Genomic DNA, 45,942 nt, shown 5'->3' on the forward strand with positions numbered 1-45,942 from the left:
CGGGGTCACGCCGTGGTTGCGGTTGACCACGGTCGCCAGCTCACTGGGGCGCACGGTGTGGCGGTAGCCGGTGAGGAACCGCCCGCGGACGAACTGCACGAGGTCGTACTCGTACGGCGAGCCGTAGAAAGTGCCGTCGGCACCCGGCTCGGCCCAGAAGCTGCGCACCTCCGACACCAGCGTGCCCTGATCGGCCGTCACCTCCTCACCCAGGTCCGCGGTGAACAGCTTGCCGAAGTCGGCGCCGACGATCCGCGCCGCCAGGCCGTATCCGCGCGGCAGGCCGCGAGAGAAACCGGCCGCGGCCAGCCGGGTCCGCGCCGAGGACTTCGGTACGGTCACCGACACCGGTGTGCCCTGGCGCGCGTCGAGCGTGAGGACTCCGTCGTCGGTGTTCCCGACGGTGAGGTTCGGCTGCACCAGCAGCGTCGAGGTCCCGTCGGGTGTGATCACCGTGGCCTGAACGTGGTAGCGGCCGGGCCGGAGCTTGGCCTTCACGGTGCCCGACGCGTCGTAGGGAACCTGGAAGACGTCCAGATCGAGACCGACCACCGACAGGTCGTAGTCACTCGCCGGCGTGCCCGCGCGGTCGGTGAGCTTGAAGGTGACGGTGCGGGTCTCGTGCCCCTTCGTGATCGTCAGTGGGGTCCGCACCGACACGCCGTCGGTGTTCGAGGCCAGCAGCATTCCGGTGAAGGTGCCTGTCGCCGACGGCACCCGGGTGTCGGCGGTCAGCGTGACCGCCGCGGTCCCACCGGCCGGCACGACCGCCCGCGCCGGACTGGCCGTGAACAGCCCGGCCGGCGCGACGACCCCGTCCGGGCCGGTCGCCGTGGTCGTGAGGTCGAGGGTGACGGGCGCTGTGCCGTCGTTCCGGTAGGTGATCGTCTTCGTCACGGGAACGTCGTCTTCGGCCGGCCACGGTTGCGAGCCGAGCGCGAGGCCGGTGACGTCGGGCAGGATGGCCTGCTGGACCGCGCGGCCGACGTCGACCCTGCCGGCGCCCTGCTGGAAGGCGTTCAGGCCCGGGTTCGGCTTGGCCGTGGCGACCAGCGCGGCTTTGAGGTCGGGGCCGGTCCACTTCGGGTGCTGCTGCGCCAGCAGCGCCGCGGCTCCCGCGACGTGCGGCGTGGCCATCGACGTCCCGTTCAGCTGGGTGTACCCGGGCGAGTACTCCGGATAGTCGGATCCCTTCGCCAGCGCCGCGACGATGCCCACGCCCGGCCCGGTGATGTCCGGCTTGATCGCGCCGTCGACGCGCGGCCCGCGGTTGGAGAATGACGCCAGGGCATCCTGCTTGTCGACCGCGCCGACGGCGAGCGCGGCGTCCGCGGTGGCCGGCGAGGACACACCGCCGTTCCTGCCCTCGTTGCCCGCGGCCACGACGAACAGCGTGCCGGTGGTCGCGGTCAGGCGGTTCACCGCCTCCTCCAGGACGTCTACGCCCGGGAAGTCGGTGCCGCCGAGGCTCATGTTGACCACTTTTGCCCGCTCGGCGGCCCACTCCATCCCGGCCAGGATCGCCGACTCGGTGCAGTTGCGGGTGCTGCACACCTTGCCGATCAGCAGGTTCGCCCCGGGCGCCACGCCGCGGTACTTTCCGCCCGATGCCGAACCGCTGCCGGCGATGGTGGAGGCGACGTGCGTGCCGTGACCGACGGTGTCCACGGTGTCGGCGGCGTCGGTGAAGTTCTTCTCCTCGACGATCTTCCCGGCCAGGTCCGGGTGGGAGTTGTCGATCCCGGTGTCCAGGACGGCGACGGTAATCCCGCTGCCGTCGTATCCGGCCGCCCAGGCGGTCGGCGCGCCGATCTGCTTCACGCTCTGGTCCAGCGAGACCTCGCGCTTGCCGTCGAGCCAGATCCGCCCGATGCCGGACGCCGCGGTGCGCTGGGTCGCCGGGCCGGCGGTCACCTCGGTCCAGAACTCGTGTGCTCTCGCTTTGCCGACCTTCACCGCGGCGGCGCCGATGCTGGGCAGCGTGCGGGTGACCTTCCCGGCCGACCTGACCTTGGCAGCGGCCTTGGCCTCGTACGACACGATGGTGGGCACGTCGTCGACGTGCGCGTCGTCGTATCCGGCCTGGACGAGCCCGGTCACGTCGAACAGCCGCCGGTCGAGCCGGGCGGCCGACACCAGCTTCTGGGCGTCGTTCGGCACGACGAACTGGTGCCCGTCGCGTTCGTACTGGCTGAAACCGACCTTTTCGCGGCCGGGAGCGGGGTCGATCGAGACCCGGTTCCCCTCGACATAGACGCGGTCGCCCGTCAGCAGGGTGACCCACGAGCCGCGGGGCGCCGTGGACTGGGTACCGGAGGTCCACCGGGAGGGTGCCGGATCGGCGCTCGGCGTGGGCTCCGCGCTCGCGGTGGAGGTCAGACTCGCGGTTAACAGGGCGGTGGTGAGCAAGAGACCGGGCAGGCGCCGGCGCAGAGACGTCCTGGACATCAAATTCCTTCCTGATGGTGCAGGAAAGATTTTGAGATCAGGACATCGGGCGTAGGTACTCCTAATCGGGCATAACATCGCGTTATGCAGTTGGAGATCCGCCACCTCCGGGTTGTCGCGGCGATCGCCGAGTGCGGCAGCATCAGCCGGGCCTCGGCCGTGCTCGGCCACAGCCAGCCGGCCGTCACCGCGCAGTTGCAGCGGATCGAGCGCGCGCTCGGCGGGAGACTCTTCGCCCGCGACGGAACCGGCGCCAAGCCCACGGCGTTGGGTGCCATGGTCCTGTCCCATGCCCAGGGCATCATCGCGTTGCACGACGATCTGGTGCGCGACGTGCAACGCCGTGACGCCGACGGCGACCTGGCGACGCTCAGGCTCGGTGCCACGGCCGGGCCGATGGCGGCCGGCCTGATGACGGTCAGCCGCCGGTTGCTGCCGGAGGCCGAGGTGTCCCTGCACGTGAGCGACGCGGACGAGGAACTGGTCGAACTGCTCGCCGCATCCCGGCTGGAGATCGGGCTGAGCGTCGACTATCCGGGCTACGAGCTGCCGGTGCCCGAAGGGCTGAGCGAAGCGGTACTGGGGGTCGAGCCCGTCTTCGTCGTCCTGTCGAAGGACCACCCGCTCGCGGCCGAACCCGAGGTGCCGCTGGCCGCGCTGGCCGGCGAGCGCTGGCTGCCGGGTGTCGGCAAGGACGTCAGGATGCGGGCGATGTTCCGGGACACCTGCCGCCGCGCGGGGTTCGTGCCGCGGCGCATCCAGCGGACCGACGCCAGCCTGGTGTTCTCCCTGATCAGCCAGGGGCACGGAGTGTCCCTGTGCAGGGCGATCACGGCCGAGCGCGAGAACGTGGTGGTCAGGCCACTGGCCGGCGACCCGATGTGGGTACGGGAGCGGCTCCTGTGGTCGGCGGGCTCGCCGGTCGCCGAGCACGTACCGGGTATCCGTGACGTGCTCGCCGCGACGTACCGGGAGCAGGCGGAGGCGATGCCGGTCTACCAGGCGTGGCAGCGCAGCCGCCGCCGGTCCTGGTCGGAGGGCGACGTGGAGCCCTTCGCCTAGCAAGTACCGCGATCTTTCCGACTCCTGACCCGCGGGCTGGTGACTTCGCCAAGCCGGTGCGGGTGACCAGTGGCCAGGCCGGTTGAACGCGGTACAGGGCGCGGGCGGGTGTACGGGGCGGCGCTGATCTGGCTTCCGCATACATCGAGAGCGGGGGCGGCCGTCAGGGAGGCCGCAGCGCCGTACGAGAAGCGGCACGGCCGTACACACCAGCTCGACACATGGGGCAGCTACCACGACATCAGCGTCGAAGCATGGCCGTGCCTGCAGGTCAGGTCCCTGGCGCTGCCGTTTGCCGATGACCCGGACTACCGTTACGGATGGAGGGCGGAGTATGCGGTATTCGCTTCCGGGAAACTTGTTCACCCCGACGGCGAGCGCCAATGGCCTTGGCAACTCCCGTCGCCCTCCAGGTCCGTCCAACGGTAAGTGACGGCCCCTGCATCAACGCCGGGGGCGTCGCTCCAAGTCACGGTCGCCTCGAGACTGTCCGTGGCTCGGGGGCCGGTTCTCGCTGAAGCCGCCACGGACCCCCTAAGGCCACCAGCGATAGATGTCGTGCACGGCTCTTCGATACTCGCATTCGGCCAGGGGGCCGCCGAGGTCCCGGGCGGCGCTCGTCAGGGCGGCCGAGCCCGGGGGATCCTGGTGGCCGTACTTCTCGAGCGCCGTACGGACGATCCCGATCACCACGGTGCGGCCCGCGCCGCGCCGCCATGCGCGCTGAGCCCGGCGCAGCAGGATCTGCCCCTCCTCGTCCCATCTGCGGTCCAGAACCGGCACCGGGACATACGCGAACGGGACCGGACGGGCCGCCTCGTCGGGGAGGGAGGCCAGCGCCTCGTCCTGGTCAGCCCGGAAGCCGCGTTGGCGGAAAGTCAATTCCTCGGCGAGCAGCGCGGTACGGCGTCCGATCGGGACGCGGCGCGCGACGTGGACCATGCCCTGCCGATTCTTGCGAGCCATGGCCTCGGCCTCGCGCAGGACCGTGTGGCGTTCGGCGGAGGGCAGCCGGTCGGCGAGGGCGGCGAGCGCGGCAGCCTGGTAATGGGGGCGTTCGGTGAGCTTGCGGGCGATGTCCAGGCCGCGGTCGACCGCGAGGCCGGACAGGTGCTCGGCGACACCGAGCAGGGTGCGGCCCAGGTATCCCGGGCGGTTCAGTCCATGGAGCTCGTTCAGTGCTCTGACCATGAGGTCCTCAGGCAGGAGTGGTGCCATTCGCGCAAGCTGACCGTGGAAGTAGTTCTCGTAGTCGACGTCCCCGAGCCGGATGTCCAGCGCCTCGGCCATGGCCGCGTGGCGCCGTCGTCCGGTCAGGAGTTCGGCGATGGCGAGGAGGCCGTGGAATCTCTGGTCCTCATCGTCGACCGCGCGAATCAGGTCGAGGGCTTCGGCGAGCACCTCCTCGGCCTCGTCGGGGGACAGCCAGGTGGAGATCTCCATGAGAAGCCGCGCGCGGTCGTCCCAGTCTCTTCGGCCGTCGTCGACGTCGTAGGCGGGCAGCGACCGTGTGATCGTCAGCGCCTCGGCCAGCACGGCGTGCCGTTGGTGGGCGGGCAGCGGTTCGAGCATTTCGGTGAGCACCCACGCGCCGTAGGGCGGTTCGGTGATCTCGCGCGACGCCGTGTGTGCCTCGGCGAGCGCGGCGGCCTGCTCTTCGAGGGGAAGCAGTTCGGCGAGCTGGATCAGGACGCGGGCCCGGACCAGCGGATCGGCGATGTCGCGCGCCGCCGACAGGGCGGCGGCCGACAGTGGGGCGCGTTCCCGCACGGGCACGCGCTCGGCCGCGTGCATCAGGAGCTCGGCGCGGTCCCACGAGTCGGCCGGGAGGTCGGCCAGCGCCGCCGGGCGTTTCGCCGCGGGCAGCAGGGCCAGCAGTTCGCCCCAGCGCCACAGCCTCACCTCGGCCTGAGGATCGATCGCGGCGACGGCGGCGCGCAGCGCGGTCAGCGTCTCCGGCCGGTCCTGGTCCGGGAGCCGCGGGATGAGCTCGGACAGCACGCGGGCCCGGTCGCGTCCGTCCGCCAGCTCCATCGCGGCGGGCAGGGCCGCACGCGCCAGTGCGGGCGGAAGGTGAGGAGCCAGCGCCGCCAGGGCCTGGTCACGGCGATGGTCCAGGGGCAGCGCCACGGCCAGCGCGACCGCCCGTCCCAGCAGCTCGGGCGGCAGGTGCGGGGCGAGCTCCTCCAGCTGATGAGTCACGTACCACGGGTCGTCGTTTTCCAGGACGGTCAGTACGTGGGCGAACTCATCCGCCTTCAGTTGCGGCCACACCTCGCGGAGCACGTTCGGGAATCCCGGGTGGAGCAGTTCGTGCAGCACCTGCTGCCGGTCCTTGGCCGGCAGGCGAGGCAGCAGCGCGGACAGGTACCCGGCGCTCCGCTCGTGACCGTCTTCGCGCCGCGCGGCGGTCAGCGCCCGCGTGACGTCCCAGATCCCGGCTTCGACCAGCATCGGGGGCAGCTCGTCGTAGGTGCGGGTCCCCGTGAACCGCGCGCAGACCGCCATCAATGCGTAACGCATCTCCAACCCGAGCGAGGGGGCCGTCCGACCGGCGGCGATGGCGACGTCGGTGGCTTTGCGGGCCAGACGCCGCGCGAGCTCCAGGTCGGCGAGGTAGCCGTCGGCCTGGCCGATGCGGTCGCGGGCGTCGAACCACGTGTTCACCGCGCCGGCCCGTCCCGGAGCGGGACGCTCACAGGCCAGCAGGCGGTGCACGTCCTCGTCACGGCCCGCCGCGGCCAAATGCCGAACCAGATGCCGCAAACCGTACTCGTCCTCCTCGTCCGAGGCGGCGCCCAGCAGCGGCAGCCCGGAGGCCAGCCCACCCCACCGGTCCAGCATCTCGTCGGCGATACGACCGTGCTCGGAGGCGTCAGCCTTGTCCCCGTCGGCGGCCGCCGTCGCGCCCGGGAGAATCTCTGGTGCCACGTCCGACGATGTTAATGATCACGCGTCGGCCGGACCAGCGGTTCACCCTCAGCCATGGTGAAAGGGAGCGCGGCGCCGGCAGACGAAGGGGTCGATTCCTTTCTGTGGTGGCCGGGGTCTACATGGTGAGAGGCGCGGCCCGCGCAACGGGCCGGTCGGTCTCTCTCATGTACGCCGAGACAGAAGGCCTGATCGCCAATGAGCATTCCCGCGACCATGCGCGCGCTGCAGCAGACTTCCCTCAACGGCCCGCAGGACATGCGTCTGATCACCGACGCGCCGGTGCCGAGCCCCGGCCAGGGCGAGGTCCTGATCCGCGTCACCGCCGCCGGGGTCAACTTCGCCGACATCTCGAAGGCCCACGGCACGTTCCTGGACGGCCCGCGGCCACCGTACCTGGCGGGTTTCGAGGCCGCCGGTGAGGTCGTCGCGGTGGGTGAGGCGGTGACCGGCCCGCAACCGGGGGCCCGTGTCGTCGGCGTCGGAGACGGCGCTTTCGCCGAGTACATGGTCCTGCCCGCGGCTGCGGCGGTGCCGGTGCCTTCGGGCTGGACGGAGCAGCAGGCGCTGGGCCTGGTCGTGAACTGGCCCACCGCGCTGGCCGCGCTCAAGCCTCTGGGCGGCATTGCTGCCGGGCACGTTGTGCTGATCCACGCCGCGGCGGGCGGGACCGGCCAGGCTGCGGTGAGAATGGCCAAGCACTACGGTGCGACCGTCATCGCCACCGCCTCGCCGGGCAAGCACGAGACAGTGCTGGCGCTGGGAGCCGACCACGTCCTGGACTCTCTCGGCGGCGACCTCGCCGCCGAGGTGACGGAGCTGACCGGCGGTTCCGGCGCCGATGTGGTCCTGGAGTCGGCCGGCGGCGTCACCTTCGCCGCCAGCCTGGCCGCGGCCAAGCGGGTCACCGGCCGGGTCGTCGTCTACGGCGTGGCAGGCGGCGAAGCCCCGATCACCAACTGGGAGCTGGTGTACAAGCACCAGGTCCACGTCATCGGCCTCAATATCGGCGTGCTGATCCAGGCCGCGCCGCAGATCTTCGGCGAGCTCATGGGTGAGCTGTCCGCGCTGATCGCGGCCGGCGTGCTCGCCCCCGGCCTGCCCACCGTGTACGAACTGGCCGACGGCCCGAAGGCGCTGACGGAACTGGAAGCCAGGGCCACCGTCGGCAAACTGGCCCTGTTGCCCTGAGAAGGCCCCCTTGTACTGAGCCAGTTCCCCTGACAGGAGTTGAAACAGATGACTGCAACCGTGGACCCGGCCGCCAAGCAGGTGGCGCGATTCGTCGTGATGTACGACGCCCCCTCCGACGTCGACGCGTTCGAACGTCACTACAACGATGTCCACATCCCGTTGGCGAAACAGTATCCGGGCCTGCGCCGTTACACGCGCAGTCATGAGCCGGCAGCCGTGATCGGCGAGCCGTGCTACATGGTCGTGATGCTGGACTGGGACGACATGGCTGCGCTGGAAGCCGCGCTCGGGTCCGAGATCGGCCGGCGCACCGCCGAGGATGCCGTGGCGAACCTGGCCCGCTACGCCACCTTCCGCGGCATGATCCTGCAGCTCGACGAGGTCTGATCGCAGATGCCGCCTTTCCGGGAGAGTACCCGCGTCGTCGATGGTGGCCGAGGCGGGGCCTGGCGTTGCCGGAGGCATCGCCACGTGGACCACGCTCACACGTGTGGCAGCACTAGGCTCGCGGCGTGACATCGCATCTGCGGGTGGCACCGAATCGAGACCGGTTCACCACCGAGACCGAGCGGTTCCGCCGGGAGCTGTTGGCGCACTGCTACCGCATGGTCGGCTCGGCACACGACGCCGAGGACTTGGTGCAGGAGAGCTATCTGCGGGCGTGGCGGTCCTACTCCGGATTCGAGGGCCGGGCGTCGATCCGGTCCTGGCTCTACAAGATCGCCACCAACGTCTGCCTGACAGCGTTGAAGCCGCGCCCGATCCGGGTGCTGCCCTCAGGCCTGACAGGCTCGTACGACGGACCCGATCGCCCGCCGAGTCCCATGGCGCCGGGCGCGGTCTCGTGGCTGGAACCGCTGCCGGACGCATGGATCGCCCCGCCCGCCGACGATCCGGCTGCGGTGGTGGTCGAACGCGAGTCGCTGCGGCTGGCGCTCATCGCGAGCCTGCAGCACCTGCCCGCCCGCCAACGTACGATCCTCATCCTGCGCGAGGTGCTGGCATTCTCGGCGGCCGAGACCGCGGAGATCCTCGGCACCACCACGGCGGCGGTCAAGAGCGGGCTGCAGCGCGCCCGTGCCCGGCTGGACGAATTGAAGCCGGAGCCCGCGGAACTGCTCGAACCGACCGACCCACGGGCACGCGCGCTGCTCGACGGCTACATCGCGGCCTTCGAGCGCTCCGATGCCGTCCTGCTGGAACAGGTGCTGCGCACGGACGCCACGTTGGAGGCGACGCCATTCCGCGAATGGCAGGCGGGCCGGGCGAGGTGCATCCACATGCTCGACGCGTACGTGCTGGGCACACCGGGCGACTGGCGGATGATCGCGACCACCGCCAACGGCCAACCCGCCGCCGTCGTGTACCACCGGGATGCGGACGGCGTTCTCCGAGCCGACGGCGTCGTGGTGCTGGCCCCCACCGCCACCGGCGTCTCCCGCGTGATCAAGTTCCACGATCCCGCGCTGGCCGCGACGTTCGGCTTCCCGGACGTGCTCGCGCACTGACACGCCAACGGGCACAGCCGGGCCGGCTGCCGGCGTCGATGGTCGGTCGGAGCGGGGCCGGCCGCTCCGGACCAGGCGGTGTCGATTCAGAACCGGGGGCTTTTCAGGCTCCGTGCGGTGAGTTCGATGAGCGTTGCCCTTCTTGGAGGGGAGCCTCCCAGGTGGCGGTGATGTCGCGGGCGACATCACGTAGGAGGTCGATGAGCATGTCTGCGAGTGGTGTGAGGCTGGCGTCGGTTTTGGTCACGGCGTAGAGCCGGCGGTAGGGCCTGGGGTGGGCCAGTTCGCGATGGGTGGTGCCAGGCGCATGGGTCAGGGCCAGGCGCGAGACCAGGGCCACTGCGATGCCTGTGCCGACGAGGGCCTGGGCGACGTCGTAGGACTCGGTCTCGAACCGCACGGTGGGAGTGAAGCCGGCCTCGCGGGCAGCGTCGTGGAACTGTTCGCGGGCGGCATGGCCGGCCAGGATGGAAACCCACGATTCGTCGCGCAGCTGTTCCAGGTGAAGTTCGGTGTCCGCGGGCTGCCCGGTGGCCAGCGGGTGGTCATCGGGAAGAACCACGACCATCGGGTCCAACAGGAGCGAGTGGGCCCGTAGGTGTGGGGGCGGCGCGAGCGGTGTGCCCCAGGACGCGACGATGGCGAGGTCCAGGCGCCCCGCGCTGATCTCGTCCGCTCCGCGTCCGGACACCACGTCCACGACCGAGACGTCGGCGTCCGGATGGCGGTGCCGCAGGGCCGTCAGGGCGGGTGGCAGCAGGTGCAGGGCAGCCGCCTGGAACGTCCCGATCCGCAGACGGAGCGAGAGGTGGCCGAGCAAAGCGGCCAGTTCCGCCTCGGCCCTGTCCGATGCCTCCTCCACAGTCCGACCGTGGGAGGCGAGCAGCGCACCGGCCGCGGTGAGCGTTGCTCCGCGAGGACCACGGATGACCAGGGGCACCTGCCAGTCGCGCTCGGCCTTGGCCACCTGCTGGGTGACCGCCGCGGGCGTGAGCCGGAGTGCGTGAGCCGCCGCCGTCAGGGAGCCGTGCCGCTCGATCAACGCGAGAAGCCGCAGCTGTCCCGGATCCACCAGCATTCACTAATCCTAACGCTGCACCCGTCTCTTTTAACTTCTCTTAGGGGCATGAGGCAGGAAGCCTGGTGGTACACCCATCGGTCGCAATCCCCGGAAGGGGTTCTTTTCCCATGCCCACGCATGTGCCCGTTTTCATCGCCACCACCTTGCTGCTGGCGATGCTGCCAGGCGCGAGTCAAGCCCTGATGATCCGGCAGGTTCTGGAAGGCGGCCAACGTACGCTCCGAGGCACGCTCGCGGGCAATGCCAGCGGCTTCCTGCTGTGGTCCACGGCCGCCGCGGCCGGGCTGTCCGCCGTCCTGCTGGCCAGCCCCACCGCGTACGCGGTGCTCCGGATCGCAGGCGGCATCGTGCTGATGATCCTCGGGGTGAAGACGCTACGGACCGCGCTCACCGCCGTCTCCACCCGCCCGCCCCGCGAGGGCGGGCGCAGCACCGGCTTCGCGGGCGGATATCTCACCGGCCTGATCACCAACCTCGGCAACCCCAAGGCGGGCGTGTTCGCCGTCTCGGTGCTGCCCCAGTTCGTGACCGCGGAAGGCCCGGTGTTCCTGTCGACCGTCGCCCTGGGAGCCCTGTGGGCGCTCGTCAGCGCCTCCTGGTACATGGTGCTCACCTGGGCCTTCAGCCGAGGGCGCGCCCTGGTGTCGCAGCCGACCGTCCTGCGGGGACTCAGCGTGACCACCGGCGTCGTCCTGCTGGGGCTGGGCGCCGCGGTGGTAGCGGGTGTCTGAGGGCCGGGCCGGTCCTTCTTCCAGCACCCGACCGCCCGGGGCCACGCGGGTGTAAGGCAAGGGGCCGTGCGCTGGGGTCAGTTTCTGGTCAGTGCCTATCCAGTACGCACGCATACGCTTCGGACGTGAGTGACGAGGCGATGCACCCGTCAGAGCGCACGGGTGGATGCCGAAGTCCAGTCACGTCCGCATCGCACAGGTAAGCAAGGAGGATGCGTCATGACGCCCACCGCAGTCAACGTCGTGCTCGTGCACGGCGCTTTCGTCGATGGATCGGGCTGGCAGGCGGTGTACGACCTGCTCAAGCGGGACGGCTACCGGGTCAGCGTTGTCCAGAACCCCACGCTGACGCTGGAGGGCGACGCCGAGGCCGTCCGGCAGATCTTGGACCGTCAGGACGGCCCGACCGTGCTCGTCGGGCATTCCTACGGCGGCTCGGTCATCAGTGAGGCCGGCACCCACTCGCGAGTTGCGGCACTTGTCTATGTCGCCGCGTTCGCGCCCGACAAGGGGGAATCCGTGCAGACGCTCATCGCCGACCCGCCGCCGGGCGCGCCGGCGCCGCCGATCGTGCCCCTGGGCGACGGTTTCCTCGTTCTCGACCGGGACAAGTTCCACGGCGCCTTCGCGGGTGACCTGCCCGCGGAGCAGGCCGCGTTCATGGCCGACTCGCAGGTGCCGTGGGGCGTCGGCGCAGTCGGCGGCGCCGTCACCGAACCTGCCTGGCGCTCCAAGCCCAGCTGGTACCTGGTGGCCACCGGTGACCAGACGATCCCGCCGCCGGCTCAGCGGGCGATGGCCGAGCGTGCGGGTGCCATGGTGATCGAAGTCGACGGCAGCCACGCCATCTACATCTCCCGGCCGGACGCCGTCGCCGAACTGATCAAGAAGGCGGCCGCCGGCGGCTGAGCGAACGGCCCGCAGCCTCGGTGGACACCCCGCCCGTGTCCACCGGCTGTCGGGGTTCCCGTGCTCACCTGCATCGCGGCCGTGCCCCCTTGTTGCGATCGGTCGCCACCGTTCCCACGAGCGGCCGGCGGACTCGGCGCGGCAGGTCGTCCGCCTGCCCGCCCTGGCGCATCTCGCCAAGCAGCAGCGAACCTGATCGCGCGGGATCTTGGTATCAACGTGCAGGGCTCGAATATTCGATTCATGCACTGATCTGCGGTCCTTGGCAGGCTTGCAGATCTTTTGGCGTTGCGAACCGCAGATCGGACGCTGTGGCTGAATATTCGAGCCCCACACCATCCCCCAGGTGATCGCCGCGATCCGCCGGGTGGCCCGCCAGGTACCTGGGGCCGCCGCGCTCGTCGCGGCGCACTGGCATGCCCACGACTACGCCGACCCCGGCAAGCCGAAGACCGCCTGGGACGATGGGGAGGCCAAGGCCACCCTGGTGAGCGGTCTGGTCGCCGACGCTCACCCTGCTGGACCGCCTGACCGGCCCGGACCTGGACGAGCCGGCCGAGCACACGGTCGGCCTGCCGGCCCTGATCGCCGGCCAGGACGTCGAAGTGGCCGACGGCTCCGATGGCACCGGTGGACGGTGGCGGATCGCCAGCCGTGTCCCACCCGGTCGGATGGTCTCCACTGTCGATTCCGAGGCCCGCCACGCCGCCGTCGCCCCCGACCTGCTCGACCACGAGCGCGGACCGCTGCGGATCCTGGCCGATGCCGCCTGCCCTACCGCGGCGCCCAAGCCGACGACCGCCGGCTAAACGACCGCGCCGCCGTCCTTGACCTCCGCCGCCTCATCAAGTGGGGACTCGCCTGAACCACCACCACCAGCGGACGGGCCAGCTCATATCGACCCACCCACCAAGATCCTCAGGACCCCGCTCGCCGCCTGAAGTCTCCCATCGGTCCCCGTTGACCCGGCCGCCACCCGTCCTTCGGTACACCGCTGGCCCTCGGCGGCCAGATTGTTACCGGGGAATTTCTTTGGGCTGATCCCTTGACCTGGACCCCGGGACGGGGGAGTTTGGTCGGCATCGGACTTACGAGTCATTTACGAACCTAGTTCGCAAAGGGGCGTCGTGGCGCTTGTGATCGGAGTGGTGACCCACTCGACGCACAGGGAGTTGTTCTGGGAAGCCGCGAACACGCTCGGTGGGGTCGACCTGGAGTGGGTCAGCTACGACCACGAGGACGAGATCCGCGCCAAGGTCGCCGAGTTCCTGAGCACGACCCGGCTCGACGGCTTCCTGGCCGGCCCGGTCCCGTACACGGCCAGCCGCGAACTCCTCCCACCCGGCCTCCCGGTCGGTGTGATCCGCTCGTCGGCGCTCGACCTGACCCTCGCGCTCTATCGCGCCCAGGATCGTGGCTGGGGTCGTACCCCCGTCAGCATCGACACCTTTCCCGCCGAGGCGGTCGAGGCGGTCGCCACCGCGCTCGAACTCGACGCCGACGCCATCGACTGCCTGCCGTATGCCCCCACGCAATCCGTGGAGGACATCGTCGAGTTCCACCGTTCCGCGTACCACCGGTTCGGCGACCGCAGCTATGTGATCAGCGTCCGCGCCGACGTCCGCGAGCAACTGTCCGGCGAGATCCCGATCATGAGCGGCATGCCGGTGCCGGCGACGATCCGGACCGAGCTGCACGAGCTCGCGCTCCGGATCGAGTCCGAGCGAGCCAGCGCACAACGCTTCGCCGCCGGAGTCTTCCTGATCTCGCATTCGCAGGACGAGGAACGGGCCCGGATCGGCCTGATGAATCTGTTGCTCAACACCCCCGAGTTCGCCGGCGCGTGGATCGAGGACCGCGGCCGGCGCGGTGTCATCGTCTTCGCCCACAAGTCCCTGTTCGAGCGCATCACCCGCAACTGGGTCGCCGTGCCCGCGCTCGCTGAGGCGGCCGCGGCGCTCGGTGCGCAGGTCTCGGCCGGGTTCGGCGTCGGAGCGTCCGCCCGCAACTGTGTGGCCTTGGCCGAAGAAGCGGCCGCCCGGGCCGAGCGGGAGAGCGGGCCATGCGGCTACCTGATCGAGGACAGCGGCGTGATCATCGGCCCGATGGGTCCGGTCCGGGCGGCGCTCAGCTACTCGTACCGCGAGCACGGCGACGACATCGAACAGCTCGCGAAGTCCGTCGGCCTCAGTGCCGCGACCGTCTCCCGGTTGGCGGCACTGGACCACGAACTGGAAGGTCGCGCGATCTCGCCCGGTGAGCTCGCCGACCATCTCGGCATCACGGATCAGAGCGGGCGCCGACTGATCCGCACACTCGACGCCGGGGGCCTGGTGAGCGTCGAAGGCACTGCTCAGCACCATCCGAAAGGACGCCCGACGCGTCTGTACCGCCTACGCATCGCCCAAGCACTACTGCGCCCCCCGTGTTGAAGGGACAGCCATGGAGTTCAACCGCCGCCAGATCCTGAAGTACGCAGGCCTCGGCCTGGCCCTGCCCGCCGCATCGCCCCTGCTGTCCGCCTGCTCCAACGACAAGTCCGGAGGCTCCGGCGACGGCAGCGTGAAGTTCGAGGGCTGGGACTACGAGGCAGCACTCGTCCAGCAGAACCTCGACAACTTCACCAAGACCAGCAACATCAAGGTCAACTACACCCCGATCACGAGTGCGCAGTACGTGCAGAAGGTAGTCGCCGAGTTCACCGGCGGCGGCGGCCCCGACGCCCTTTACGTGTACGACGATTCCCTCGCGGCCTGGGTCGAGGGGGACTATCTGCAGCCGCTCGACGGCATGGCCGGCGTCGACGAGGTGTACGACGCGATCTACCCGGGCAACGCGGCCGCGATGACGTACCAGGGCAAGCGCTACGGCCTGCCGTACTACACGGACTCCAACTGCCTGACCTACAACGCCGACATCCTCGCCAAGGCCGGAATCACGAAACCCCCTGCCAGCTTGGAGGAACTGGAGGCGCAAGCGATCAAGATCAAGGACGCCGGCCTCCTGCAGTACCCCATCGGTGTACCGGCGCAACTGTCCGACACCTGGTGGTCCTGGGTGTGGGCGCTGGTCTTCGGCAGCGGCGGCAACATGTTCGACGACCAGCAGGCGCCGATCATGAACACCACCGACACCGTGGTGAAGGACGTCTTCGCCTGGCTGCAGCAGGCGGCGAACAAGTCGAAGGTGATCGACCCGGCCTGCCTGCAGCTGCTGGCGGTCCCGATCGACAACGCGATGAAGGCGAACCGGTACGCGTACACGATCGGCGCGCGGTACGCGAGCCGCGACTACAACGACGCGACCAAGTCCAAGGCCGCGGGCAAGATCCGGATGGCGCTGATACCGAGCCTCGACGGTCAGGTGCACGGGACGGTCAGCAACACCCGGCTCTATGCGCTGGCCAAGGACACCGAGGTGAAGGACAACGCGTTCAAGCTGCTCACCTACCTGGGCGGACTCGACGCGGACAAGAAGCCTTACACCGCGAAGTTCTGGTTCCTGCAGCGTGGTCTCGGGTTCGCCTACAAGTCGATGGCGACCGACCCGGAGGTCACCGCATCGCTGAAGAAGTTCGCCGACCCGGCGATCTACGCCCACCTGGGCGAGATCGCCAAGCCGCGCAACGTGCTCGGCGTGCCGTGGTACACCGAGTTCGAAATCGAGCTGCACAAGGTCGTGCAGGGCGTGCTGAGCAACCAGACGCAGCCGTCCGCGGCGGTGGCGAGCTTGGCGCAGACCGTTGACACGCTGAAGAAGAAGTACAACTGAGGATGGCCGGCCTCGCCGAACGCCGGCCGCTGGGCGACAACGCCAAGGCCTGGGCGCTGAACGCGCCGGCCATGATCGTGATCGCCCTGCTGGTCGCCTACCCGATCGCGTACTCGTTCTGGGTCAGCCTGCAACGGAACAACCTGAAGCGCCCGCGGGCGAAGCAGTTCATCGGCTTCGACAACTACCAGGCCCTGCTCAGCGATCAGGCCTTCCTGTCCGCGCTGAAGGTGTCGGCCCTGTTCGTCCTCGTGGTGCTCGGGCTGACCGTCGTACTCGCGCTGATCCTGGCGCTGGTGCTGAACGAGCGGTTCCGCGGCCGCGGTCTGTTGCTCAGCCTGGCGTTGCTGCCCTGGGCGATGCCGGGGGTGGTGAACGGCCTGATGTGGCGCACCATCTTCGACGCGAAGACCGGAGCCCTGAACGGTCTGCTGACGCAGCTCGGACTGATCGACGACTATCACGCCTGGCTGACGTCCGGGACCGGCGCGTTCCTGTTCACCGCACTGGCCCAGGTGTGGAACACGCTCCCGTTCTCGGTCATCATCCTGCTCGCCGGACTGTCAACAATCCCCTCGGAGCTGTACGACGCCGCCACCGTCGACCGAGCGGGTGCGGTGCAGCGGTTCGTCCAGGTGACGTTGCCGTGGTTGCTGCACCCGCTGCTGATCGTGCTGATTCTCGAGACGATGAACGCGTTCCGCGCCTTCGACACCATCTACGTGCTGACCGGTGGCGGACCGGGTGACGCGACCACCACCATCGCCCTGCTCGACGTGCAGACCGTCCTGACCTTCACCGACTTCGGCCTGGGCAGCGCCTACGCCTGGGTGATCACCGCGATCACCCTCCTGATCTCGGTCGGCTACATCGGCCTGCTCTACCGAAAGGGGAACTTCGAGGTATGAGCACCGTGGTGAAGGTTCCCCTGCGCTACCGGATCCCCTGGAAGAAGATCGTCCTGTACGTGCTGGCGGTCGCGTTCGCGCTGTATCTGGTGTTGCCGTTCTACTGGATCGTCGCGATGAGCTTCATGCACGAGGTGGATGCGATCTCCGTTCCGCCCCACTGGATTCCGGTCAACCCGACATTGGAGAACTATCTCGGTTTCCTTCATCCGAGTGAGGCCCAGCAACTCGTCGGCGGCCGGGCGATCGACGAGACGCCGTACTCCTTGCGGAACAGCCTGATCGTCGCCACCTCGACGGCGATCCTGAATCTCGTGCTGGCCACGTTCGCGGCGTACTCGTTCTCGCGGCTGAAGTTCCGCGGCAGTCAGGTGCTGCTGGTGCTCTACCTGCTCACCCGGATGGTGCCGGGGATCGCGATCATCATCCCGTTCTACCTGCTGATGCGGACGCTCGGGCTGCTGGACACCTACCTGGCGCTGATCCTTTCGTACACGACGTTCGCACTGCCGATCACGATCTGGATCCTGAAGGACTTCTTCCGCTCGGTGCCGCGCGAGCTCGAGGAGGCGGCCCGGGTGGATCGGTGCGGCTGGTTCCGGGCCATGTGGTCGGTGTTCCTGCCGGTCGCGGCGCCGGGGCTGGTCGCGGCCGCGGTGTTCGCGTTCATGACCGCGTGGAACGAGTTCATGTTCGCGTTGTTCCTGACCAGCACGAAGGCGGCGAAGACGATCCCGGTGGTGGCGGCGAACTTCGCCACCGACTTCAACACCCAGTTCACCGTGATGGCCGCGGCCGGCGTGCTCGCGGTCGTCCCACCCCTGGTACTGGCCCTGCTCTTCCAGCGCAAGCTGGTCCAGGGCATGGCCGCCGGATCCGTGAAGGGCTGACAGATGGCAGAGGTTCGACTCGAAGGCGTCACCAAGTCGTTCGGCGGCAAGATCGCGGTGAAGGACCTGAATCTGACCATCGAGGATCGGGAGTTCCTCACCCTGGTCGGCCCGTCCGGTTGTGGCAAGTCGACAACCCTGCGAATGATCTGCGGCCTGGAACGGGCCTCCGAGGGCAACATCTTCTTCGACGGCAAGCCCGTCAGCTGGCTGCCGGCCAACAAGCGCGACGTCGCGATGGTGTTCCAGAGCTACGCGCTCTACCCGCACAAGACGGTCCGGCAGAACATCGGGTTCGCGCTGAAGATGATGCGGGTGCCCAAGGCGACGATCGCCGAGCAGGTGCTGCAGGCGGCCCGGACGCTGGACATCGAGGACCTGCTGGATCGCAAGCCGCGCGAGCTGTCCGGTGGCCAACGGCAACGGGTCGCGCTCGGCCGCGCGATCGTGCGGGACGCCGGTGCGTATCTGCTCGACGAGCCGTTGTCCAACCTGGACGCGCAGCTCCGGGTGCTGATGCGCGCGGAGATCAAGCGGCTGCACGTGGACGTCGCCCGGACGTTCATCTACGTCACCCACGACCAGGTCGAGGCGATGACGATGTCGGACCGGATCGCGGTGATGCGCGACGGCGTCGTCCAGCAGTGCGCGACGCCGGCGGAGATCTACGAACGCCCGGCGAACCGTTTCGTCGCGTCGTTCATGGGCTCGCCGCCGATGAACTTCGTCACCGGCGAACTGGCCGACGTCGACGGCGTCCGGACCTTCCGCAGCGGCGCGTTGAGCCAGGAGCTGGGCCGGTACGACGTTTCGCCGGACGACCCGGCCGTCGTCCTGGGCGTCCGGCCGGAGGACGTGACGTTGTCGCCGACTCCGGTCGCGGGCTACCAGCCCGGGAAGGTGTTCGTGTCCGAGCCGCTCGGTCCGGATGTGCTCGTCACGGTCCGGATCGGCGGCGAGCTGCTGAAGGCCCGCGTCCCGGTGCCGTTCCGGCTGGGTCATGACAGCACGGTGTACGTCGGCTTCAACCAGGACCGCCTGCACTTGTTCAAGGCCTCGGACGGCACCGCGCTTCACGCGCCGCGGCGGGCATAGGCACCGTCCCGCAAGCCCCCATCGAGAGGAACGCTCTTGAGGAACCCCGAGAACGCGATCGTCGAGGTCGAGCTGCCGGACGACTTCGACGACTTCTGGGCGGCCGGTCTGGCGGACTGCGCGTCGTACCCGCTGGACCCGGTCCTCACCGAAATGCCGTCGCTGTCCACGGACAAGGTGATCGTCTACGATCTGCGCTACAGCAGCTATGGCGGCCTGCGGATCGCAGGCTGGTACACCGTTCCGCGCGATCGGCGGGCTCAGTGCCCGGCGTTGGTGACGATCCCCGGCTACGTGTCCGAGCCGACTATCCCGAAGGAATGGTCCGAGCTCGGGTACGCCGCGCTCGCGGTGGCGCCGCGCGGAAAGCTGCGGTCGAACGACGTGTTCAACCCGGGCTACCCGGGATTGCTGACGCACAACATCGTCGACCACAACACGTACGGGTATCGCGGGTTCTACCTCGACGTGGTGCGGGCGGTCGAGGTACTGCTCGATCGTCCGGAAGTCGACAATCTGCGGATCGGACTGCAGGGGTCGAGCCAGGGCGGTGGCCTCGGGATCTCGACGGCCGCGCTCATGCCGGACGTGATCCGGTGCGTCGCGGCGGGAGCGCCGTACCTGTGCGGGATCATGACCGCGCCGACACTGACCCGGTCGTATCCGTACGAGGAGATCAACGAGTACCTGCGGATGCACCCGAAGGACGTCGACCGGGTGCGGGAGACGGTCGCGTACTACGACGGGCTCAACTTCGCGCCGAAGGTGCGGGCGCCGACGCTGCTGTACCTCGGGCTCGAGGACGACGTGTGCCCGCCGGAGACCGGGTTCGCGCTGCGGCGGGTGCTGACGTGTGAGACCACCTTGCACACCTACCCGCACTGCGCGCACCACGCCGGGCTGCCGGGCGTGATGCGGATCGTGGAGGACTTCCTTGCCGAACACCTCACCCCGGGGTCGTGAACAGATGAACTTCGACAGCTACTGGTCCGCCGTCGACGAAGAGCTGGCCGCGATCCCTGCTCGGCCCGTGCTCGACCTGGTGCCGGCGCGGACGACGGACGAGGCGACCAGCTACACCGTGCGGCTCACCAGCACCGGGCCGTACCGCGTCTTCGGTCATCTCAGCATCCCGGCCGGTGACGGGCCGTTCCCCGCGCTCCTGCAGACGCCGCGCTACGGGAGCGTCAACGACATGCCGCACCCGAACGATCGGAGCCGGTACGTCGTGCTCGGCCTGGTGCACCGTGGTCAGCGGCTGGCCGACGAAGGGTTCTCGGCGGCGTACCCGGGATTGTTGACGATGGGCATCGACGACCCGGCGTCGTACATCTATCGCGGGATCGCGGCGGACTGCCTGCGGGCCGCGGAGTTCCTGATGAGCCTGGACGAGGTCGATCCGGCGCGGGTGGCCGTGCGTGGGAACGACCTGGCGGTGCTGACGGCTGCGCGGCGGCCCGGGTTCAGCGCGGTCCGGGTCTCGGAGTTGCTGTTCTACCGGGCGGCAGAGGCACGGCTGAAGTCGAGCCGCTATCCGCTCGAGGAGCTCAACGACCACCTGCGGGCCGGCTCGTCGGCGCAGATCGTCGACAACACTCTTGCCTACTTCGATCCGGTCCGGCATGCGTCCGCGGTGACCGCTCGGACGTTGCTTGCCGTCGACGATCCCGACTGGTGTGCCGCACTGATCGAGGCCCTGCCTGCCGCGAGCGTCTACAAGCTGACCCACCTCGATGGCACCGACAACGACTTCCTGGATGCCTGGCTGGCCGAACTCTCCGGCGTGCCACCGATGTCGAAGTTCCTCCCATGACCAATCCGTTCGGGGTCCGGCCCGTCATCAACGCCTCCGCGACACTCACCGCACTGGGCGGCTCGCTGATGCCGCCTTCGGTGCTGAAGGCGATGACGGAAGGGGCGGCCCACTTCGTCGACCTGCCCGAACTCCACGACCACGTCGGTGAGCGCCTGGCCGCACTCACCCGCAACGAGGCGGCCTGCGTGACGTCCGGTGCCGCGGCGGCGATCACCCTCACGGTCGCGTCGTGTGTCGGTGAGCCCGCGCAGGCGTTCCCGGCCGATGCCGAGGTCGTCATGTTCGCCGGCCAACGCAACGGCTACGACTACGCGGCCCGCCTGACCGGCGCCCGCATCGTAGAAGTCGGCCCGTCGATCGAGGAGCTCCGAGCCGCCCTGGTACGACGCCCCGCCTGCGTACTGTGGTTCGCCGGCGCCCACTACGCAGCGGATGCCTTGCCGATCGAGGACGTGATCCGAGTCGCCCGGGAGCTCCCCTCGGCCGGCCCGACCCCCGCCGGCACTCCGGGCGGCCTGACCCTCGCCGGCACCCCGGACCTCACCGGATCCCCTGGCCCCGCCGGTCCACCGGCTGTGCCGGTGATCGTGGATGCGGCGGCCCAGATTCCGCCGATCTCCTCGCTGTGGCGATTCACCACGGAGCTCGGTGCAGATGCCGTGATCTTCAGCGGTGGGAAAGGGCTGCGCGGACCGCAGTCCAGTGGGCTGGTGCTGGGGAAGCGGTGGATCGTCGACAGGTGCCGGGCGCATGCGTCGCCGAATCAGCAGATCGGGCGCGGGATGAAGGTCGGGAAGGAGGAGCTGCTCGGGCTGTACGCCGCGGTCGAGTGGACGCTGGAGCAGGACGAGGAGGCACTGCTCGCGGGCTATGAGCAGATGGTCGACCGGTGGATCGCCGGCTTGCGCGAAGTGCCGGGTGTCGTCGCCGAGCGCGGGTACCCGAGTGAGGCGGGCCAGCCGCACGGGCGAGCCGTTGTCCGATTGCTGACAACCAGCGGCTGGACCCGGGACGGGCTGGTGCGGGCTTTGTGGGACGGGGACCCGCGGATCGCGGTCGGGGTGTCCGGCGTACCCGACGACGCGATCGCGCTGAACCCGCAGACGATCGAGCCGGGGGAGGACCTGGTGGTTCTCGATGCACTGGTTCGGCACCTGAGCCCTGGAGATGGCGAACGAGCCGGACGAGCGCGTGACCGGTAGCGCTGACCAACCTGGATCAGCCCATGCTGTAGCCCTTCCAAAGCCGGCCACCTGTGCAAGGCCATTGCCGTCCTTCAGAACCACCACCTCGGGCAGGGCGCGTGAGGATGAAAAGGGTTCATTGATCGACTCGACCGGTGCATCGCCGAGGGGCAGCCGCAGATTCGATTCGGGCTCGCATACGTAATGATGACCGTATGACCGACGTGATGAGGTATGCCGCTTTCACCACCGCTCCCACCGGCGGTAACCCCGCCGGAGTGGTCCTGGATGCCCGAGAGTTGTCAGACGCGGAGATGCTCGCCATCGCCGCCGAACTCGGCTACTCCGAGACGGCCTTTCTGCACCCCACGGACGAGCGCCAGTACCGGATTCAGTACTTCAGCCCGCTGGCCGAAGTCGCCTTCTGCGGCCACGCGACGATCGCCGCCTCGGTCGCGCTCGGCGAACAGATCGGTCCAGGAACCGTGGACCTCGCCACCCAGGCAGGCCCGGTCCCGGTGGAGATCGCCGCAGATCCGACCGGTGGGTTCACCGCTACTTTGACCAGTCCGCCCACCTCCAGCCGCCAAGCCTCCGAGCAGGAGGTACGGGCCGCGCTGGACGCGCTGGGCTGGCCGGCAGACGACCTGGACCCCGAATACCCGCCGCACGTCGCCTACGCCGGCAACCACCATCTCGTCCTGGCCGCGGCCAGCCGGCGTCGCCTGGCTGATCTCGACTACGACTTCGATGCCCTCGGCAAGCACATGACCGACATGGGATGGACCACTGTCCACCTCTTCTGGCCCGAATCCCCCACCGTCTTCCACGCCCGCAACCCGTTCCCTCCTGGCGGCGTCGTCGAGGACCCGGCCACCGGCGCTGCGGCCGCCGCCTTCACCGGGTACCTACGTACGCTGGGACGCCTCAAAGATGACACCGTTCTCACCATTCACCAGGGCGTCGACATGGGACGGCCCAGCCTTTTGACGTGTTCCACCACTTCCGACGACTCTCGTGTCAAGGTCTCGGGCACCGCGGTGCCCATCCAGTAACAGCAGTCCGGACCGACGACGGGCCCGGCGATGCGGACGCGTGGGCGGAGTGTCGGACCGGCACCGGCTTCCGCCGCCCTTGCTGCACGCTGCCGGACCGCGCGCCGGGCACCTGATCTTGTCGGCGTCGAGCTCGGCGCTCGGTCTTGATACCGCGAGTGGTGAGCTCGTTCCAGAAGTCGCCGCTGATGCAGACGTACGGCACGAGCGAATGCGGGATGGTGACCACGCTGCAGCCCAGTGAGCACGCGCGCCCCGAACTGCCGGCCTCGGTCGGGCGGGCCGCCCCCGGGGTCGAGCTGAGCATACGTGACGGCGACGGCCGCGAGGTGCCCACCGACGGCGTCGGCGAGGTGTGGCGCACTCGCCGCAACAGGTGCGCGAGCGTCTCGACAACGAGGATCGCGTGGTCGTACCGCGTGACGGCCGGCTGCGCACCGGAGACGTCGGCCGCCTGGACCGCGACGGATCCGGGTCGAGGACCAACCGGCGCCCGGCCTGTACTCCCATCCGATCGAGCACGTGCTGGCCGAGCCCCCCGGCCGTCGTGGAGGCCGCGGTGTTCATGGTGCCGCATGCGGGTGAGGAGGTCCTGGCGGCGGTCGTGGTCGGGCGCAAGGGCCGGGAGCTGGATCTGCAGGCGCTACGTGCGCTGGTCAGGGGCAGGCTCGGCGAACGTTCGGAGCCGCGTCACCTGTGGACCATCGACGAGTTGCCCCGTACACCCGGTGGCAAGCCCGACAAGCTCGCCCTGCGCTCCTACGGCGGCGACCAGCCGATGGCCGGGCTCAAGGCCGAGTGATCACGTCCGCTCATCATCCGGCGGCGCGCGTGATCGCGGAGAGCTTGATCGCGTCGAGAAGGCGGTAGGGGATTCGGGGCATGATCGAGGGCCGTGCCTCCGGGCAGCGGACCCCGTTGGCCGGGACCGACTGCGAGATCAGGTAGCGGTCGATCGCGCCCATAGTGCACTCGCTCCGGCCGTACACGCTGTGCCCCGAGCCCTCGTACGTGAGCACGCGGGCCTCGGCACCGATCTGCTTGGCCGTGCTGAGCGTCCAGAGGTAGCCGGTGGCGGGGTCGTTCAGCGAGGAGGCCAGCAGGATGGGCGGGGTGGCGTCCACACGCAGGCGGTGCTGCGGGTTGGGAATGGGCGTGGGCTGGCCCAGGCAACCGGCGATCCGGCTCAGCGCGGGCGGGCTGTACCTCATATCCCTGGCCCGCGGCGCCTGCCGGCGCAGGAGCGAGGCGTACTCCGTGTAGTCGGCGACCGGCAGGTGGAAATCCTGGCAGAACACCGGCGTACTGACCTCCACCTCCTCGTCCTTCGTGGCGCTCATCGCCGGGCTGCCGCTGTCGATGGCGGCCAGCATCTGGGCGAGTTCCGCCCAGTTGGGGTTGTAAAGTCCGGCGAACGCCGTGTCCACCAGCGTGAAGGCGTCCATGGGTACGTCTGGCGTACCCGGCTCGTGAAGCTCCCCGCGGTCGGCCCGCTCAAGAAGCCTCTTCCAGAACGCCCGGATGTCCTTGCCGTTCAGCGCGCACGACGCCGTTGCCTCACACCAGGTGACGAACTGGTCGAACGCCCCTGCCGTATGGGTGGCCGTGGTGTTCAGGTAGCTCGCGGTGTTCACGCTATGGTCGAAGTTCGAGTCGAGCGCGAGCGCCCTGACCTTGCCGGGGAAGCGCTCGGCGTATGCCTGGCCGATCAGGGTGCCGTGCGAGACCCCGTAATAGGTGAGCTTGTCGTCGCCCAGCGCCGCCCGAAGAGCCTCCACATCACGCGCGACGTCCAGCGAGCTCACGCGGTCGTACAGCGGTCCGGTGTGCGCCCGGCAGTCCTCCCGCAGCCGCTGGTTGAACGACACCCAGGCGTCCATGTCCGTCTGGTTCTTGACAAGCGGGTGTGGACGTTCACGCACCAGCGCCGCCGAGCAGATCACCGGGTGGCTGCGTCCCACCCCGCGCGGGTCGAACCCGACAATGTCGAAGCGGCCGCGAAGCTCGGCGCTGAAGTAACTGCTGCCGTGCACCACGAAGTCGACACCGGAGCCGCCCGGCCCGCCGGGGTTGACGACCAAGGAGCCGACCCGGGCGTCCGGGATGGCGGCCTTGCGCCGGGCCACCGCCACGTCGACAGTGGCGCCGCCTGGGGTGTCCCAGTCGACGGGCACCTTCAGCGTGCCGCATTCGGCGGTCGTGTCCTCGGGGCACGGTGCCCAGATGATCGTCTGCGAGGAAGCGGCGGCACTGGCGACGCCTCCTGGAAGCAGGCTGATGACCAGGGACGAAACGGCTGCGAGCAAGATGTGATTCGTCATACGATCCTTCGCGGTCGAGACGGGGCCGGCGACTTCAAGATCATGCGACCACCCACATAACCCCGCCATAACCGTCGGCTCGTCCGCCGGCCACCGCATCATCGCCGTCAACCGCGGCAGCCTCGGGCTCGACCAGTCCACGCCGTGACGCAGGCACTACGACAAGTGCAAGGCGATCCGGCCGGCGCGGGTCTTCTCGATGTCGAACGCGCGGCCCGTCGCGTCCATCGCCCGCCTACTCGGCGTCTACAAGTACGTTCCCGAACTCGCGACGGGCCGCCCTGCCGTCGAACAACCAACGGCGCGAGCCGAGATGCCAGAAGCGGGAAGCTGATTGGGCACTCAGGACATCGGTGGTAATCGGCTTGCGCCTCAAGCGGCTTGAGATACCAGAGTGGCCCCATGAACGACTACGAGCTGTACCCCATCGGAGACGCCGCGCGCCGCAGCGGCCTGAGCGTGAGCGCCGTCCGGTTCTACGCCGACACCGGGCTGATCGAGCCCACGGACCTGAACGACGCCGGCCACCGGATGTACGACATCCACGCTATCGCCCGGCTGGAACTCGTCCGCACTCTGCGCGAGCTGGACACCGACCTGGAGGTGATTCGCCGCCTGCTCGAAGGCGGCACGACCCTGCACGACCTGCTCACCACGCACCTGGAGTTCGTCGAGCGCCAGGAGCGCACCCTGCGGGCCAGGCGGGCGGTGCTCAGGACCCTGATCAAACAGGGCGGCACCGCTCAGGCCGACCTGATGCACAAGCTCGTCTGGATGACCGACGAGGAACGCGAACAGACCATCGACGATTTCTGGAACGACGTCGGCGAGGACCTGGACGTCCCCGAGGGCTTCGTCGACCGGTTGCGGACGATGCGCCCGGTCCTGCCCGCGGACCCCACGGCCGCCCAGCTCGAGGCGTGGATCGACCTGGCCGACCTGGTGCGGGACCCGGCGTTCCGCGACGCGGTCCGCACCTACCTGCAAGACACCTGGTCCACACCGGAGACCCGAGTCCTGGCGACCGAGCCGTTCCAGGACTTCATGCATGTGAGTGGGGCCCGGCTCATGGAGGAACTCCTCGCCGCGTACCGTGCCGGAGAGTCTCCCCGGTCCTCCTGGGCCCAGCAGGCCGTCACGCGCTTCATGGAAGCGGCCAACGCGCTGGCCGGCACGCCGCTCACCCCCGAAGTCCGAAACCGGATGGCCGATGGATTCCAGCAGATACCCGACATCATGCGCCAGATCGCCGAAGAGGCAGCCACCTCCGAGAGCCCTGTCTACGACGACGCTCACGGCCGGTACCTGTCCCTGGTGGCGCGGATCAACGGGACTGCGACCGAGGAGGACCATGACTCCATGCCCTATGCCTGGATCGCCGACGCCATGCGCGCCGTGGACCCGCCGACTCCCTAACGACCGATGGCGGCTGGTGCCATGTTGGTCAACGGCACCCGCCGCGGGGTGCGGACAGTAAGAACGGCAACGGCTCTGGCCCGTAGCCGGTGGTGGCGCTGGGTGATCAGCTGCCAGGATGAGCCGTGCTGAAGATCGACGATCTTACGGGTGTGGTGTTCGCGGGACTGTCTGCCCAGCAGGTGGGCTGCACGTGCATGCCGGACAGCCTGCCGTGCCCCAGGCACGTGTTGTGGCGCTACTCAATCGCTTGACGCAAGCGGGCGTAAAGGTCGAGGGCCACCCGGTAGGGGTCTGCTGTTGGATATTCCGAGTACGGGCTGCTGTCACGCGACCAGGCGTCCTCCACCGCGAACCAGTCGATCCCCTCGGGGTCGCCGCCGCCGAGCAGCGTGTCGAAGAACAGGCGCCAGCGCATCGCGTGGAAGTCGCGGACCAGCCCGGCCCACTCCCGGTTGGCGTAATCCTTCAGGTGCACGTCCGCGCCACGGGGACCCCAGGTCGTGAGGAGGCACCTGGCGTCGTACTCCAGCCGTGCCGCCTCCTCCTCGTCCGCCGCCGCGGCGCGGGCGGCCGCCAGCCAGGGTCCGAGGAGGAAGTACGGCGAAGCGGACACCACCCGGTCCAGCAGCTCCATGTCCTCCAGCCAGGTCACGGTCAGCCGGCGGAACCGCTCCCAGGCCCCCGACTCGAACGCGGCTCGCAACGCGGGCAGCAGCACCCACGACCGATTGGTGAGCGCCTGGCGGGCGACGTCGACCAGGTCGAACTGGTATGCCGAGGTGCCGCGCAACGCCGGATCCACCTGGAGGAGCTGTTCGAGCGCCGCGGCGAAGCGCTCGAGGTCGTAGCGCGGCGCACGCGGTGACCAGGTGGCCGCGTTGGCCGCGGTCAGCGACGGCCGCGCGAGGAACGGGCTGTCCTGCGGTTCGCTCCACCCGTCGGCCGGCAGCGAATAGGCCGTCGTGCGCAGGATCTCCCAGGCGCGCGCCGCGTGCGGGTCGGCACCGCCGTACCGCCGGCGAGAGAAGTCCGTGAACCACCCGGCGTGATCGATGGGCTCGTCGTGCCAGGCCAGCTCGGCGAACAGGGCGAAGGACGCGGGGTTCGTGCCGGTGCCTTCGGGCATGTACGCGAGTCCGCGCAGCGACGGCCCGCGACGCCACTCCGCGAAGCGGGTGACCCAAACGCCGGTGTTCGCCCCGATCGTGGTGTGGCCGCCGAAGTTGGGGATGGTTCCGAAGCAGTACGACGTGCCGAGCCACCCGGTTTCGCGGTCGAGATCGGGGTGGCGGTCGGCGACGCCGTCGAGGATGAGCAGGCCGTCGGCGGCTTCGATCAGCTCGCGCACGGGGTTGTCGAGCCAGCCGAGCACCACCCAGGTGGCTCCCGGCCTGGCCTTGCGCAGCGCTTCCTGGACCGCTTTGACCGCTTCCGCGACCGGGACGTCGGCGGGCGTGCCACCCTCGTGCAGGAGGTCCATCTTGACCATGGAGGTCTCGCCGTACAGCTCGGCCTGGTGGCGATAGAACGCCTCCGCGACCTGGGCGAACATCGGGTCGCGCGGGTCGAGCCAGTCGGGACGCTCGAAGCCGACCCAGCGGCCCTGCGGGATCACGCGCCCGGGGAAGCCGGGCGGCACTGTCCCGAAATATCCGGGCATGATGGGGGTGAGGTCGAGCTCGCGCAGCCGGGTGACGATCTGCTGGGCCAGCCGTACCCGCTGGCCGAAGAGCTGCTCCGAGACCGGCCCGGTGAAGGCGGCCATGTTCTGCAGCAGCCACCAGGGCTGGTGACCCGGCGAGGGGGTCCAGGCGCGGAGCTGCTCGTCGGTGTACCCGAATTCGGTGAATGTCCGGCGATAGACCTCTTCCATGCCGACCGTGACGAGCACCTCGTTGATGCCGTGCAGGGCCATCAGGTCGATCTGCCGCTCCCAGGTGGCCCAGTCCCGATACGGCCCCGAATAGCCGTCGTCGGTGTCGTTCAACGCGAACCGGTGCTGAACGACGGCCTCTTTCGCGATATATGGCGCTTGGGGCAGCTTGTCGGGAAGGCGTGACAGGCTGTCTCCCGGCCACCCGGCGCTCACGCCCGCGACCCGCGTCAGATACCAGTGCACGCCTGTGAGCAGGGCGGACGCCGACGTTCCGGTGATGGTCGTACCCTCGATGCGGAACCGGTCGCCCTCCCCCCGCTGCTCGACGAGCGTCAGCTGATCGTGATGATCGGGAAGCAGGCGGCGTACGGCTCCCGCCACGGCGCTCACGACGGCGCTCACCAGGGCAGCCCGCGCAGGTCGATCGGGCCGCCCTCGGGGAAACCTTCGCCCAGCACCATGGCGGGGATCGAGGAGGTCATGCGCTCTCCCGTGTAGACGTTGCTCATCACGACCGGCGCGTGCACCTGAACCCATCCGGCGGCCTCGTAGAAGCCCTGCACGTGTGGGAGGCAGGTGAGGAAGCCGAAGCGTTCGGTGAGAACCTCGCGCAGCTCGTTCATCAGCGCGACGCCGAGACCTCTGCCGCGCATCGCCGGGTCGGTGCAGACGTGGCCGATCCCGGCGACGTAGACATCCTGGTCACCGACGCCGATGCGGCGGCGTTCCACACCAAGATGGGCGATCGGTCGATCGCCGTCGCTCAACCACAGCCGCCACTGCGGGCGGGCGAGCCACCAGGACTGGAGCGCGAAGTGGCCGGCCCTGTCGGGGAACGCGGCGGCGAGCAGCGGCCGCAACGCGGCATCCTGCTCCTCGGTGAGCTGGGTCTCGGTGACGAAGGTAGCGATCAACGGGTGGCCTCCTCGTAACTGGGGCACGGACCCCATCCGTCCACGTCGGGGGTCTGGTCGCGGTAAGGCTCGGAGTCGCAGGCCGGCGTGTAGCCGAGGTTGTTGCGCGTCGACCAGACGCTGCTGGTGTTGGCCGAGACGCCGTGGCAGACCTCGAAGCGGACGGGGGCCTCCAGGGCCAGGAGCACGAGCCGGCGCAGGTCGTCAGGGGCGAGCCAGGCGGGCAGCGCTTGCTTGGCCGGCGGCTTGGGGACGGTCGCACCGAGACGCAGGCAGATGACGGCTCCGCCGTACCGATGACTGTGCATGCGCCCCGCGGCCTCGGCGAAGGCCTTGGCCGCGCCGTACCTGCAGCAGGGGCTGGGCGGCCAGTCGGGTTCGACGGGGCCGGCCCGGTACTGCCCCATCACGTGGACCGAGCTCGCCAGCACCACCCGCCTGGCACCGGCCGCGTCCAGGACGTTGGTCACGGCGCGCATGTTGGGCCCGGCGAGGTCGTCCCAGGACGCGTCGGGGTTGGGGTTGGCGGCCAGATGCAGGATCGCGTCGACGCCGTCGGTCACCTGGCGGGCGAAGTCCGCGTCGGCCAGATCGCCGTCCGCGAGATCGGTGAGACGCAGCTCGTGGTGCTTTTCCAGGGCGGGGATGACCTGGCCGGCCACCAAACCACTGGCACCTGTTACAAGTACCCGCATCGTCCTCTACCTCCTGAAAGGTCGTCCCACATGCTGGCATAGCCCGATTCATACGGCAACGGTTGCAGGGGAGTTTCCATCCAGTTTCATGAAGTTTCCGGAAATGTCTTGACGCTTGGTGCAGCCCGGATCAATGTGGGCGGCAACCTCATCCGCCTCACAAGGAGGGCCGTACATGCGCCAGATCTTGCGAGCAGCCATCGCGCCCGCGGCACTCGCGGTGCTCGCCATCCAGGGGACCGCGGCCGCGACACCCGCAGGCGTGGTCGACTACACGGTGACGAACGCGGTGACCCTTCAGGCGTTAGGCCGTGACATCCAGTCCCCGACCGCCGACCAGACCATCACCTTCGGCGCCAAGCTCGTGGCCGACTCGGCGAAGAACTTAGACGAGCTGGTCTTCGTCATCCGCGACGCCAGCGACGCCAACTTCGACGTCGGCGACCGAGACGGCTACCAGCTCGGCACCTCCCAGCAGACCTTGACGGCCTCCCGTACGCTGCCCGCCGGCACCTACCGCGTGTGGGTGGCCTACAGGATCGGCACGACCTGGACCAACCTGACCCCCAACCCCGCCCAGACCTTCGCCGTCGGCTCCTCCGGCGGCGGCACCAACCCCGGCAACGAGAACCCGCCTTCCGGCGCGCAACCCAACGGCGGCGGATCCGGCTGGAACCTCAGGTGGTGGGACGAGTTCTCCGGCACCTCCGTCGACTGGGGCACCAAGTGGCGCGGTCACTCCAGCGCCCTCGCCGACGCCGGCCGCGGCAACAAGAACAACCAGCAGCTCGAGTACAACCTGGACCGCAACTGCAGCGAGGCCAACGGCGTCGTCACCATGACCGCCAAGCGCGAGCGCTACACCGCACCCTCCGGCCAGGTCTACGACTGGACCTCGTGCCTGCTCACCTCCATCGGCGCCAGCGGCTTCACCCTCAAGCACGGCTTCATCGAGTCCCGCGCCAAGCTGACCTTCAACGTCGTCGACGCGGGCGGCAACCCCGTCGCCGACAAGCGCGGCTTCTGGCCGGCCTTCTGGACCTGGCAGGCCGACGGCGTGAACACCTGGCAGGAGACCGACGTCTACGAGCAGTACAGCGACAACCCGCGCAAGCTCTACCTGACCTCGCACGCCAACGCCGGCGGCGGCTGCCAGGTCGACCTCGACTTCGACCCGGGCGCCGACTTCCACACCTACGGCGCCGGCATCTCAGCGTCGGGCACGACGTTCTACATCGACGGCAGGCAGGTCTGCAGCGTGGCGGGCACCGCCTCGGAGAACACCAACCTCATCGAGGACCTGTACGTCTACTCCCGCTCCGGTTACCAGCCGGTGGCTGCCACGGTCTCGGCCCAGAAGGCCGTCGACTACGTCCGCGTCTGGCAGAGGTAACCCGGCGGCCACGGGCCAAGCCGCCGGTCAGCGTGTCGCCGATGGGCTGTTGCCGCCGGGCCTGGAACGCCGGAGCTTCCTCGACTCCCAGGTCCAGCCCGCCGCGATGAGCATGACGACGGTGATCACGAGCGGCGCGATCACTATGACCTCGTCGTCGTCCAAAGACGGGATGAGGCGCAGGAGAATCAGGCCCATGCCGTCGAAGGCGAGAAACGCGGCGCCGCTGCCGGCGAGGAACCCGACGACGCCCACGACGACGGCAACGGTCTTCCCGGCGATCGGCGGCACGAAGCGGGCGATCTGCGCGCACAGTAGGCCGGCCAGGCCGATGTCGGCGAGGACGGCGACCACCAGGGGGATCATGTCGTCACGGTCGAACTCATCCTCGAGTTCGTCCCAGGTGATGCCGAGGTGAGTGAGGCCGAGGAGAGCGAGGGCGAAGATGATCGCCATCATCACCGCGACACCTTTGTGCTGCCACCCCTGCTGGGGGACCTGCCCGGGCGGGAGGATCCTGGTGCCGTCCCGTCCGTGGTCCCGGCCCGGCTGCCGCTCACCGAGCATGGCCAGCGCGCCCTCGACGGTCGGCCTGTTGCCGGGGTCCTTGTCGAGCAGCCGCGTGATGAGCGGCGCGAGCCGGCCCGCTCGACGCGGCGCCGGGGGCTCTTCCAGCAGGACCGCGGTCAGTGCCGCCGGTTGGGTGTTGCGGCGGAACGGCGAGACGCCCTCGACGGCCTGGTAGAGGGTGACGCCCAGGGAGAACAGGTCGCTGGCGGGGAGCCCGTCGATCCCGCGCAACCGTTCGGGGGCCATGTACTCGGGCGAGCCGATGGTCATCCCGGCGGTCGTCAGGGTGGTGTCGGTGGTGTGGACGGCGATCCCGAAGTCGGTGAGCAGGACCTTCCCGTCCTCGGCGAGCATGACGTTGGCCGGTTTGATGTCGCGGTGCACGATGCCCGTCTGGTGGGCCGCGCCGAGCGCCTTCAGCAGCGCCATGGCCAGCTGTGCGGCCGTGTCCACCGGCAGCGGTCCGCGCGTTTCGAGGTGCTCGTGCAGCGATTGGCCGTCGATCAGCTCCATCACGATCCAGGGCAGGCCGTCCGAGACGATGTCGTGGATGGCCACGACATTCTCGTGCGCCCGCAACCGGACGGCATTGCGGGCCTCACGCGTGGTGCGCTCCAGCCGCTTGTCCTGCTCCGCCTCGGACATCCCCGCCAGCAACTGCAGCTCTTTGATCGCCACTTCGGCGTCCAGGACCTCGTCATGGGCACGCCAGACGCGTCCGAACCCGCCGGCCCCCAGTACCTCGATCAACCGGTAACGTCCGCCGACCATGTAACCAGGCTGCGCCGATGTCATGCCACCTCGCCCGTCTTGCCCCGTATGACAGTTGATCAGAGTAGATCACCGGCAGGAGCACCGTAACCCCATAACGTGATCGGGAGCAGCCCGGCCTGCGGTAGGCAGTCGTACTAGCGGCGTTTGATGACGGTGAAGGCCTCCGCCAGACGGCCCGCGGGGAGGCCGCCGCGGGCGGCGATGGCGGCGAAGCGTTCGCGGTTCTCGACTTCGCCCGTCCCCGGCTGGGTCTTGTGGGCGGCGAGTGCCGCGAGTTTGCGGTCGAAGGTGTCGGTGATGTCGACGTACAGGTCCGGCGTGGGGCTCTCGCTGAACCAGACCTCCGACACCTGCCACGGCTCGAGGCCCGACAGGTCGGGGTGAACGTAGCGGTTCATGGCATCGGGGTAGACCGCACAAGAGGCCGCCTGGCCCACGGCCGCGTGGTCGGGATGGTCCGCGTCGCGCAGGCCCCAGGTCCGCGCCGGAGAACTGGTCAGCAGGCGGTGCGGCCGCACCTGGCGGATGACGCGGGCGATGTCCCGCCGCAGGTCGAGCGAGACCTCGACCCGGCCGTCCGCGTACCCGGAAAGGAAGTACACCTTCCGCGCGCCCACCGCCTCGGCTGCCGCTCGCTGTTCCGCCATGCGCAATTCCTGGATGCGCTCGCGTGGTTCGCCGTCGCCCGCCTCCCCGCGGGTGACGACCAGGTAGGAAACCTCCATTCCGGAGTCCACCCATTGGGCGACGGTGCCTGCGGCGTTGAAGTCGACGTCGTCCGGGTGGGCGAATACGGCGAGTGCGCGGGTCATTTGAGTGCTCCTGCGGTCAGGCCCTCGACGATGCGACGCTGGAAAACGAGGGCGCCGATGACAAGGGGAACGGTGACGGCGACGCCGGCGGCCATCTGGGTGCCGAACGGCTGGTCGAACTTGTACTGGCCGGTGAACAGCGCGGTGATGACCGGGGCGGTGCGCATCTCCTTCTCGTTGGTCACCGACAGCGCGATGATGAATTCGTTCCACGCCGCGACGAACGTGATGATCGCACTGGTGAACACGCCTGGCATGGCGAGCGGCAGAATCACCTTGCGGAATGCCTGCCAGCGGCTGCAGCCGTCCACCTGGGCGGCGCCTTCCAGCTCATGCGGCATCTGCTTGAAGAACGCGGTCAGGTTGAACACGGTCAGCGGCAGCGCGAAGCTGATGCTCGGGACGATCAACGCCTGGTAGGTGTTGATCCACTCCAGGCCGACGAAGAGTTTCAGCAGCGGAATCAGCAGCGAGATGCCGGGGAACATCGAGGTGGCGATGATGACGGCCAGGATGACGTTCTTGAAGGGGAATTCCAGTCGCGCGATCGCGTAGGCGGCGGTGATGCCGATCATCAGCGTGAGCAGTGTCGTCGTTCCCGCCACCACGAGGCTGTTGGCCAGCGCCCGGCCGAAGCCGTTCTGCGCGGAGAACGCGGCCGTGAAATTGTCGAACGACAAAGGGAAAGGAATGGGGGACAGGTCGAAGGAGTCGGCCGGCCGGCGCAGCGCCGTGGCGATCATCCAATAGAACGGTGCCAGGCAGTAAACGACGATCAGCCCGATGCCGATGTTGTAGATCGTGCGCCCGGACATCATGCGGGTCCCTTCAGCGAGCTTGGAACGGCCATTACCCGCGGCCCTTGAGGCCGCGCCCGATGAGGTCGGCGCCGAGCACCTTGACGAAAATGAAGGCGATCACCGCGACGTATATGAAGAGCACGGTGGAGTAGGCGGCGGCCGGGCCGTACCTGACGTTCGAAAGCTCGTACTGCGCCAGCGTGGACAGGGTTTCGACCGAGTGCTTGTGCGCGCCGACGAGCACGAACGGCAGGTCGAACATCTTGAGCGCGTCCAGGATGCGGAACAGCACGGCGACCACCAGCGCCGGCCGCACCAGCGGCAGGGTGATCTGCCAGAACGTCCGCATGGCCGAGGCGCCGTCGACGCGCGCGGCCTCGTAGACGTCCTTGGGGATGATCTGCAGCCCGGCCAGCACGAGCAGACCGATGAACGGCGCGGTCTTCCAGATGTCGGCGATGAGCACCGCGGTGAACGGCGCCGACATGAAGCCCCAGACGGTGGCGTGGTCGGCGGTCCACACGATGTCAGTGTTGAGCACCGCGTTGGCCACGCCGTCCGTTTCAAAGATCCATTTCCACAGAAGTCCCGAAATGGCCGTCGGAATCGCCCACGGCACCAGCACGCTCGCCCGCACCAGCGCCCGCCCGCGGAACGCCCGCTGCATCACCAGCGCCATGGCCACACCCAGCACGACCTCGGCGGCCACCCCGATTATGGTGAACAACGTGGTGTTCCAGAACGCGTTGCGGAACGCCTCGCCGGACGCCCCCGTGAACAGACCGGCATAATTGCCAAGCCCGAACGACTCGGTCGCCTCGATCATGCCGGTCTGCTGGTTGACGCGGTTGGCGACCTCGATGAAGGACAGCCGCAGCGCCGCGACCACGGGATACCCGGCGACCAGGGCGAGCGTGAGCAGCGTGGGCCCGAGCATGAGCGCGGCCGTCCATGAGTCACCGCCTCGGGGGCGGAGCCGCGCCGCCCGCTTGACGGGGGCGGCAATGCTGATCGTCACGTTTCGTCCCTTCACGTACGGCGAAGCCTGAGGAACTCCGGAGACTTTCCGGTTCTGGGTCCCGGCGTATCTGCTCAATCGGGTAGGGCGGGTCGCGCCGATCGAGGTGTCGGCGGGGGTTCAACCCCGGGAGAGCCTTGAACGACGCGAGCGGGGGAGCCGTCCGCGTTCCGGCTTGGTGGGAGTGGGGAGCGAGCCGCAGGCGGGGCCGGGCAGGTGAACCCGGCCCCGCCGGAGCCGCTACTGGTTTGCGATGATCTTGGCGAGTCTGTCCTGGAGGGCGGTCAGTGCCTGGTCGGAGGGCTTCTGGCCGCTGAGGGCGGCGGTGATCTCCTCCTGGATGGCCGCCGTGGCGTCACCGTACCGGACGACCGCCGGCCGCGGCGCAGCGTTGAGCAGCCCCTCCTTGAGCATCGGCAGGAACCCGAACTTCTCCACCAACGCCGGGTCGTCGTACATCGCCGCGTAAGCGGGCGACTGCGACGACTCGAGCATCAGGTGTCTGGCGGTCTCCTCGCTCGTCATGAACTTGATGAAGTCCAGCGCGGACTTCTTGTTCTTGGCGAACTTGCTGATGGCCAGGTTGTTGGCGCCGATCGTGCCCTTGCCGAGCCCGTTGAGTCCGGGGATGGGGGAGACGTCGAACTTGCCGGCGACCTTGCTGGAGCCGTCCTCCTTGTTGGCCAGCGTGTACTGGTAGGACCAGTTGCGGTGGAACAGCAGCTTGCCCGCCTGGAAGGCGCGGCGGCCCGCCTCCTCGTCCCAGGTGATGGACTCCTTGGGCATGTAGCCCTTCTTGAAGCCCTCGACGAGGAAGTCCAGGCCCTGCTTGGCCTGCGGGGTGGTCAGGGTCGGCTTGCCGTCGGCGCCGACGACCGAGCCGCCTGCCGAGTTGACGGCTTCGGAGATGTTGACGGTCAGCCCTTCGTACTTGTTGAACTGGCCGCCGTAGCAGTCCATGCCCTTGGCCTCGGGCAGCTTCAGCACCTTGTCGCAGGCGGCCATGAGCTCGGCCCAGGTCTTGGGCTGCTCGAGCCCCGCCTTCTTCAGCAGGTCGGTACGCGAGTAGAGCAGGCCGGTGCCGCCGCCCCACGGGGCTGTGTACAGCTTGCCGAAGTACTTGCCGCCTTCCACCAGCGACGGGATGATCTTGTCGGTCGGGAACTCCCCGAGAGGCAGCTCGTCGACCCAGCCGTTGGCGGCGAACTCCGCGGTCCACACGACGTCGAGGGAGACGACGGTGAAGGCGTCCGACTTGGTCTGGGCGTTCTGGATGAGCTGCTGGCGCTGCTGGTCGGCCTGCGGAGGCAGCTCGACGAGCGTGGCCTTCTCGGTGGGGTGCGAGGCGTTCCACTTGTCGATCAGACCCTGCAGCACGCCGCTGGAGTCCTTGCCGTTGGCGAAGGTGATCGGGCCGCGGCCCTCGTCGGCGGCAGGCTTGGCCGCCTGTGAAGGATCAGCGGAACCACAGGCGCTTACGGTGATCGTTGCGGCAGCAAGGACCGCCGCGCAACGGAGTTTCACTGCACTACCTCCAGGAGGGCGGGATCGGCCAGCCGACGGCCGCGTTGATCGTGAACGGAGAGCTGGTAGGTGCCGGGGTCGTCGAGCGCGACCAGGGCGTCGAAACGGGTCTGCCTGCCGGTGCCCACGCCGAGCGGCATGGTCATGACCACGTCATCCGAGGCGTCGATCACGCGGAGCAGGACCGGGCCGGTGACCTTGAGCCCGGCTGTCACGTCCACGTTGCGCGTGGCCTTGACCTTGGGGTGGGAGACCTGGACGGCCGGCCTGCCGGCACCGAGCCAGGCGGTCGTGGTCTGGATCGTGCGCCCGTCGCCGGTGTAGAGGACGGCCTGTGCGAGCTGGGTCGTCCCCCGCGCGGGCGGGGTGAAGGTCAGTGGGAAAGAGGTGCCGGAGGCGGCTCGGACGCCTTCGAGGTAGAGCTCGACCCGCTCGACATTCGAGGGAAGCCGGTCCACGGAAGCCGTCCCGTCGCCGAGCATCAGCCGCGGTGCGCGCTCCGTGGGTGAGGCGCCGGTGAGCTCGGCCAGCTCGAGGTAGGTGCGGGTGGGCTTGTCGGGATATTCCAGGAGTGTCCAGCCGCGCCACTCATCGTCAGGCCGAGTCTCGGACCAGACGAACCATGACAGGCCCGAAACGTAGGGACGCTGGGCCGCCAGCTCCATCACCCGCCGCAGGTAGAACGCGCGCCGATCGTCCGGCACCAGGCCCATCCACGTCCGCACCGAGGAGTAGGAGAACTCGCCCAGGTAGATCTGCTTGTCGGCGTCGCCCTGCCGTACCATCTCCGAATACAGCCGGTCGATGCCGAGGAAGTTGTCGTCGAACTCGCCACCGGCGGCGTTCTCGCGCACCTTGCCCGGGTCGTGGTCGTCGGGGTGACGGTCGTCGGTGTACGGGTGAGCGCCCATGAGGTCGAAGAAGTGGCGGCTCTTCACCGCGTCCGGATATTTCCGGACCGCGGCGTACACCTCGCGCACGAACCCGGGGTCCGTCCGCGTGGTCCCACCGAAGATCACCTTGGCTCGCGGGTCGGCGGCCTTGACCGACAGATAGCCGGCGCGCAGCAGCTTGGCGTAGTCCGCCGGGTCCTCGACGGGCTTGTAGAAGTCGCGCCAGTTCTCCTCGTTCCAGATCTCGTAGCTCTCGACCTTGCCGCGATAGCGACTCGCCAGCGTGGTCACGAACTTCTCGAACTCGGCTAACTCCTCCGGCGTCCTGGTCGGCGGGAACCAGATCCGCTCTCCGTAGTTCTCCACCGTGTCCACCAGGTCCGGGTGCACCCAGTCGGGCGTGGAGTTGATGTGCACAGCGGTGGAGATGCCGCGCCTGGCCGCCTTGGCGAAGTACGTGTCCAGCTTCGACCAGTCGCATTCATCGCGCTTCTGGCAAATCCCGGTCCACGACGCGACGATCTGGGCCCGGCGCACCCCGGCCTCGGCCATCTTGTCGAGCGAGGCATCCAGGTTGTCCGCCGAGGGCTGGACGAAAGCGACGGCCAGCTCCCGCATTCGCTGCGGCGAAACTGCCTGGTCACGGGCCGGCACGGGTACGCCGACCCCGGTTCTGTTCTGGTAGGGCAAATCGACTGCCTGGGCCGGTACGGCTTGTCCAAGCACGGCGGCTGCGGTGAGCGCGATCGGCAGAAGTGCTCTCTTTCGCACCTGCCAGCTCCTTCCTCTTACAAGGCCCCCGAGCGTTTTTCTGCACGCCGGCATGGCCGCAGGTCGCAGACCAGCGGATGCCGGAGATGTGGGTGGTGGTTACTCCAGGGTGGGCAGTGGCCTGGTCGGCCAGGTGATCCTTTCCGTGGCGGGGCCCGTCGAGTCCCGGACTATGAGCTGGGTGTCCACCTCGACAGGGTCGCCCTCGCCCTGGTCGCCGGAGTGGAGCATGCCGATGAGCAGGTCGACCGCGATCGACCCGATCTCCTCGACCGGTATCCGTACGGTGGTCAGCGCCGGCCTGGCCACCATGGCCAGGTAGGTGTCGTCCACGCCGACCACGCTGATGTCGCCGGGCACGGACAGCCCGCGGTTGGCGAGCTGGAGCAGCAGCCCGACCGCGGTCATGTCGTTGTTGGCGATGGCCGCGGTGACGCCGTGCGCGACGACCATGTCGGCGGCCTGCACGCCGCCCTCGATGGACTGCGCGAACGGGCCCAGCTCGACCAGCTCCATGCTGAGCGCCTTGCAGGCACGCTGCACCGCGGCGCGGCGGTGCTGGTTCGACCAGACCGTACGTGGCGCGTTGACGTAGGCGCACCTGGTGTGCCCGAGGGCGTACAGGTGCTCGACGGCCTGCCGCATGCCGTCCTCGCTCGAGGCGACGACCGTCGGCACGCCGGGCGCGCCCCGGTTGACCAGCACGGTCGGCACGCGGGTGGCCACGTCGGCCAGCGTCTCGGCCGGCAGCCGCGATGACCAGAAGATGAGCCCGTCTACCTGCTTGGACATCATCGCCACGGCTTCGGCCTCTTCACCGGGGTGCGCGTCGCTGTCGGCCAGGTAGACGCCGTAGTTGCGAGATCTCGCCCGTCGCTGCACCGCCTTGATCATGGGCGGGAAGAACGGGTTGACGATGTCGGGCACGATCAGGCCGATCGAGCCGGTCCTGCTGGAGCGCGGCGTCGGATCCGGCGCATAGCCGAGGCGCTCGGCCACCTCCAGGACACGGGCCCGCGTCCCCGCGTTGACCCGGTCCGGGGTGCCGAACACACGCGACACGGTCGCCTTGGACACGCCGGCCTCTGCCGCCACGTCCGCGAGGGTCACCGCCATGCTGCCTCCCACAACGTTTGCGCTAGAGACTGCACCCGCCACGGTGACAAGTCAATACATCTCGGAAACTCTTGGCAAAGTTGCTGCAACACGACAGAATCACCTCAAACGGAGGAGGCCTTTTGAAGATCGTTGACGTTGCGCTGTACGCCGTCCCCGACCGCGGGCAGAACATGCTCCTCGTCGTGGTGGACACCGATGCGGGCATCTCCGGCGTGGGCGAGGTGGGAGTTCGTGTCTCTCCCGAGGTCAGCGGGGCCGTACTCGACCGCATGCGCGAGGTGCTGGTGGGCCAGGACGCCGACCGCATCGAGCACCTGTGGCAGACGATGGCGCGCGGCGACTTCTTCCCGGCTGACCGGTCGACCACGTGCGTGATCTCCGCGATCGACATCGCGCTGTGGGACCTGCTGGGCAAGGCGCACGACGCTCCGCTCTACCGGCTCATCGGCGGACGGGTGCGCGATCACGTGACGTGTTACACCCATGTGCACCCGGAGGGGTTCGACACCCAGGCGGTGATCGACAGCTGCCACCGGCTGGTCGAGGAGGGCTGGCGCTACCTGCGGCTGGTGGTGCCGACCTCGGGCGATGTCCTGGAGCCGCGCGAGGCCATGCGGGTGGCGATCGCCCAGTTCCATGCCGTACGGCAGGCGGTCGGCGACGACATCGAGCTCATCATCGACGCCCACACCCGGCTCGACCTGCCCGAGGCGGTCACCCTGTGCCGGGAGATCGAGCCGGCCCGGCCGTACTTCGTGGAAGATCCGCTGCGCTGCGAGAACCTGGACGCCTATCGCATGCTGCGGCTGCGCACCGGAGTGCCGCTCGCGGCGGGCGAGCAGCTCAGCTCCAAGTGGGAGTTCCGCGCGCTGATCGAGGACGAGCTCATCGACTACGCCCGCCTCGACCTGGGCATCGTCGGCGGCATCACGGAAGCACGCAAGATCGCCGGGCTGGCCGAGACGCACCACATCAAGATCGCCACGCACAACCCGCTGGGGCCCGTCTCCTCGGCCGCTGCCCTGCACTTCAACCTGACCTGCCCGAACTTCGGCGTGCAGGAGATGCCGCCGGGGCCGGTTCCGGCCGGTTTCGGCTTCGCCCCCGTACCCGTGGACGGCGTGCTCGTCGCCGACGAGCGGCCCGGACTGGGCCTGGACGTCGATCTGACGCTGCCGGCGGGGCAGGCGCCGGCCACCGGACGCACCCCCCGAGTGAACCGGCTCGACGGCGCCTTCACGAACTGGTGAGGTCAGCCGTATGTTCGGCGGGGAACGGAGTCCGGGCCGTCGAGGCCTGCCCGACCAGCGTGACGCGCTGGATCCAGCGGGCGCGGACACCCTCACGGGCGCTTCCTGGCCACTCCGGCGGTGCGCTCACCGGCTGGATGCCGGCCGCCTCCTGCGCCCGCGCCAGGAGCCCCCGCACCGTCGTTGGCTGACTGTCGCGCATGACGGCCGTCCACCGGGAGAAGGGCCGAGGAGTTCGACGCGGCGCAAGCCCACGACGGGGCCGCCGCCAGTGCTGCTCGACGAGCTGTCATGTCCGCATCCATCGGGCGAACGGGGCGAGGCCTTGATCTGCTCCAGCAGCCCTCCGCCTTCGCACCGCCTTCCGTGGTGGTCGACGTGGGCGGTGACGCCAAGGTGAAGGCGTTGATCGGCGGCTCCGCCGCGGGGCTCATCGGGCTCGTCTCGATCTTCGCCTCGTTCACCGGGCACGCGCCGGGCTCGCGCACCGCGGTCATGGAGTTGACCTTCGGGCTGATCTTCCTGTTCATCGGGCTGCTGCCGGTCCTCACCTGGCGCAGGCTCAGCCGGCCGCGCCTGCTCGTCTTCGACGGCTTCGGCGTGCGCTGGGACGACCCCCAGGGCACGCCGTGGACGGCCCCATGGAACGAACTGTCCGGGGTGAGCATCTCCCGTACGCAGCCGCGCCGGGTCAGGCCGACCGACTACCTGATCCGCAGGACGAAGGTCCGCATCGACCTCTTCCCCGCCGACCCGGGCTTCCGCGCGCGCCATCCGGACATGGAGCACCTTTGGGAGTTCCACAGGGTCACCAACGGCTACCGGCTCCCGCTGGGCTCGAACCCCAGGTACATCCCGGTCATCGAGCACGCCATGCGCCAGTACCGCCCGTCCATCTACCTGGGCATCCGCGACGGTCAGCGACCGCGAAGTGCTGCGTGACCACAAGTCCGTCCTCGACCCCGGCCCCGCCGCTGAGGAGCTGAAGTCCGGGACGCCGCCCGCCAAGGCCGTTTGAACTTGACTGCCGACGGTCCTGGGCCAGAAGCTAGGCGGACTCTTCGCCCGGCACCCTGGCGAGCGGCACACCACGCAGGCTGATCAGTACCATCGCAACGCACCCGCAGGTGAGTGCGATGTCAGCGACGTTACCCACAAACGGGCCGTAGTCGATGAAGTCCACGACGTGCCCGCGGGCGAAGCCGGGCTCGCGGAAGAGCCGATCGCCTAGGTGAGACACCGCCCCGCCGAGCAGCATGCCCAGCACGAGCGCCCAGCCGGGGGAGGCCAGCCGACGCGCGGTGTAGAGAATGCCGACCACTGCGGCTGCCGCTGCCAGGGCGAACACCCATGTCGCGCCGGTGCCTACGGAGAACGCGGCGCCGGCGTTGTAAAGCAGCCGGAAGTGAATCAAAGGGGGGATCACGGCGACGCGCTCGCTGTCGGACAGCGTGGAGACCGCCCAGAGCTTGGTGAGCTGGTCCACGACAAGGACCACCGCGGCCAGCATGAGCATCATGCTGTACAGCCGACTCGAACCCCGCTCTAACCGCATCATTCATGGCCTCCGTGCTGTTCAACCAATATTTCCCTGAGACTACTAGGGCACCCTATGAGGCACCCATGCGAATGCTTCATGAGCGGTGAGGCATGCCCCGGGTCGAATGAGACCGAACAGCACCGAAGTGATGGCGATCGGTCGGCATGTTCTCCGTGTACGGCTACCAGTTCGCGCCCCGGCACGCGGACATCTCCGACACGCCGCTGTGGTGGATCGACACGGCGATGCTGGAAAGTGGGCTGACCACCGGGACGCGCGCCACCAACGGCTGGGGCGCCTTCAACAGCCTGGGACTGTGCTACCGCGGGATGATCGGCGCGCAGCTGAACGTCGGCGAGTCCCGCCGCACCCGAGTGCTGAGCCGGCAGCCTTTCCCGTAGTTGAGAATGTCAGGCGTCCCGTCTGATTATGAGTCGGTTCGATTGGTGTGGCTCAGCGTTGCGGGATGCTGTTTTCTATCGCGTGGGCGGAATTCTCCCCGCCGTCGTGCCGGGAAGTGATGGTGGATGCTGCGCCGTACCGCGCGCGACGAGGCTCGAGTTTCCCGTCAGATCGAACCTACGGGTTATAGTCGCGGCCGGATGAGTCATGAGAGGGATGCGAACCATCGCCCCGCCGCGTTCCAGTGCTCGACGGTGGGGAACCCGGATCGCTCGGCAAGAGGGGCGATATCGTCGATCGAGACGGTCGCCCAGGTGAACCAGTCGCCCGTGCGCCCGGCCTGGCGCAGCCGTACGGTGTGGACCCCGCTCTGTACACCCGGCGGCGAGAGTTCGGCGATCACCGTTCCTCCTGTCCTGACCAGTTCGCGCAGGCGCCGGAGGAGGGCTGCGGGGTCGCCGCCGATGCCGATGTTGCCGTCGGCCAGGAGCGCCTCGGCCCACCGCCCGGTTCCTGGAAGGGGTCCGAAGACGCACCTGCGCAGCGCCAGGCCGCCGGCGCGGCGGGTCAGCTCCACGGCCAGGGGTGTGATGTCGATGCCCAGGGCGGGAACCCCCATCCGGGTAAGCGCCACGGTCAGTCTGCCGGGTCCCGAACCGACATCGAGAGTGGGCCCGCAGCATCGGGCCAGAATGTGTTCGTCGCCCTCGTTGTACCGGAGCCAGCGCTCGGCGGAGAGCGACCGCGTTCGGCCGTCGGCATATTCAACGTATACGTTTCTGCCTTTGAGACCTTCTTCGTAGAAAGCGCCGATCACGCGACTCTTCCATTGTGGCGGAAGCTGGGAAAGAGGACTGCCGGAATGCTCACGCGACTGCTTGTGATCATGCAGTCACATTACCCCGGCAGGTCGGTGACGATCCTTACGAAGCTGTTAAGGACGGGGAGCCGCGACCGCCTGGCAAAACCGCGTCCATCATGCCCTCGGTGGAGGGTCAAAATATGGCAGAGCGGGGCAAGTCGCATGCTCTGCCGGGGATGCAGGGGGCCAGTGGCCCAAACCACGGGTTCGGCCATGAAGCCGTATTTCCGCGGACTCGAACTGGTCATTTCTCGGAACGACGTCATCCTTTCGTAAGAGAAAGGACGCTGTCGCCGCGTTAGCGTCGGCCCATGGAGATCGACGTGGTTCTGCCCTGCCTGAATGAGGAGGCGGCCCTGCCGTGGGTGCTCGGGCGGATGCCGCCCGGCTTCCGCCCGATCGTGGTCGACAACGGGTCGACCGACGGATCCGCGAGGGTCGCGGCGGAGTTCGGCGCGATGGTGGTGGCTGAGCCCCGGCCCGGATTCGGGGCCGCGTGCCACGCGGGGCTGACGGCCGCGACGGCGGACGTGGTGTGCTTCATGGACGCTGACGCGTCCCTCGATCCCGGGCAGTTGCCGCGCGTCGCGGGGCCGGTCCGGGCGGGTGAGGCCGATCTGGTCCTCGGTCGCCGCGTCCTTGGACCGGGCGCCTCCTGGCCGGTGCACGCCCGGCTCGGCAACGCCGTGCTGGCTCGCGAGCTGCGCCGCCGTACCGGTGCCGACCTGCACGACCTGGGGCCGATGCGGGCGTGCGGACGTGCCGCCCTGCTGGCCTTGGAGCTGGCGGACCGGCGGTTCGGCTATCCCCTGGAGATGGTGCTGCGCGCCGGTGCGGCCGGCTGGCGGATCGCCGAGGTCGAGGTGGACTATCTGACCCGTACGGGGAGGTCGAAGGTGACCGGTACGGTACGCGGCACGCTCCGGACCATCGGTGACATGCGCCGGGTCATGGCCGACAGGGCGGTATGACGTGAGTTCGCAACATATCGACGGCGCGCAACTTCTCGTGATCGCCAAGGAGCCCGTACCGGGAAAGGTGAAGACCCGCCTGACCCCGCCCTGCACTCCGCGCGAGGCCGCGGCACTGGCCGGCGCCGCGCTGGAGGACACGTTGCGGACGGTCGCCCGGGTCCCGGTGGCCCGCCGCGTGATCGCTCTCGACGGGGCTCCCGGGGCGTGGCTGCCCGCCGGGTTCACGGTCGTTCCGCAGCGCGGCGACGGCCTGGACGAACGGCTCGCCGCCGCCTTCGACGACGCCCACCGGCTGTCGCCCGCCCCGATCGTGCTCATCGGCATGGACACCCCGCAGGTGTCCGTCGGCCTGCTGGCTGAAGCCGTGTCGTTGCTCGGCGCCCACGACGCGGTGTTCGGCCCCGCGACGGACGGTGGGTTCTGGCTTCTCGGGCTGCGCGTCCCCGACCCCGATCTGCTGCTCGGCGTGCCGATGTCCGAGCCGACCACAGGAGAGATCCAGCTGAACAGACTGATTGAGGCCGGAATGAGCGTCGCCTGCCTGCCTTGCCTGACCGATGTGGACACCATGGAGGACGCGGTGGAGGTGGCCGCGCTGGCTCCACACTCCCGATTCGCCGCCGCGCTCGCCGGAACGGCGGTGTTGTGATGACCCCTTATCGCGAGGCGAAGGTGCTGGTCACCGGCGCGGCCGGGTTCATCGGGAGCCATGTGACGGAGGCGCTGGAAGCGGCCGGACACGAGGTGGTTCGCCTCGACCTCAGGACCGGCGACGACGTGCGCGACGCCGCCACGCTCGACCGGTTGATGGCAGGGGTCGACGTCGTCGTGCACCAGGCGGCCAAGGTCGGGCTCGGCGTGAATGTGGCCGACCTGCCGGACTACGCCTCGGTCAACGTGTACGGCACGGCCGTGCTGCTCGCCGCGATGGCCCGGCACGAGGTCGGGCGGCTGGTGCTGGCCTCCTCGATGGTGGTCTACGGCGAGGGCGCCTACGACTGTCCGACGCACGGCCGGGTACGGCCTGCGCCGCGTTCCGCCGCCGCCTTGGCACGCGGGCTCTTCGAACCTCGTTGCCCTCGGTGCGACTCGGAGGTGGTCTACGCCACCATCGATGAGGACGCGCCGGCGGATCCCCGCAACGCGTACGCCACCAGCAAGCTGGCGCAGGAGCACCTGGCCGCCAACTGGGCGCGCGAGACCGGCGGCACGGCCGTCGCGTTGCGGTACCACAACGTGTACGGGCCCAGGATGCCCCGGGACACGCCGTACTCCGGGGTGGCGGCGATCTTCCGGTCCGCGCTGGAGGCCGGTCGAGCACCCAGGGTGTTCGAGGACGGCGGGCAGTTGCGGGATTTCGTCCACGTCCGCGACGTCGCTCGTGCGAACGTCGCCGCGCTCTCCGGCGGCCGGCCGGGCCTGCTGGCCGCGT

General features: G+C 69.0%; 41 protein-coding genes and 2 pseudogenes (1 of these 43 cut by a window edge). 26 read left to right on the forward strand and 17 right to left on the reverse strand.

The window, feature by feature from the left end:
• Positions 1 to 2,448: the 5' portion of a S8 family serine peptidase gene (locus ACWEPL_RS30850; RefSeq protein WP_452438229.1), read on the reverse strand. 879 nt of this gene lie to the left of the window's left edge; the window shows 2,448 of its 3,327 coding nt (coding positions 1-2,448); the start codon lies at positions 2,446 to 2,448; the stop codon falls past the left edge of the window.
• Between the two features lie 84 nt (positions 2,449 to 2,532).
• Here ACWEPL_RS30850 and ACWEPL_RS30855 point away from each other — a divergent pair, with 84 nt between their 5' ends.
• Positions 2,533 to 3,510, forward strand: a complete 978-nt coding sequence (locus ACWEPL_RS30855) for a LysR family transcriptional regulator (protein ID WP_363975481.1) — start codon at positions 2,533 to 2,535, stop codon at positions 3,508 to 3,510.
• Between the two features lie 534 nt (positions 3,511 to 4,044).
• Here ACWEPL_RS30855 and ACWEPL_RS30860 read toward each other — a convergent pair.
• Positions 4,045 to 6,441 carry a hypothetical protein gene (locus ACWEPL_RS30860; RefSeq protein ID WP_452438230.1) on the reverse strand — a complete coding sequence of 799 codons (2,397 nt, stop codon included), beginning with the start codon at positions 6,439 to 6,441 and terminating at the stop codon, positions 4,045 to 4,047.
• 198 nt (positions 6,442 to 6,639) lie between these two features.
• On the opposite strand from ACWEPL_RS30860, the gene ACWEPL_RS30865 reads away from it, so the two are divergent.
• The 3 genes from ACWEPL_RS30865 (at position 6,640) to ACWEPL_RS30875 (ending at position 9,143) form a co-directional block, all read left to right on the forward strand.
• Positions 6,640 to 7,632 carry an NADPH:quinone oxidoreductase family protein gene (locus ACWEPL_RS30865; RefSeq protein WP_363975487.1) on the forward strand — a complete coding sequence of 331 codons (993 nt, stop codon included), beginning with the start codon at positions 6,640 to 6,642 and terminating at the stop codon, positions 7,630 to 7,632.
• 48 nt (positions 7,633 to 7,680) lie between these two features.
• Positions 7,681 to 8,022, forward strand: a complete 342-nt coding sequence (locus ACWEPL_RS30870) for an EthD family reductase (protein WP_452438231.1) — start codon at positions 7,681 to 7,683, stop codon at positions 8,020 to 8,022.
• Between the two features lie 125 nt (positions 8,023 to 8,147).
• Positions 8,148 to 9,143 (forward strand): RNA polymerase subunit sigma-70, encoded by a 996-nt coding sequence (locus tag ACWEPL_RS30875; protein ID WP_452438232.1) that lies wholly within the window; start codon positions 8,148 to 8,150, stop codon positions 9,141 to 9,143.
• Between the two features lie 103 nt (positions 9,144 to 9,246).
• Here the strand turns inward: ACWEPL_RS30875 and ACWEPL_RS30880 are convergent, their stop codons facing one another.
• Positions 9,247 to 10,221, reverse strand: coding sequence for a LysR family transcriptional regulator (locus tag ACWEPL_RS30880; RefSeq protein WP_363975496.1), 975 nt, complete (start codon positions 10,219 to 10,221; stop codon positions 9,247 to 9,249).
• Between the two features lie 110 nt (positions 10,222 to 10,331).
• Between ACWEPL_RS30880 and ACWEPL_RS30885 the strand changes: the two genes are divergently transcribed.
• From ACWEPL_RS30885 to ACWEPL_RS30950, 14 genes and pseudogenes are all read left to right on the forward strand, one after another.
• Positions 10,332 to 10,955 carry a LysE family translocator gene (locus ACWEPL_RS30885; protein ID WP_452438233.1) on the forward strand — a complete coding sequence of 208 codons (624 nt, stop codon included), beginning with the start codon at positions 10,332 to 10,334 and terminating at the stop codon, positions 10,953 to 10,955.
• A gap of 219 nt (positions 10,956 to 11,174) precedes the next feature.
• Complete coding sequence (locus tag ACWEPL_RS30890; protein ID WP_452438234.1) at positions 11,175 to 11,864, forward strand: alpha/beta fold hydrolase; 690 nt, start codon at positions 11,175 to 11,177, stop codon at positions 11,862 to 11,864.
• Between the two features lie 334 nt (positions 11,865 to 12,198).
• A pseudogene (locus ACWEPL_RS30895) lies at positions 12,199 to 12,571 on the forward strand (IS5/IS1182 family transposase); the annotation flags it as partial.
• A gap of 420 nt (positions 12,572 to 12,991) precedes the next feature.
• Positions 12,992 to 14,296 (forward strand): hypothetical protein, encoded by a 1,305-nt coding sequence (locus tag ACWEPL_RS30900; protein WP_452438235.1) that lies wholly within the window; start codon positions 12,992 to 12,994, stop codon positions 14,294 to 14,296.
• 10 nt (positions 14,297 to 14,306) lie between these two features.
• Positions 14,307 to 15,635 (forward strand): extracellular solute-binding protein, encoded by a 1,329-nt coding sequence (locus tag ACWEPL_RS30905; protein WP_452438236.1) that lies wholly within the window; start codon positions 14,307 to 14,309, stop codon positions 15,633 to 15,635.
• A gap of 2 nt (positions 15,636 to 15,637) precedes the next feature.
• Positions 15,638 to 16,543: a carbohydrate ABC transporter permease gene (locus ACWEPL_RS30910; protein ID WP_363975511.1), complete on the forward strand. Its 906-nt coding sequence runs from the start codon at positions 15,638 to 15,640 to the stop codon at positions 16,541 to 16,543.
• Positions 16,540 to 17,433 carry a carbohydrate ABC transporter permease gene (locus ACWEPL_RS30915; protein ID WP_355199740.1) on the forward strand — a complete coding sequence of 298 codons (894 nt, stop codon included), beginning with the start codon at positions 16,540 to 16,542 and terminating at the stop codon, positions 17,431 to 17,433. Before ACWEPL_RS30910 ends, ACWEPL_RS30915 begins: the two co-directional genes overlap by 4 nt.
• Before the next feature lie 3 nt (positions 17,434 to 17,436).
• Positions 17,437 to 18,528 (forward strand): ABC transporter ATP-binding protein, encoded by a 1,092-nt coding sequence (locus ACWEPL_RS30920; protein ID WP_452438237.1) that lies wholly within the window; start codon positions 17,437 to 17,439, stop codon positions 18,526 to 18,528.
• Positions 18,529 to 18,564: 36 nt separating this feature from the next.
• Positions 18,565 to 19,491, forward strand: a complete 927-nt coding sequence (locus tag ACWEPL_RS30925; RefSeq protein ID WP_452438238.1) for an acetylxylan esterase — start codon at positions 18,565 to 18,567, stop codon at positions 19,489 to 19,491.
• Positions 19,492 to 19,495: 4 nt separating this feature from the next.
• Positions 19,496 to 20,341, forward strand: coding sequence for an acetylxylan esterase (locus tag ACWEPL_RS30930; protein ID WP_452438239.1), 846 nt, complete (start codon positions 19,496 to 19,498; stop codon positions 20,339 to 20,341).
• Positions 20,342 to 20,421: 80 nt separating this feature from the next.
• The gene (locus ACWEPL_RS30935; protein WP_452438240.1) at positions 20,422 to 21,546 is read left to right on the forward strand and encodes a hypothetical protein; all 1,125 of its coding nucleotides are present in this window, start codon (positions 20,422 to 20,424) and stop codon (positions 21,544 to 21,546) included.
• Positions 21,547 to 21,743: 197 nt separating this feature from the next.
• Positions 21,744 to 22,583: a PhzF family phenazine biosynthesis protein gene (locus ACWEPL_RS30940; protein WP_452438241.1), complete on the forward strand. Its 840-nt coding sequence runs from the start codon at positions 21,744 to 21,746 to the stop codon at positions 22,581 to 22,583.
• A 161-nt stretch (positions 22,584 to 22,744) separates the two neighbouring features.
• Positions 22,745 to 22,930 (forward strand): annotated as a pseudogene (locus tag ACWEPL_RS30945) (AMP-binding protein); the annotation flags it as partial.
• Positions 22,931 to 22,989: 59 nt separating this feature from the next.
• Entirely contained in the window at positions 22,990 to 23,385 is a 396-nt protein-coding gene (locus ACWEPL_RS30950) for an AMP-binding enzyme (RefSeq protein ID WP_452438242.1), read from the forward strand.
• A 13-nt stretch (positions 23,386 to 23,398) separates the two neighbouring features.
• On the opposite strand, the gene ACWEPL_RS30955 is transcribed toward ACWEPL_RS30950, so the two are convergent.
• Positions 23,399 to 24,904 (reverse strand): alpha/beta hydrolase, encoded by a 1,506-nt coding sequence (locus ACWEPL_RS30955; protein WP_452438243.1) that lies wholly within the window; start codon positions 24,902 to 24,904, stop codon positions 23,399 to 23,401.
• A gap of 402 nt (positions 24,905 to 25,306) precedes the next feature.
• On the opposite strand from ACWEPL_RS30955, the gene ACWEPL_RS30960 reads away from it, so the two are divergent.
• Entirely contained in the window at positions 25,307 to 26,320 is a 1,014-nt protein-coding gene (locus ACWEPL_RS30960; RefSeq protein ID WP_452438244.1) for a MerR family transcriptional regulator, read from the forward strand.
• Between the two features lie 238 nt (positions 26,321 to 26,558).
• Here ACWEPL_RS30960 and ACWEPL_RS30965 read toward each other — a convergent pair whose 3' ends face one another.
• The 3 genes from ACWEPL_RS30965 to ACWEPL_RS30975 are packed head-to-tail and all read right to left on the reverse strand — an operon-like array spanning position 26,559 to position 29,808.
• Positions 26,559 to 28,601: an alpha-N-acetylglucosaminidase gene (locus ACWEPL_RS30965; RefSeq protein ID WP_452438245.1), complete on the reverse strand. Its 2,043-nt coding sequence runs from the start codon at positions 28,599 to 28,601 to the stop codon at positions 26,559 to 26,561.
• On the reverse strand, positions 28,598 to 29,113 hold the full coding sequence (locus ACWEPL_RS30970; protein WP_363975540.1) for a GNAT family N-acetyltransferase: 516 nt from the start codon (positions 29,111 to 29,113) through the stop codon (positions 28,598 to 28,600). Before ACWEPL_RS30970 ends, ACWEPL_RS30965 begins: the two co-directional genes overlap by 4 nt.
• On the reverse strand, positions 29,110 to 29,808 hold the full coding sequence (locus ACWEPL_RS30975) for an NAD-dependent epimerase/dehydratase family protein (protein WP_363975543.1): 699 nt from the start codon (positions 29,806 to 29,808) through the stop codon (positions 29,110 to 29,112). The genes ACWEPL_RS30970 and ACWEPL_RS30975 overlap by 4 nt, the downstream gene beginning before the upstream one ends.
• Before the next feature lie 175 nt (positions 29,809 to 29,983).
• Between ACWEPL_RS30975 and ACWEPL_RS30980 the strand changes: the two genes are divergently transcribed.
• Complete coding sequence (locus tag ACWEPL_RS30980; RefSeq protein ID WP_452438246.1) at positions 29,984 to 31,201, forward strand: glycoside hydrolase family 16 protein; 1,218 nt, start codon at positions 29,984 to 29,986, stop codon at positions 31,199 to 31,201.
• Between the two features lie 27 nt (positions 31,202 to 31,228).
• Here the strand turns inward: ACWEPL_RS30980 and ACWEPL_RS30985 are convergent, their stop codons facing one another.
• The 7 genes from ACWEPL_RS30985 to ACWEPL_RS31015 form a co-directional block, all read right to left on the reverse strand.
• Positions 31,229 to 32,542, reverse strand: coding sequence for a serine/threonine-protein kinase (locus ACWEPL_RS30985; protein WP_452438247.1), 1,314 nt, complete (start codon positions 32,540 to 32,542; stop codon positions 31,229 to 31,231).
• Positions 32,543 to 32,679: 137 nt separating this feature from the next.
• The gene (locus ACWEPL_RS30990; protein WP_452438248.1) at positions 32,680 to 33,357 is read right to left on the reverse strand and encodes a PIG-L deacetylase family protein; all 678 of its coding nucleotides are present in this window, start codon (positions 33,355 to 33,357) and stop codon (positions 32,680 to 32,682) included.
• Positions 33,354 to 34,175: a carbohydrate ABC transporter permease gene (locus tag ACWEPL_RS30995; RefSeq protein WP_452438249.1), complete on the reverse strand. Its 822-nt coding sequence runs from the start codon at positions 34,173 to 34,175 to the stop codon at positions 33,354 to 33,356. Before ACWEPL_RS30995 ends, ACWEPL_RS30990 begins: the two co-directional genes overlap by 4 nt.
• A 31-nt stretch (positions 34,176 to 34,206) precedes the next feature.
• Complete coding sequence (locus ACWEPL_RS31000) at positions 34,207 to 35,175, reverse strand: carbohydrate ABC transporter permease (RefSeq protein ID WP_363975558.1); 969 nt, start codon at positions 35,173 to 35,175, stop codon at positions 34,207 to 34,209.
• Positions 35,176 to 35,415: 240 nt separating this feature from the next.
• Positions 35,416 to 36,699 carry an ABC transporter substrate-binding protein gene (locus ACWEPL_RS31005; protein ID WP_363975561.1) on the reverse strand — a complete coding sequence of 428 codons (1,284 nt, stop codon included), beginning with the start codon at positions 36,697 to 36,699 and terminating at the stop codon, positions 35,416 to 35,418.
• Positions 36,696 to 38,363: a hypothetical protein gene (locus ACWEPL_RS31010; RefSeq protein WP_452438250.1), complete on the reverse strand. Its 1,668-nt coding sequence runs from the start codon at positions 38,361 to 38,363 to the stop codon at positions 36,696 to 36,698. The genes ACWEPL_RS31005 and ACWEPL_RS31010 overlap by 4 nt, the downstream gene beginning before the upstream one ends.
• Positions 38,364 to 38,462: 99 nt before the next feature.
• A complete protein-coding gene (locus tag ACWEPL_RS31015) occupies positions 38,463 to 39,479 on the reverse strand; it encodes a LacI family DNA-binding transcriptional regulator (RefSeq protein ID WP_452438251.1) in 1,017 nt (338 codons plus the stop codon).
• 122 nt (positions 39,480 to 39,601) lie between these two features.
• Here ACWEPL_RS31015 and ACWEPL_RS31020 point away from each other — a divergent pair, with 122 nt between their 5' ends.
• Positions 39,602 to 40,732 carry a mandelate racemase/muconate lactonizing enzyme family protein gene (locus tag ACWEPL_RS31020; RefSeq protein ID WP_452438252.1) on the forward strand — a complete coding sequence of 377 codons (1,131 nt, stop codon included), beginning with the start codon at positions 39,602 to 39,604 and terminating at the stop codon, positions 40,730 to 40,732.
• Here the strand turns inward: ACWEPL_RS31020 and ACWEPL_RS31025 are convergent.
• Positions 40,719 to 40,934 (reverse strand): hypothetical protein, encoded by a 216-nt coding sequence (locus tag ACWEPL_RS31025; RefSeq protein ID WP_452438253.1) that lies wholly within the window; start codon positions 40,932 to 40,934, stop codon positions 40,719 to 40,721. The two genes, ACWEPL_RS31020 and ACWEPL_RS31025, sit on opposite strands and share 14 nt — an antisense overlap.
• An 89-nt stretch (positions 40,935 to 41,023) precedes the next feature.
• Here ACWEPL_RS31025 and ACWEPL_RS31030 point away from each other — a divergent pair, with 89 nt between their 5' ends.
• Positions 41,024 to 41,674 carry a hypothetical protein gene (locus ACWEPL_RS31030; protein ID WP_452438254.1) on the forward strand — a complete coding sequence of 217 codons (651 nt, stop codon included), beginning with the start codon at positions 41,024 to 41,026 and terminating at the stop codon, positions 41,672 to 41,674.
• A gap of 106 nt (positions 41,675 to 41,780) precedes the next feature.
• Here the strand turns inward: ACWEPL_RS31030 and ACWEPL_RS31035 are convergent, their stop codons facing one another.
• Positions 41,781 to 42,251, reverse strand: coding sequence for a signal peptidase II (locus tag ACWEPL_RS31035; protein WP_363975577.1), 471 nt, complete (start codon positions 42,249 to 42,251; stop codon positions 41,781 to 41,783).
• A gap of 185 nt (positions 42,252 to 42,436) precedes the next feature.
• Here ACWEPL_RS31035 and ACWEPL_RS31040 point away from each other — a divergent pair, with 185 nt between their 5' ends.
• On the forward strand, positions 42,437 to 42,673 hold the full coding sequence (locus tag ACWEPL_RS31040) for a hypothetical protein (protein ID WP_452438255.1): 237 nt from the start codon (positions 42,437 to 42,439) through the stop codon (positions 42,671 to 42,673).
• A gap of 206 nt (positions 42,674 to 42,879) precedes the next feature.
• Here the strand turns inward: ACWEPL_RS31040 and ACWEPL_RS31045 are convergent, their stop codons facing one another.
• A complete protein-coding gene (locus ACWEPL_RS31045) occupies positions 42,880 to 43,293 on the reverse strand; it encodes a hypothetical protein (RefSeq protein WP_452438256.1) in 414 nt (137 codons plus the stop codon).
• Positions 43,294 to 43,847: 554 nt separating this feature from the next.
• On the opposite strand from ACWEPL_RS31045, the gene ACWEPL_RS31050 reads away from it, so the two are divergent.
• The 3 genes from ACWEPL_RS31050 to ACWEPL_RS31060 all read left to right on the forward strand — a co-directional run.
• Entirely contained in the window at positions 43,848 to 44,507 is a 660-nt protein-coding gene (locus tag ACWEPL_RS31050; RefSeq protein ID WP_452438257.1) for a glycosyltransferase family 2 protein, read from the forward strand.
• A gap of 1 nt (position 44,508) precedes the next feature.
• A complete protein-coding gene (locus ACWEPL_RS31055; RefSeq protein WP_452438258.1) occupies positions 44,509 to 45,159 on the forward strand; it encodes a TIGR04282 family arsenosugar biosynthesis glycosyltransferase in 651 nt (216 codons plus the stop codon).
• The coding region (locus tag ACWEPL_RS31060) for an NAD-dependent epimerase/dehydratase family protein (RefSeq protein ID WP_452438259.1) at positions 45,159 to 45,942 on the forward strand (784 nt) is incomplete at its 3' end. The genes ACWEPL_RS31055 and ACWEPL_RS31060, both read left to right, overlap by 1 nt.

Source organism: Nonomuraea sp. NPDC004186, assembly GCF_053603495.1.

Excerpts from the sequence above, each read along its gene's own strand:
- ACWEPL_RS30880 (WP_363975496.1), bottom strand. The coding sequence starts at position 10,221 with ATGCTGGTGGATCCGGGACAGCTGCGGCTTCTCGCGTTGATCGAGCGG.
- ACWEPL_RS31040 (WP_452438255.1), top strand. The coding sequence starts at position 42,437 with ATGTTCTCCGTGTACGGCTACCAGTTCGCGCCCCGGCACGCGGACATC.
- ACWEPL_RS31050 (WP_452438257.1), top strand. The coding sequence starts at position 43,848 with ATGGAGATCGACGTGGTTCTGCCCTGCCTGAATGAGGAGGCGGCCCTG.
- ACWEPL_RS31025 (WP_452438253.1), bottom strand. The coding sequence starts at position 40,934 with ATGCGCGACAGTCAGCCAACGACGGTGCGGGGGCTCCTGGCGCGGGCG.
- ACWEPL_RS30960 (WP_452438244.1), top strand. The coding sequence starts at position 25,307 with ATGAACGACTACGAGCTGTACCCCATCGGAGACGCCGCGCGCCGCAGC.
- ACWEPL_RS30990 (WP_452438248.1), bottom strand. The coding sequence starts at position 33,357 with ATGACCCGCGCACTCGCCGTATTCGCCCACCCGGACGACGTCGACTTC.
- ACWEPL_RS30995 (WP_452438249.1), bottom strand. The coding sequence starts at position 34,175 with ATGATGTCCGGGCGCACGATCTACAACATCGGCATCGGGCTGATCGTC.
- ACWEPL_RS30940 (WP_452438241.1), top strand. The coding sequence starts at position 21,744 with ATGACCGACGTGATGAGGTATGCCGCTTTCACCACCGCTCCCACCGGC.
- ACWEPL_RS30870 (WP_452438231.1), top strand. The coding sequence starts at position 7,681 with ATGACTGCAACCGTGGACCCGGCCGCCAAGCAGGTGGCGCGATTCGTC.
- ACWEPL_RS30980 (WP_452438246.1), top strand. The coding sequence starts at position 29,984 with ATGCGCCAGATCTTGCGAGCAGCCATCGCGCCCGCGGCACTCGCGGTG.
- ACWEPL_RS30855 (WP_363975481.1), top strand. The coding sequence starts at position 2,533 with ATGCAGTTGGAGATCCGCCACCTCCGGGTTGTCGCGGCGATCGCCGAG.
- ACWEPL_RS30905 (WP_452438236.1), top strand. The coding sequence starts at position 14,307 with ATGGAGTTCAACCGCCGCCAGATCCTGAAGTACGCAGGCCTCGGCCTG.
- ACWEPL_RS31045 (WP_452438256.1), bottom strand. The coding sequence starts at position 43,293 with ATGGGGGTTCCCGCCCTGGGCATCGACATCACACCCCTGGCCGTGGAG.
- ACWEPL_RS30915 (WP_355199740.1), top strand. The coding sequence starts at position 16,540 with ATGAGCACCGTGGTGAAGGTTCCCCTGCGCTACCGGATCCCCTGGAAG.
- ACWEPL_RS30985 (WP_452438247.1), bottom strand. The coding sequence starts at position 32,542 with ATGGTCGGCGGACGTTACCGGTTGATCGAGGTACTGGGGGCCGGCGGG.
- ACWEPL_RS30920 (WP_452438237.1), top strand. The coding sequence starts at position 17,437 with ATGGCAGAGGTTCGACTCGAAGGCGTCACCAAGTCGTTCGGCGGCAAG.
- ACWEPL_RS30890 (WP_452438234.1), top strand. The coding sequence starts at position 11,175 with ATGACGCCCACCGCAGTCAACGTCGTGCTCGTGCACGGCGCTTTCGTC.
- ACWEPL_RS30865 (WP_363975487.1), top strand. The coding sequence starts at position 6,640 with ATGAGCATTCCCGCGACCATGCGCGCGCTGCAGCAGACTTCCCTCAAC.
- ACWEPL_RS31015 (WP_452438251.1), bottom strand. The coding sequence starts at position 39,479 with ATGGCGGTGACCCTCGCGGACGTGGCGGCAGAGGCCGGCGTGTCCAAG.
- ACWEPL_RS30910 (WP_363975511.1), top strand. The coding sequence starts at position 15,638 with ATGGCCGGCCTCGCCGAACGCCGGCCGCTGGGCGACAACGCCAAGGCC.
- ACWEPL_RS30885 (WP_452438233.1), top strand. The coding sequence starts at position 10,332 with ATGCCCACGCATGTGCCCGTTTTCATCGCCACCACCTTGCTGCTGGCG.
- ACWEPL_RS30930 (WP_452438239.1), top strand. The coding sequence starts at position 19,496 with ATGAACTTCGACAGCTACTGGTCCGCCGTCGACGAAGAGCTGGCCGCG.
- ACWEPL_RS30955 (WP_452438243.1), bottom strand. The coding sequence starts at position 24,904 with ATGACGAATCACATCTTGCTCGCAGCCGTTTCGTCCCTGGTCATCAGC.
- ACWEPL_RS30975 (WP_363975543.1), bottom strand. The coding sequence starts at position 29,808 with ATGCGGGTACTTGTAACAGGTGCCAGTGGTTTGGTGGCCGGCCAGGTC.
- ACWEPL_RS31030 (WP_452438254.1), top strand. The coding sequence starts at position 41,024 with ATGTCCGCATCCATCGGGCGAACGGGGCGAGGCCTTGATCTGCTCCAG.
- ACWEPL_RS31035 (WP_363975577.1), bottom strand. The coding sequence starts at position 42,251 with ATGATGCTCATGCTGGCCGCGGTGGTCCTTGTCGTGGACCAGCTCACC.